Source organism: Shewanella gelidimarina (assembly GCF_023283945.1).
GTDB lineage: Bacteria > Pseudomonadota > Gammaproteobacteria > Enterobacterales > Shewanellaceae > Shewanella > Shewanella gelidimarina.
This window is the reverse complement of the sequence record NZ_JAKIKW010000030.1, coordinates 1-52,422: the sequence shown is the minus strand read 5'-3', so window position 1 is coordinate 52,422 and position 52,422 is coordinate 1. Positions and strand designations below refer to the sequence as shown.

The window sequence follows — 52,422 nt, the reverse complement described above, 5'->3', positions numbered from 1 at the left end:
AATTCGGGGGTAAAATTACGTTTTATACGTTTAGTCATACGATCACCTAAATAATAACGAGGCCATAATATCAACCTCTAACTAGATGGCCAAATTAACTATGCCACTTCACTAATCTCCCTATGCGCTGTGTGAATTCTACGGACCAGAGTTAAGCAAATTTTTTAAGGAGCCACACAGCGCGCACATATTTTTAGCGTTATCGGTGCTCAACGAGTAAATGATAGTTACTATTTGATTCATAAAAATCTAGTGACGTTGTGATAACTAATTTTTAAATTGTATTAATGGTCAACCCAGGAATTTATCGCCAAAAAAAATACACCTAAGTTCAACTTACTTAGCGTTCCATTGAAAAATGCCAACTATCTATCTACGAATGAATTCAACCACTTTAAGAATGATGCGGACTGAAAACCAGAAGTCATATCCAGAGCTATCTTCGGAAATTATACATCTTGTAACTACTGTATTTAATGGCTTAAAAACAGGTAAGAACTAAGCGGCTACAGGCTAGAATACCTGGCTGTAGCTCAATCGAGAGTACATACTCTTAATGATTTGGTTCACGATATAGCAAGGAGTTTCAATAACACTAGGTACGTGTTTATTAAACACTGCACGTAATATTGAAGAAGAATATTTATCTAATCGATGGGCGATTAAGACTCATTTTGGGCTTTTTAATGAGATGCCGATAATGTGACTTATCGGCATTAACTGATCACGGTTTTATGAATGCTCAAATGTAGACTTACAAGTATAAAGTTTTCAATAGCGCATTTAGATTCCGGTTCGATTAGTTATCAGACAGAAAAACGTAATATATTTATAATCTTACAATATCTTAAGTACTGAGACTGCACCTGTTCTTCTTTTACAGTGCCATTGTTACGTAAATGAATAGTCCATAGGATTACTTATCTTACGGGACAATCAAGCGACTCATACTCTGGCATCACCTATTGCTTGTTATAAACGCTATTGGCTTATCAATAGAAACCCAGTGTCGTTCAAGGTTGGCTGTATCCACGCTGCGTTAAATACTCTCTGAAGAACGAGTATTTTAACTTATCCATAAACACTAAAGATTACACAAGCACCCTATTCTCTTGTTTGAGAGTCGAGAGTCTCAAGTAAGTTAAACTTTCAGCGCCATTCTTTTTGTATATTTGGCATGCATCTTCGCCCATGCTGACATCCAATACCCCAATGTTCGCGTGGGCACAAACGCTAATGGCTGCGCAAGTACCCTATTCACTCGTTATAGCTGCTGATGAAGATTGATGATTTTATTGCTGACTTCACTACTGATATGAGTGATTTATCTGCAGCTTAACTATCTTGAAATATAACGGTTCTTTTTTGCTCTAGAGCAGAATTGCTTATCACTGTCCTATTTTTGGAACTAAGGCGATCAACAAACTGAAAATCCACCTTTGACACTGAATTGCTTAAATTCAACCCTTTTAAATCCGTAGGATGCCTTCTAAAAGGCCATGTTCCTGTTTCTGAAACAACTCTATCATTAGTCAAAAATGTACTCGTACTGCCCCAATTTAATTCATCCATTCAATCGATACCTTGCAGGTTATCGAGCGGTCGATTCTGGCCACTTTGATGACGCTCTATTTGAGTGGTGTGTAGGTATTGCGACGTAGTGTCAATACTCTCGTGTCCGGCATCAGCTTGCACATGTGACAATGGTCGGCCATGAATATTGATGTCATGAGTAATGCCGGTATGGCGAATATTGTGGATACTCAGCTGACGCATTTGCACGCCATCTTCGACAAAGCCATCATTTTCAGCACAGATCGCTGCAAGTACGATGATTTTATCTACCTCTTCTCTTATTTGGCGTATTCCCAAGTTGGCATTAATTAAACCGACTTCCCTGCCTCTCCCTGCTGCTTTTTGCCTAATAATGAGCGGGTGACCTTCATTGGTTTTTGGATAATCCGGTAGGTTTAGGTAATGACGATACTCGACTAAAGCGGCAAGTAAAGCATCGGACATCGATACAGTACGGCGTTTGCCGCCTTTACTTGAAGGAATATGAAAACTCCATATTCCCGTTTGAGGGTTACGCCTAAATTGATCCATAATAGGCGAGTAACCTGCCCTTGCTGATACTTCTGACACTCTTAGATAGCAGGCGTAAATCAGTTTAATGAGAAACAAACTACGTTGATGGATTTCGGGCTGCTCTGCTGCAAGCTTAGTGACAGTAGACATCACATATGACCACTGTAATTCAGTGAAGGCGAGTTGATTGTCACCGTCATTATTGATGCGATACTTTTTATTGGACGAGAACCTACTTTTATTGAGCCACATTTGTGCCGGATTTTTTTCGACAAAATCTTCACTCATAAGATAAGCATAGAAAGAAGACAGAATCGCCATTTTGGTTTTGAGTGCACTTTCACTCAGACGATACGGCTGAGCAACACCATCCACTTTCTTACCTCTAAAGGGTAGCCATTGTGGATTGGGGATTCTGAGGGCGCTGTCCTTTTGCTCTTTAAATTGAGCAACATTGTAAAAACCTATTAGCGTGAGTGGCGGTGCCTGGCAATATTCAACGTATTGGTTTATCTCTTTTCGCCCTGCGGCTGAGACTTCTATTTGAGCGACGTCGAAACACCAGTGTAAGAAAGTGGTTAACTCACTCCGATAGGCTTTATAGTTGTTTTCACTGAATTTCTGTTCACACAGCCAGTCTGTGGCATGCTCGAATACCAAACTCGCGTCTTCAATTCCACAGAGTGCTAGCTGAGTAATATGTTGATTTATGATGGGATTGCCACTTTGAATGAATTGGATAGAGTCAAACAGTGGCATAACATTGGGTAGCTGCATTTTATTACTACTAAGATCACTGACTATAACTGCATAATAATCAGTTACGCTGCATCAAAGTAGCCTTATATTGCTCAGAGGTTAGTAATTAAGCAGAATTAAGCTGTTGTTATACTTATTTTACTGGCGCATTGACTATTACAGTCGCTGGAACAGGCTTTTTCACAATGAATCCGCTTTTCGCAACACCAAAGGCAGAGCTGCCAAACAGTCTGCTTTGACTCGGCGTCTAAGCATTTAAAATCTGATGCACATAAGTGCCCTTGCTGTATGAGTTGGGCCATCTTTTGTTGCGATATACTGATATTGAGGTTTTGGCTTACAGATCCCATGACATTCTCTTATGCGTTATCTTATTTATACTCCTAATATAACTTAATGAGAATGATTATCAATAGCGATATTCAGATAATGAGATTTAAACCACACCTACAACAAGGAACAGCTGTTTACGCTGTGAGATTTCAAAGGATGTTTCAGCCTTAATCACACGACTTTGAAAATCAAGCGCTTGATCATATTGCTTTAGTCGCATTAGCGGGTCTTTTCACTGTCAGCAAGAAACTCAAAGATGGTGAACTTTTCGATACCGTCTTGCTGGTAACTTACAATCGCTTGCCACACCATGTATCCGCTACTACAAGATCCATAGATCAACGGTGCGCTATAAGTGGTTTCGCTGTCTTTAGACAAATTCACAGGGATAATGCCCATAAACATATCTCGCCCTTCAATACGCATTTTTACATTTTCGAGTGGCTCTGAGCTATTCAAACTTAGGGAAAGTGGCTTTTCACTTGGGGTATCCCATGGGGTAATGCGTAAACTAAGTTCAATGTCATCTACGGTCTTGGTACACGCCTTTTCTTGGAAGTTGCACAGTCCAGTATCTTGCTCAAATAACGTGTTATTTTTACTGTTATCAGGTTCACATCCACTGATGTTCATAGCGATAAAAAACGTATATAAAACTCGCAATACTACTGAATTATGAGTAATTTGCACAATAATTAACCTTTTGATTAAATCTATTAACATTCTATTGAGTAGCTTGATCTAGATCAACTTTTCAGCAAGCCTAATTCCTATCTTTTTTGACATAGCTCAAGTATCATTGCATTGCCTTGCTTTTACTTCATAAAACGCAAGGTTACACATTGACACAGACGGCTAATTTCCGATAGGTAACCCGCTTTTTTGTGTCATTTTACCGGGTAGAGTCTCGCTCTACTTAATAATAAGTATAAGTAATAAGCAGTGGAAGCAAAATGATGAACCATTCCCAGCCTCAAGGCGCTGATTACAACTACACTATTGTTCGTCAATTTTCCTTAACGACCGTGTTTTGGGGAATTGTTGGAATGTCAGTAGGTGTATTAATCGCAGCCCAGCTAATCTGGCCGCAGCTAAACTTCGATACTCCATGGTTAACGTATAGTCGTCTTAGACCTCTACATACGAATGCCGTGATTTTCGCGTTTGGTACTTCAGCCCTTTTCGCCACATCCTATTATATCGTTCAACGCACCTGTCAAACCCGACTATTTGCACCTAGGTTAGCTGCATTTACGTTCTGGGGTTGGCAAGCCATCATAATATCAGCAGCAATTAGCTTACCTATGGGTTTCACCCAGGGAAAAGAATATGCTGAGCTTGAATGGCCTATTGATATCGCAATTACCATCGTTTGGATTGCGTACGCAGTGGTGTTCTTCGGTACCATCGTTAAACGAACAACGTCCCACATTTATGTGGCGAACTGGTTCTTTGGTGCCTTTATTATCACCGTAGCAGTGTTGCACATAGTTAACTCTATGGCGGTGCCGTTATCACTAACCAAGTCGTACTCACTTTATAGTGGCGCTGTCGATGCAATGGTTCAGTGGTGGTATGGACACAACGCGGTTGGTTTCCTTCTGACAGCAGGCTTCTTAGGTATGATGTATTACTTCGTCCCTAAACAAGCTGGTCGTCCTGTTTATTCGTACCGTTTATCAATTGTTCACTTCTGGGCACTGATTGCTTTGTACATCTGGGCTGGTCCTCACCACCTACATTACACTGCACTACCAGATTGGACTCAATCACTTGGTATGGTGATGTCGCTTATCCTATTTGCTCCTTCTTGGGGTGGTATGATTAACGGTATCATGACGCTATCGGGTGCTTGGCACAAACTTCGTACGGACCCTATTCTTCGTTTCCTTGTTGTTTCATTGTCTTTCTATGGTATGTCTACCTTCGAAGGCCCAATGATGGCGATTAAAACAGTTAACGCATTATCTCATTACACTGACTGGACAATTGGACATGTTCATTCTGGTGCTTTGGGTTGGGTTGCAATGGTTTCTATCGGTTCTTTGTATCACTTGATACCAGTACTGTATAACCAAGGCCGTATGTACAGCACAAACCTTATTAACGTTCATTTCTGGTTGGCAACAATCGGTACTGTTCTTTATATCGTTTCAATGTGGATCTCTGGTGTAATGCAGGGTCTTATGTGGCGCGCAGTTAACTCTGACGGTACATTGACTTACAGCTTTGTAGAAAGCTTAGAAGCATCTTACCCATTCTACTTTGTTCGTTTTATAGGTGGTGTTTTCTTCCTGACAGGTATGTTCATCATGGCATACAACGTGATCCGTACTGTTAAGGCCCCTAAAGATTCTTTGCCAGCGATTGCTGATGCAAAAGCAGCTTAAGGAGTAGATTCGATGAAATTTAATCATGAGTTAGTTGAGAAAAACATCGGTCTATTAGGGATCTTGACGGTAATCGCAATCAGCTTCGGTAGCTTGGTTGAGATCACTCCCCTACTTTTCCAAAAAGACACGACTGAGCCGCTAGAAGGCCAAATCCCATATACTGCTTTGCAGATAGAGGGTCGTGACATCTACGTACGTGAGGGTTGTTATAACTGTCACAGTCAGATGATCCGTCCACTACGAGCAGAAACAGAACGTTATGGGCATTACTCGGTGGCTGGTGAGTCTGTATGGGATCACCCATTCCAGTGGGGTTCTAAGCGTACAGGTCCAGATCTAGCCCGTGTTGGCGGTCGTTACAGTGACCAGTGGCATGAAGTTCATTTGATTGATCCTCGCGCTGTTGTACCTCAGTCGAATATGCCTGGTTTCCCTTGGTTGGCAGAAAACAAGCTTAGCGGCGAGTTGACTGGCAAGAAAATGGATATCCTACGCAATCTTCATCCGACACATGAGCTGTATACAGATGAAGAAATTGCTGCTGCTAAAGACGCTGTGAAAGATAAGACGGAAATGGATGCATTGATCGCTTATCTACAATCACTTGGTCACGCGCTTAAATAAGGAGGCAAGATATGGATTACGGTACATTACGAGGAATTATAACCATCGTTGTGATGGTTACCTTTATCGGTATATTTGCTTGGGCATATAGCTCTCGTCGTAAAGATCAATTTGACGATGCTGCTAACCTAGTTTTCTCTGATGAAGAGAAGACCGAGGTTTCAAAGGACTCAGGAGAGAAAAAGTAATGACTGATTTCTGGAGTATATGGATCATTGTACTCTCGTCTGTGGTCATCATTGGTTGTATCGTTCTACTACACGCTTGTTCTAAGAACAACACTGGCGTAAAAGAAGGCGAATCAATGGGCCATAGCTTCGACGGTATCGAAGAACTCAATAACCCACTACCAAAATGGTGGAGTTATATGTTCTACATTACTATCGTGTTTAGTGTTATCTATCTTGCACTTTACCCTGGTCTTGGTAGCTTCAAAGGCTTTTTAGGCTGGACGAGCTCTAACCAAAGTGTACGTACTCTCGCAGAATCTAAGCAGGCGGTTATCGATGCTCAAGAGGAAGGACGTTGGGTACAGTATGACCAAGAAGTAAAGCATGCTGATGAAAAGTTTGGCCCTATCTTTAAGGCCTATGCTGACACTCCATTAGAAGAGTTAGTTAAGAATAAGGAAGCGCTGAAAGTTGGCGGCCGTTTATTCTTGCAAAACTGTTCAATGTGCCATGGTAGTGATGCTCGTGGTAGCAAAGGCTTCCCTAACCTCACCGATGGTGCTTGGTTATATGGCGGTGAGCTAGCAACGATTAAGACAACCATTATGAATGGTCGTCACGGTATGATGCCGCCTAAAGGTGGTTTACCAATCGAAGATAGTGAGTTACCTGGTCTTGCTGAATATGTTGTTAAGTTGTCTGGCCGTGAACATGACGCAGCACTTGCTGCTCAAGGTCAAGGTTCTTTCATGAAAGGCTGTTTTGCCTGCCATGGTATGGACGGCACAGGTAACAAATTCATGGGCGCACCTAACCTAACGGATAATGCATGGCTATACGGCGGAAGCCGTGGTGCTATTCAACAGTCAGTTAAGAATGGTCGTAGTGGCGTCATGCCAGCATGGAAAGATGTATTAGGTGAAGAAAAAGTTCACGTAATCTCAGCATACGTTTATAGCTTGTCAAACAAGTAGTTACACTTAAGTAACATTAAACGTAATATTAAGGCCTCGTCACAAACGAGGCCTTTTTTTTAAGTGCTAAATCACACTTTTAACGGTAAAATGGCGGTTCTTAAAAACGTCGTCTCTCAGCAAATAATAGGTGTAAAAAATGTCTACTCCTCAGCCTTGGTATAAACAGTTCTGGCCCTGGTTTCTTATTGTACTTCCGCTTTGTGCCGTCGTTGCAAGTTTCAACTTATTATATCTAGCCATTGATAATAAGGACTCCCTTGTTTCTGAGGATTATTATAAAGAAGGTAAAGCCATTAATATGGACCTTCGCAAAATCAAACATGCAAAACAGTTGGGTATGAATTACCTGCTCGAGTTTGATGATGAGTATGTCGAACTTTCTCAGCAAGGTGGAGAGCAATACCAAGCTGCACTTAGTGTAGGCTTTTTCCATCCTACAATGGCGGAACGTGACTTTAATCAGATAGTCACAGCAGACGCGAATGGCGTATATCGCATTGAGATCCATCAAGCGATGTCAGGACCTTGGGAAGTTCGCATTGAAGGATTTGATCAAACATGGCGGATCCAGCAACGCGTCACGCTCGTTGATGATAAGCAGTACTGGCTAAACTAATTTCGAACCTCTTTGATCGCAACATAAACGTATGAACCCAAATCTATGAGTCAAATCAGTTGTTACCATTGTAGTGAACCTGTATTAACCGGTAGCCAGTTCACTACACGTATACAAAATGAAGATAAAGCGATGTGCTGCCCTGGCTGCCAGGCTGTATCGCAAGCGATTATCGATGCGGGTTTAACGAATTATTATAAGTTTAGAACCGAGCCCGGTAACAAACAAACGGCGCTGGTGCCAGAAGAGCTTAACAGCGTCAGTGCCTATGATCTGCCTGAAGTACAACAAGATTTTATTCATCAACGCGATGATGTAAATGAAATATCTTTAACTATTGACGGTATCACTTGCGCAGCTTGTGCCTGGCTTATTGAGCAGCAGGTCAAAAAACTTGCGGGTATTGCGAACATTCAAGTTAACTCTACGACGCAACGAGCCATTATCAGTTGGCACGCAGAGCAGGTGAAACTCAGCGCAATTTTAAATAAAATCAGCGCGATAGGCTACCAAGCTGCACCGTTTCAGATTGACGAACAAGAAACGAGAAGTAAGAAAGATAGCCGCAAGTTTTTGTTGCGCTTAGGTCTTGCGGGCTTTGCGACCATGCAGGTGATGATGTTCGCCCTGGCCCTGTATTCTGGTTACTTTACCGAACTCGATATAGAGTTTAGAGATTACTTCCGCTGGGTCAGCATGCTCTTTGCTGCCCCTGTTGTTTTCTATTCTGCTCAACCTTTCTATTTTAGTGCCATTCGTTCCATTTTAATGGGCCGGTTAAATATGGACGTCTCTGTCAGTATCGCTATTTGTGGTGCCTACATAGCCAGTTGCATAGAGACTATCAACGGGACTGGAGAAGTCTATTTTGAGTCCGTCTCTATGTTTACCTTCTTTTTATTGCTTGGACGTTACTTTGAGCAAAATGCTCGCCAAAAGGCGTCCGTGAGCTCCAGTAATCTACATAAACTGGTGCCGCTGACTGCTTTTCTTAAATCAGACAATGCGATTGAAGAGGTCCCCGCTAAGCGTCTTGTTATCGGAAATTTGATTATAATTAAGCCTGGCGATGTTATTGCCGCTGACGGCATTATTATTGAAGGCAGTTCTTCGATTAATGAAGCGATGTTAACCGGTGAACAGATGCCATTGGCTAAATCTGTCGATGCTCAAGTCTTTGCCGGCACCATTAACATTGAGCAACCCATAACGGTAAGAGTGACGGCATTAGGACAAGATCAACTCGTTGCAGAAATCATCAGGTTGCAAGAGATTGCTTCAAACAGTAAACCTAAAATTGCGCTGTATGCCGATAGGTTTTCAAATTATTTTACTGCAGCCATTTTGTTGATTGCGACTGGGACATATGCCTTTTGGTCATTTTATTCACCAGAAGATGCATTTTGGGTGACGTTATCAGTGTTGGTTGCTACCTGCCCTTGTGCGTTAGCGCTGGCAACGCCTACAGCGGTCACATGTGGCACAGCAATCCTCACAAAGCTGGGAATTATTACCCGTAAAACGGGTGTATTTGAAAAGCTGCCTAAGCTTAACCATATCGTTTTTGATAAAACAGGCACGCTGACACTAGGCTCATTGTCTATTACTGATATAGAACTGGTGGAATGTAGCACTAGTGCTATGACAAAAGAGCATGTTCTTGAGTATGCGGCAGCACTTGAAGCAAGCTCACTTCATCCTATTGCCCATGCATTCCAAGGCCACTTTAACCCCGCGATCAGCGTAGCCAACAAGCAAAACTTTGTCGGCAATGGCCTTCAAGGTGATATTAATGGCCAAAAGGTAAAAATTGGTAGCCAATCATTCGTTAACGGCACTAGTCACCTTGAGTCAGACGTTATTGTTTGGCTGAGTCTCGAGGGCGTTGTGCGGGCTAAATTCACTTTAGCAGATGAAATCAGGCCTGATACAGCCAATGCGGTGCAGTCATTGAAGAAACTGGGGTGTAACATCAGTATTGCTAGTGGTGATAACTCTGGTGAAGTTGAAAACCTGGCCAAACGACTCGGTATTGAAGATGTTCACAAAGGTTTATCTCCTGAAGACAAATTATCGTTAGTCAGAAAACTACAACAGCACTCCCAAGTCGCTATGTTTGGCGATGGCATCAATGACGCCCCTGTGCTTGCAGGAGCCAACCTTTCGGTGGCGATGGGCAGCGGCGCCGCTATTAGTAAAAACAGTGCAGACATTATTTTGTTGGGCGATAACCTATCGCGTTTCTCTGACGCCGTAAAAGTCGCTAAATTTACCGGGCGGGTTATCAAACAGAATTTGTTCTGGGCGCTGGGTTACAACCTGTTTATAATCCCTTTAGCTGTTAGCGGCCATGTCGCGCCCTATATTGCAGCTATTGGCATGTCCGCCAGTTCACTTATAGTCGTTAGCAATAGCTTAAGACTACTCAAGGTACGTGTATGAGCATTATTTATGTCCTGATCCCCATCGCTATGTTATTTGTTCTTGTCGCTGTAGGTGTCTTTTTTTGGGCGGTTAAATCGGATCAATTCGATGATCTTGATAAACAAAGTATATCTATTTTGTTTGAAGACGACAGTCATGAACAAAAAGCTAAGACGGAGATAGACACCGCCACATCAACGGCTGAGCAGAACGCCACAGGGAAAAATAAAGACGGTGAATGATTACAGCGTATTCGGTGCCTTTCTCGTTGGCATAATGGGCGCTGGACACTGTATTGGGATGTGCGGTGGTTTGGTCGGTGCTTTATCCGCAAATTTACCTCAAAACGATGGCAGTAACCGATTAGTCAATCAACTGGGTTACCTGTTTAGCTATAACAGCGGACGGATCATCAGCTATACCACAGCTGGAGCGCTCGTAGGGGCCAGCACTAATGCGCTTGGGTTATTGTTTGACGTTGACCTATACTTATTAGTGCTGCGGATTTTAGCGGGCCTTATGATGGTCATCACAGGCCTTTACATTGCGCAAATATGGTCTGGTATTGTACAACTAGAGCGTGCAGGTAAATGGCTTTGGAAGTTGATATCGCCCATCGCAAATCGCTTTATCCCGATTAAAAATAAACGACAAGCTTTTATCGCTGGCGGGTTATGGGGTTGGTTACCTTGTGGTTTAGTCTATAGCATGCTGACTTGGGCTGTGGCGGCGGGGAATGCCGTTGACGGCGCTATGGTGATGGCCGCTTTTGGTTTAGGCACCCTTCCCGCTTTATTAAGCGCCGGTGTTGCAGCGAGTACTTTTAGTCGTTGGGTGCAAAAAGCGTCAGTCCGAAAAGTCAGTGGCTTAGTGTTAATCGCCTTCGGAATACAGACGCTATATATTGCAATTGGGCAGCTAAACTAGCCCCATTTATTAAATTAGTTTAACATAGTGTGTGAACACAAAACTGAGATAGATAATGAGCGTAGATAATAATAATAAACATCGTCGTCAAATGGCATCAGGCTGTGCGATTCATTGTCATGACTGCAGCATGGGTACTCTGTGTATTCCGTTTACTCTAAATACTACCGAATTAGATCAATTAGACGAAATCATCGAACGTAAAAAGCCTATCCAAAAAGGTGAAGCTATTTTTAAGTCTGGTGACCCTCTTAAGTCTCTTTTTGCCATTCGTTCTGGCACCATAAAAAGTTACACCATTACTGAACAAGGTGATGAACAGATCACTGGGTTTCATCTCGCGGGTGACGTTATAGGATTTGATGGAATTCATTCTCAATTCCATCAAAGCTTTGCACAAGCACTTGAAACCTCAATGGTGTGTGAGATCCCTTATACAACATTGGATGAGCTCATCGGCAAAATGCCTAAACTCAGACAGCAAGTTATGCGTCTAATGAGTAATGAGATCCAAACCGATCAAGAGATGATTCTGCTACTGAGTAAGAAAAATGCCGAAGAAAGATTAGCCGCATTTATCAGTAATCTTGCTAAACGTTTTGGTAGCCGTGGTTTTTCACCAAGAGAGTTTCGTTTAACGATGACTCGTGGAGATATCGGTAATTATTTGGGCTTGACCGTTGAAACAATTAGCCGCCTTTTGGGCCGTTTTCAGAAAGCTGATCTTATTGAAGTAAAAGGTAAATACATTACCATTCTCGATATCGATGCGTTAAGTGAGTTATCAGGCAACAGTAATATTGCCCGTTAAACGTTATCGACTATTCTGTTGATCTATAACAATACAAAGCCATCTTTATGGTGCAAGATGGTAATACGATATTAGATAAGGATAAAGTTATGATGGATTATCAAAAACTCCTTGTAGTGGTTGATCCAACCACCGATAAACAAGCCGCATTAGCCAGAGCCATTGAACTCGCATCGGCTAATAATGCCAGTATTACCGTCTTTTTATCTATCTTCGATTTCTCTTATGAGATGACATCTATATTGTCAGGCCAAGAACGAGAAGCGATGCGCGAAGGCGTAGTGGCACAACGTAAGGCGTGGTTAGATGATATTGTTAGCCAGTTTAAAACTGGAAACATCAATATAGAAACCGAAGTCGTCTGGCACAATCGTCCGTTCGAAAGCATCATTAACCACGTTATTAAGGGTAAATATGATGTCATCGTTAAAGGGACTCATGAGCACGACAAGCTAAAGTCAGTTATCTTTACCCCAACTGATTGGCATCTATTAAGAAAAGCACCAGTCCCTGTTTTATTAGTTAAAGATCATGATTGGCCTGTTGCCGGTAAAATCCTCTGTGCCATTAACGTGAGTTCTGAAGACGAAACCAATCAGTCATTAAATGTTAAAATAATCGAGCACGCACAAAAGCTCGCAAAGCAGTTTGATGCCCAGATCCACCTCGTTAACGGCTATCCAGGCACACCAGTTAATCTGGCGATTGAGTTACCAGACTTTGACTCTCACTCCTACAGTGAAACCATTCGCAGACAACATGAAGAACGTATAACCTATCTTGCCGAAGCTTATGATATCTCGCCTGATTTTTGTCATGTAAGAGAAGGTTTACCGGAAGATGTGATCCCAGATCTCGCGCAAAAGCTTGATGCTGAATTAGTCATTTTGGGTACCATAGGCAGAACCGGACTTTCAGCTGCACTCATTGGTAATACGGCAGAACATGTCATCGACAGTATTAACTGTGATTTACTTGCGGTGAAGCCTGACGGATATAAATCACCTCTTGAAGAAGCTTAACGCTTAACGGGCTTTACCCGAAGTGCTTTAGCTGGAATAATACGCGCCCTGAACATTTGTGTACTAGGCGCGTTTTTTTATGTCCGAAGAATTATCACCAGAGCAGATCTCTCGTCGCAGCAAACTCCAGAAACGCTTGCGCTCTGAAGTTGGCAAAGCCATTGGCGACTACAACATGATTGAAGAAGGCGATCGTGTTATGTGCTGTTTATCTGGGGGCAAAGATAGCTATGCCATGTTAGATATTTTGCTCAACCTTCAGCAACGAGCGCCGATCAAGTTTGAAATAGTGGCGGTCAACCTTGACCAAAAGCAGCCCGGTTTTCCTGAAGAGATCTTACCCACGTACTTAGACAGCCTTGGCGTGGCATATCATATCTTAGAAAAAGACACCTACTCTATCGTCATGGATAAAATTCCAGAAGGTAAAACCACTTGCTCATTATGCTCACGTTTACGTCGTGGCACGCTCTATGGTTTTGCGCAAAAGATTGGTGCGACTAAAATAGCACTGGGTCATCATCGAGATGACATTATTGAAACCATGTTCCTAAACATGTTTTTTGCAGGAAGAATGAAAGCGATGCCACCCAAGCTTTTATCTGATGACGGCGCCAATATGGTTATTCGTCCGCTGGCTTATAGCAAAGAGAAAGACATTGCTGAATATGCTGAGCTGAAAAAGTTTCCTATCATCCCCTGTAACCTTTGTGGCTCGCAAGAGAATCTGAAACGTGCAGCGGTCAAAGATATGCTGGTTCAATGGGACAGAGACTTCCCTGGCCGTATAGAAACCATATTCACCGCGATGCAAAATACAGCGCCTTCTCAAGGTGTCGACAGAGCTAAGTTTGATTTTCTAGCGCTAGAGCGTAATGCCGATGCGCCTTTGAAGGGCGACGTTGCTGAATCTGACTTGCCAGCCTTTGATTTTGTTGATATCAGCAATAATGGCCATATTGATTTAGATAAAGCGGCACGTATTGATGTCGTTAGTACTTATAGTCCGAATAGCTAATCGTTAATGGATATAAAAAAAGCCCTCTTATTAGAGGGCTTTTTTAGATCAGCTTAGAGGCTATTTCGCTGTCCATGGACTAATGACTTTAGGTGCCTGACTAAACTCTATTGAGTTAAGGCTTTCAATCACGTCTTTATGCAAACGGTAAGTTCCGCTAACAGGCATTTTCTTCCCATCGAGCGTCATCACAACATCCCCATCAAACTCTAAATTAAGTCCGGCTATTTCAGATGCAAAATAACGCATAGGAAACCCTTGCATCATACTTAACAGGGTATTCATTTCTGTTTGGATCTGCAGTAATTCAGCGCCGTCATACGCTTGTTTTGTATTCTTTGATCTCACCTGCATCGCAATGGCGCAAGACTTTGCATCGCCTTCGACATTAAGGTTAATCAGTGCTCTGTCTGATTTTAACTGTGCGTCATAAGGCAAAAATATTCTTTGGTCTTTAGTGAACGTTAATGGAAATGACTCCTTTTCAGTCGATATTGTGCCATCGATAAGCTTACAACCATTGGCTTTAGATACTGAAAAAGCCACTTCAACCAATTGATAATTGCCTTTATTGACTTGTTTAAGTCGCTGATAAAAACTTTGGTACTCTAATGATATTGGTTCAGCATTTACCGATGCACAACTAAACATAACTAAGCTAAACAGCAGGGATTTTTTCATTTTGTTCCACTAAATAGGGTTGATTTTGACGTAACATTTCAAGTAACTCATCGATATAAGCTTCTTGTCTTTCTGAATAATTCACTAGGCCATAAACAAGTTTATCGGCACTGGGCACTTGGTTCTCAGCTCTCATATCTGCTCTAATTGACCTAAACAAGGCATAAGCAGCATTGGAGTTAAGATTTCGCATATAGGAGGCTATAGAGTCCTCGACTGTTTTAAAAACAGCGACTTCATGTGATAGGCCATTAGTGCGAGATTGTGGTACTAACCCACAGCCCTTTCTAAAGCACCATTGGCCGAAAAAGTTAAGCCCTTCTCTCGCGAAACGAGAACTGCCCCAACCCGTCTCATTGGCGGCTTGTATTAACACCATCTGTACAGGGACAACATCGACTCTGACGAGTAGTTTATTGATGGTGTTAGTATTAATTCGTCTCGAAGTATACTGGTATTTTTCTGCAATCTGTTGCAAACGGAATTCATCGGCATCAGTGAGTTGTTTGTCATTTTCAAGCTGGGTATTAATACCAATCAAAAACTGACGCTCATCTTCAATAATGGCATTCTGATGCTTTACAGATGGGCGCAGAAAATCAAAAAATGCACGTTTCTTTGCTTTTACATCTTTTATATCGCTAAACCTAGGGACTTTGCTAACCAGTTCATTATTTCTTATGGCCTTACCTAACGGTTGCCCTTCATGAGTAAGCGAAGGGATTAGTGTCAGTCTAATAAGTAAAAAACCACCAATAACGACACCAAAAGCGATGGTAAACAAACCAACTTTACCTGTCTTCACTGCACATCCTTATAATATACAAAATATGTCTTTGCTTAACCTGTGATTTTTGTATTATATGCCAGCTAGATCAAGATTACATCGCGAAAGATTCTGATTAAATCGTTATACTCATTGCGACTAATAAAACATCTGGGTATTCAGGAAGGAGACCCCCCATGGAAAACAATGCACTTAATCAATATCAGCAAGTCGTCGCCATTGGTGGCGGACATGGCTTAGGACGCGTACTCTCAGCATTGTCATTTCTTGGCCCTAAACTGACAGGGATCGTAGCAACAACTGATAATGGTGGTTCTACTGGTCGCCTAAGAGCCGAAAAAGACTGTATCGCTTGGGGTGACCTCCGTAATTGCCTTACACAGCTATCTAAAAAACCTTCAATCGGTTCACTCATGTTTGAGTACCGCTTTAAGGGTGAAAGTGAACTCAATGGCCACAATTTAGGTAATTTAATGCTCACCGCATTGGATGAGCTATGCGTTAGGCCGTTGGAAGCGATTAATTTAGTGCGTCAATTTTTAAATATCACAACTCGCCTAATCCCGATGTCTGAAGAACCAACACACCTTGTCGCCATCGAAGCTAGCGGTAGAAGTGTTTTTGGTGAAATAAACGTCGATAAAATGACTGATACTCCCATAGCATTGTCACTTGACCCGTTAGTACAAGCAACGTGTGAAGCCTGCGATGCAATACGTGATGCGGATTTGATCATACTCGGTCCAGGCAGTTTCTTAACCAGTATTATGCCTCCGCTGCTATTGCCTAAAATAGCAAAAGCGCTAGCCGAGTCTTCGGCCGAAGTGATTTTAATTGATAATCTAACCGATGAGCCGTCACCGATAGCAAATTGTGGACTCATGCAGAAGCTAGATTGGTGTCATCAAGTGCTTGGCCTTAAAATCATTGATAAGGTACTTAGCCATGCTGAAACCCCGTATCAAGAAGGCAACACCAGCTACTATCCCTTAAGAAGTTCACATCATATTGGGCTACATGATAAGCGTGCGTTGGCAAATGCGCTCGCAGAAATGTTGCCAGATAAACTCAATGTTGTTTAAACATTAGCTACAAAAAAAGGACCTAAGAAGGTCCTTTTTAAATTTAATAGCCGTTTATAGAACGGCGGCAATCGCCTTACATATAATCGGCATGTTTGTTTTGGTCATACCAGCAACGCTGATACGTCCAGAGCCTACAATATAAACGCCAAACTCATCTTTCAGACGCTTTACCTGCGCTTTATTCAACCCTGAAAAACTAAACATGCCATTTTGGCTAGAGATAAATTCAAAGTCTTGAGTCACACCACTTTCTTTCAATGATGCAACAAATAAAGTCCGCATTTCGGCGATACGCTCTCGCATACCTTGTAGTTCGTCATGCCAAAGTTGCTTTAACGACTCATCTTCCAAAATAGTACTGACGATCAACGCGCCATGTGCCGGAGGATTTGAGTATGAGGCACGAATGGTGCTCTTTATTTGGCTAAAAGCATTTACCACTTCGGTATCGTTTGCGGCAACGACCGTTACAGCGCCAATACGTTCGTTATACAGACCAAAGTTCTTCGAGAAAGAGTTGGCAATAATAAGCTCGGGTACTGTGTCAGCGACAATACGCAGCCCTGCAGCATCCTCTTCAACGCCAGTGCCAAAACCTTGATAAGCGAAATCAAACAACGGTACTAATGACTTACTCACGCATAGCTGTGCTACCGCGAGCCACTGGGCGGCATTTAAATCGATTCCTGTCGGGTTATGACAACAACCATGGAGTAAAACAAGATCGCCCTCTTTTGCGCCATTCAAATCAGTTAACATGGCATCAAAATCTAGACTGTGCGTCTCGGCTTTATAATAGCCGTAAGATTGCGTCTTCAAGCCTGCAGATTGAAAAATATTTTGATGGTTTGCCCAGGTAGGATTACTCACCCAAATGGTATCAGCTTTCGTATGTCGAACTAAAAATTCCGCTGCGACTCGAAGTGAGCCAGTCCCGCCTGGAGCTTGTGCGGTTAACGCTCGACCGTTATTAACCACAGTATGATCATTGCCAAACAATAGCGTTTGTACTGCACCGTTATAGGCCTGTACGCCTTCCATACCTAGATAGCTTTTAGTCTTCTCTGTTGCCAGTAACTTTTCTTCTGCTAATTTAACGGCTTTAAGAATGGGAGTTTTTCCAGATTCATCTTTATAGATCCCAACGCCTAAATTGACTTTATCCTCGCGGGGATCGGCTTTGAATGCATCGGTAAGGCCTAGGATTGGATCGGCCGGGGCAAGTTCAACCTGGGAAAATATCATGACTGCTTTCCTAAATAGAGGTGTGTAGGGGTTCGGCTGTAGTTATACCATTGATGTCACTTTGTAGAAAGTGAGTTTTAACGACTAAAAAATAAAATTACCCATATTACTAATATTTATCATTTATAGTCACAGTTTGATCAATAAACTGCATTTAATGAGTCAATTAATTGAGATCATCGAAATGATTGATTAGCGACTAACAACACACACATAAAAAAGCCCCTACACAGTAGAGGCCTTTTTAATGAGTTTGGTTTAACCGATTTTTTCTAAACCACCCATGTAACCACGTAACACTTCAGGTATCGTAATTGAACCGTCTTCATTCTGGTAGTTTTCAAGAACAGCCACTAAGGTACGACCTACAGCAAGGCCAGATCCATTAAGCGTATGTAATAGGCTTGGTTTTTTAGCTGTTTTAGCTTTAAAACGGGCTTGCATACGACGAGACTGGAAATCCTGCATGTTACTGCAAGATGAGATCTCTCTAAATGTGTTTTGAGCCGGTAACCAGACTTCGATATCAAACGTCTTGCTTGAGCCAAAGCCCATATCTCCGGTACATAGCACCATAGTGCGATACGGAAGTTCAAGTTTCTGTAGGACTGTTTCTGCATGAATAGTCAGCTCTTCAAGCGCTTGCATTGAAGTTTCTGGCTTTACTAGCTGTACTAGCTCTACCTTATCAAACTGATGCTGACGGATTAATCCGCGAGTATCACGACCATATGAACCCGCTTCACTTCTGAAACAAGGTGTATGAGCCGTCAACATTACCGGCAACTCATCTTCATCGATAATAGTATCGCGAGCCATGTTGGTCAGTGGCACTTCAGCGGTGGGGATAAGGCTTAGGCCCTGCCCCTCTTCGGTTGCTGGTTTGGTATGAAACAGGTCTTCACCAAACTTAGGTAACTGTCCAGTGCCCAACAAGCTATCTTCATTGACGAGCAGCGGAACGTAAGCCTCTGTATAGCCGTGTTCAGTAGTATGAAGGTCAAGCATAAATTGTGCTAACGCACGATGCATGCGTGCAATTTGGCCTTTCATAATAATAAAGCGTGTACCGGTAATTTTAACCGCACTCTTAAAATCAAGCCCGCCAAGCGTTTCACCGAGTTCAACATGATCTTTGACGTCGAAGCTAAATTCTCTTGGCGTGCCCCAGCGACGTACTTCAACATTGCCAGACTCATCGCTGCCAATCGGTGCTGATTCGTCCGGTAAGTTAGGCACACTCATCGCAATAGCATTGAGCTCTTCAAGCAATGCAGATAATTCTAATTTCTTAGCGTCAAGTTCTGCACCAAGAGTGCCTACTTTAGCCATTATAGGGGCAACATCTTCACCCTTTGCTTTTGCTTGGCCAATCGATTTTGAGATCGCATTGCGAGAAGCTTGTAACTCTTCGGTAGCGACCTGTAGCGACTTACGCTTTTCTTCTAATTTACCTAAACGGTCGACATCTAAAATGAAACCACGAGTCGCTAAACGCTCAGCGGTTACTTCTAATTCATTTCGTAAAAATTTTGGATCTAACATGTCTTATTGTCTTAATAGTTAATAACGAGAAAACACCAATTGCTGTCCTAGAAAAACGACGAATATACACACGCCTACATTGACAACAACATTCAAAATCGCTTTAACCAAATAGCCTTCTTGCATCAGCAATAAAGACTCATTGGAAAAAGTAGAAAACGTAGTGAGGGCGCCTAACATTCCCACACCAATAAATGCTTTAATTTCTGGGCTCACTTCACTGACTTGACCAAAGGCGTATACAACACCCATTAAAAATGATCCCAGTATATTGACTACAAGTGTACCAAAAGGAAATCCACTACCAAACACCTGAAGCATTAAAATTGAGATAAGATAACGTAAAACTGCACCAACAGACCCACCTAACGCAACAAAAAGTATATTACTCATATCTTTTTACCTTACTTTGTTGATTAAGAATCGCTAAGTGCTCAAGCTTTTCTTTTATACGTTTCTCAAATCCGCGCTCTGTTGGATAATAAAAACGGCTATCGGCAATCGATTTAGGCAGATAAACCTCCCCTTCAGCATAAGCATTGGGTTCATCATGGGCGTATCGATACCCTTCACCATAACCGATGTCTTGCATCAGTTTAGTCGGTGCATTTCTTAAATGCTCCGGTACACTTTCATTACCCGTTTCTCTTGCAAGTTGTCTTGCGGCTTTAAAAGCGGTGTAGACAGCGTTACTTTTGGGCGCACTTGCTAGGTACAAAACAGCTTGTGCTATCGCTCTTTCCCCTTCAGAGGGGCCTACTCGATGAAAACACTCCCAAGCATTGACCGCAACAGACATCGCATTAGGATCAGCATTGCCGATATCTTCTGACGCGATGGCAAGTAGCCGTCTGCCAATATAGAGAGGATCGCAGCCACCTTCGAGCATTCGGCAATACCAATAAAGCGCAGCGTCAGGGTTTGAGCCACGAATGGATTTATGTACCGCTGAAATTAGGTCGTAGTATTGGTCGCCATTCTTATCAAACCCCGCGAGTTGCTGGCCTGCCACCTGAATGATCATCGCTTCGGTGAAAACCTCACCGTCTTTAAGCATATCGCTAATCAATTCGATAAGGTTTAACGCTTTACGTGCATCACCGTCGCATACTTGGGCTAACTTTAGCGCCACATCAGGCGGTAAAATCAACTTACGCTTACCGAGTCCACGCTCTTCATCAGCTAAAGCTTGCTGGGTGATCTGACAGATCTCCTCGGTAGTAAGCGGCTTAATCAGATACACTCGTGCACGCGATAAGAGTGCGTTGTTTATCTCAAAAGAAGGATTTTCAGTCGTTGCACCCACAAAAATCACCGTTCCATCTTCTATAAACGGTAAAAAGGCATCTTGTTGGCTTTTATTAAAACGATGAACTTCATCAACAAAAAGTAAAGTACGTTGCCCACGAGATTGAGCAACATTTTTTGCATGTTCAATTGCACTTCTAATCTCTTTAACACCCGAGGTGACGGCAGAAATACGTTCAACATGGGCATTAACATGACTGGCAACAAGCTCTGCCAGTGTGGTTTTACCTGTTCCTGGTGGCCCCCAAAACATCATGGAGTGGGCTCTTCCAGCTTCAAGTGCTTGCCTTAACGGTTGCCCTTCGCCCAATAAATGTTGTTGTCCAACGTATTGCGCTAATGTTTCCGGGCGCATTCTAGCCGCTAGAGGCCTAAAATCGGGTGCGAAATCTAAACTTAAACTACTCACGGAACACTCTTAATTGCTAGACTTCAAACGTTGATCATCAATATCAACATTTTCAGGCACGATAAATTCAAATAAATTACCTTCACTCTCGGTTACATGGGTTTGATCTGTAAGAGTAAAGTTACTGGTATTTCCTTGCTGATCTTTAAGCACCATTTTAGTCAATGTTAGTTCGTTAAAGCAGACCTCAACTTCTGACACGCCAGCCTCTTTATCTATAGGGCTTATTTCAAAACATTGGCCATCATTTTTAACCTGATATTGCGACCATGTTTGCGGATCAGAATGGACAAGTAAGGCGATAGGAGATGCACTTATTGCTTGGTTAACATCCATAACCGACACCTCTTCTGCAAAAGGATTGTAGATCCATACATCAGTACCGTCGGCGACAATCAATGATTCATCCGGCGCGGTTAAGTGCCAGTAAAACTGATTTGGCTGCGCCAGTGCAAAAATACCTTCACCCGTCTGAATCACTTTGTCATTGATATCGGTAACGGTCTGACTAAAATTGGCTTTAAGGTTATTTATTTCGGCAAGCTTTACTTTGAGCTCCTCAGAAGCATCAGCCTGAACTGAAAAATGCGCTAATAAAGGTAACCCTGCCATCGCTATAGCGATAAGTCTATTCATGTTGGTTCTCCCGGTTGCGCCCTAGGCACAACACTGATATTGAGTGTCTTCATTATTCATAACCACAAATTGCGCCCTAAACTCATTGAAATTAATCAAAGTCTTTAGGAGGAGGCGGTGCTAATACTTCACGGTTACCATTGTGGCCTTGGGCACTAACTACCCCCTGAAGTTCCATTTGTTCAATAATCCGCGCCGCACGGTTATAACCAATTTTGAATTTTCGTTGCACACTAGAGATAGATCCGCGACGCGTTTGGGTAACAAATGCTACCGCTTCATCGTATAACACATCAGTATCTTCGTTAGATTCACTGGCCTCACCAGGAAGCAACACCTGCTCTCCTTCTGTTGAGCCTTGTAAAATATCGGTAATGTATTGTGGTTTTCCGCGAGCATGCCAATCTGCAACGACCTTGTGTACTTCATGATCGTCAATAAAGGCGCCATGGACGCGACTAGGAACACTCGTGCCCGGTGGCAGATAAAGCATGTCACCCATACCTAATAAGGTTTCCGCGCCTTGTTGATCCAAAATCGTTCTTGAATCTATTCGTGAAGACACTTGGAAAGCCATACGAGTTGGAATGTTTGCTTTAATCAAACCCGTAATAACATCAACCGATGGTCGCTGCGTCGCTAATATTAAATGTATGCCTGCCGCACGTGCTTTTTGCGCGATACGGGCAATAAGCTCTTCAACCTTTTTACCCACAATCATCATCATGTCGGCAAACTCATCAACGACGACAACGATTGAAGGGAGCTTATCGAGCTCTGGCGCTTCAGGCTCCATGCTGTCAGATGATTTCCACAGAGGATCGACAATCGGTTCGCCAGCCTCTTTAGCATTTTTAATTTTAAGGTTATAACCTTTAAGGTTACGTACCCCAAGAGCTGACATGAGCTTATAGCGACGCTCCATTTCACCGACACACCAGCGAAGCGAGTTAGCCGCTTCTTTCATATCAGTAACAACCTCACACAGCAGATGTGGGATCCCTTCATAAACTGAAAGTTCTAACATCTTCGGGTCGATCATAATGAAGCGAACATCATCTGGCCCCGATTTATACAGTAAACTAGTGATCATCACGTTCACACCGACTGACTTACCCGAACCGGTGGTACCTGCCACTAACAGGTGCGGCATTTTGCCTAGGTCAACAATGACGGGCTTACCGCCGATATCAGCCCCTAGCACCATACTTAAATGAGACGGACTATCTCTAAATTCATCGCAATCTAATACGTCGCGCATAAAGACCGTTTCTCTAAACTTGTTAGGTAACTCGAGACCTACAAATGCTTTACCTGGTATAACTTCAACCACTCGGACACTCTCTGCCAGCAGCGAACGCGCTAAATCTTTTGATAAACTAGTGATCTTTGATGCTTTAACGCCAGGCGCTAGTTCGAGCTCAAAACGAGTAATAACAGGGCCTGGATATACGCCAACGACTTTTGCTGTAATATTGAAATCAGCAAGTTTAACTTCAACTAATCTACCGACTTGGTCTAACTCTTCTTGGCTTATGGGGTTACTTTTTCGATTGGGTACATCGAGTAATGAAATACTTGGTAGCGGCTCCATTGCGGCTTTGCTCACAGGACCTTCCTGTTGCCCTGGTAAAATAACGATGCCATCGACGATCTTGGCTTTATCATCATTTATGCGTTTACTTGCGTTAACCGCGCCGGTTGATTTTTTTGCGTCAAAATCAATCGTCTCAACTTCAGGTTGAACGTCTGCAATCCAAGGCGCTTGAATCGTTGGTTCTTTGGCTTGCGATGGTTGTGCTAATAGAGGTTCTATTTTAGGTTCTAACCGAGTGTTAGCACTCTTTGCTGTAGCTGGGTTAATTGAATCATGTTGCTCATCGAGATTAGCTTCACACGTTTCTTGTTCATCCCGTTCTTTACTGCGTTTTTCACGAAAACGCTCAACCACGGATAAGAAGCCTCGAGTATCTTCCGTTTCTTCTTTATTCGGGACAAGTTTTGCGGGTAATTGTCGTAATGACTTAAAGCACCATAACGTCGCGAAGCCAGTCAAATCAATAATGGTCAGCCAACTAATACCAGTAAGAAGCGTAAAACCAGCACCCACAAAACATAATAGCAGTAGTGTTGTCCCTAACTGATTAAAGTAGGGCAGCATTGCTTGGCCTATTACATCCCCCGTGACACCACCGGCTGAAAATTCGTAAAGTCCATTCGCGTTCATACTGCCTAATGCTGCAAGACTAAACACAATAAGAAGGAAGCCTATTAATCTTAAACCTACAGAAAAGTAGTCAATTTCTAGCAATCTATGGGTGCGTTTAAACAGCGACCAACCCGTTAAAGCGATAATGACCGGGATGATATAGGCGGTATAACCGAAAATATAAAGTAATACGTCGGCTAACCAAGCACCCACTGCGCCGGTGAGGTTTTGAATATCGCCATCAAAATGGGATTGGCTCCAGCCGGGATCGGATGCATTAAAACTGCTTAGCGCAATAAGGATATAAGTTGCAATCATGCAACAGATAATCAGACTACCTTCTAATAGTCGTTGTACGCCGGAAAGGGTTTTTACACTAGTTGCCTTGGACAATCGCAAGCCTACAATAAAAAAGACGATAATGTCAGTAAGATACCAGAAATGAGTTTATTTTGCAGCGTTTGAGTTGCACACAATTAAGTGAATAAATATTCACGTGAGATTTTTGCATCATTTTGTATCAATTGTATTTTGTATAAAAGAAGGGAGTCGAGTGACACCCTTCTTGTACAAGAAAACAACAAAATTACATTTCAGAAGTCGTATTGATAGCCACACGATTCGTCTGCTTAACCTCTTCCATCACGACATAAGTGCGTGTATCAGAGACTGAAGGTAGTTTAAGTAAGGTTTCCCCTAATAAACGACGATAAGCGGACATATCAGACACTCTAGTCTTCAATAAGTAATCGAAATCACCTGAAACTAAATGACATTCTTGAATATCATCAAGTAGTTGCACAGCATCGTTAAACTTATCAAATACTTCAGCCGTATCACGATTTAGCGTGATCTCAACAAACACCAGCAAAGATGCACCCAAAAAGTGCGGGTTGACTAATGCGGTGTACCCTTTGATATACCCTTGTTTTTCAAGTCTTTTAACTCGCTCTAGACAAGGGGTAGGACTCAGCCCGACACGCTTTGATAGCTCGACATTGGAAATGCGTCCATCAAGTTGTAACTCATTAAGTATATTTCTATCGATTCGATCTAAGTCTTTTATAGGACTCTTTTTATTATTAACCATATTTACAACCTTGAATTACATCTATAACAAAATAAAACACTGTGTTTAGATAAACTTCAGCAGCATAAACTACCGAAGGAATACTATACTAGATTTCCCTGCAACATTCACGTTCAGGCATAACAAAATAACAATTACACCCATAGAAAATGGGTTTTTATGCGAAATTGAGGCTCTAAGATGATTATAGGTGTTCCAAAAGAAATCAAAAACCACGAATATCGTGTAGGCATGGTACCTTCTAGCGTTCGTGAATTGACTCTACGTGGTCATGAGGTTTTTATTGAAACAAGTGCTGGCTCTGGCATTGGTTTTACCGATGAAGATTACGTTAATGTAGGCGCTAAAATCCTAGCAACTGCAGCAGAGGTTTTTGCCCAATCAGAAATGATTGTTAAGGTAAAAGAACCACAAGCAGTAGAACGTGCAATGTTAAGAGAAGACCAACTTCTATTTACCTACCTACATTTAGCGCCTGATTTACCACAAACAGAAGACCTTATTAAAAGTGGTTCTGTTTGTATAGCTTATGAAACAGTAACTGATGACCGTGGTGCACTGCCCTTACTTGCGCCAATGTCTGAAGTTGCTGGCCGTATGTCGATTCAAGCTGGCGCAATGGCACTTGAAAAGTCGATGGGCGGACGTGGTATGCTGCTTGGCGGTGTACCAGGTGTTGAACCTGCTAAAGTCGTTATTATCGGTGGCGGCATGGTGGGAACAAACGCTGCGCAAATGGCAGTCGGCCTTGGCGCTGATGTTGTTATTCTTGATCGTAGCATTGATGCATTACGTCGTCTAAATGCACAGTTTGATAATAAAGTTAAGGCAATCTATTCAACAGCTGATGCTATTGAAAAGCATGTTTTAGAAGCTGACCTTGTCATTGGTGGTGTACTTGTTCCAGGTGCTGCAGCGCCAAAGCTTGTCACTCGAGCGCACATTGCCGCAATGAAGCCAGGTTCTGCAATTGTAGATGTTGCAATCGACCAAGGTGGTTGTATTGAAACTTCACATGCAACAACACACCAAGACCCAACGTATATTGTTGATGATGTTGTTCACTATTGTGTCGCGAATATGCCAGGTGCTGTTGCTCGTACCTCGACTTTTGCACTTAACAATGCCACATTGCCATACATCATTAAGTTGGCTCAACTTGGTTACCGTGAAGCTTTGCTTCAAGACAAGCACCTATTAAATGGTCTCAATGTTATGCACGGTAAGATCACTTGTGCCGAAGTAGCTGAAGCGTTGAACCTTGAATATGTTAATCCAACTATCCTATTAAAATAATAGCTTAATTGATTACGATTAAAAAAAGGGAGCCTTAAGCTCCCTTTTTTATTGCGTTTAAATTGAGATTGAACCGTTAGCTACATTTCAGCAAAACTATAACCTTTGCCTCTAACCGTATTGATTAAGGATTTAGGCAGCTGTATCGCCGCTAATTTTCTTCGCGTGTTACTGATATGCATATCTAAGTTTCTATCAAACTGGCCTAGTTCTTTTTGCAGGACTCTTAGCTGTAGCTCTTGCTTTGCAATAACCCTGCCCTTGCGTTCAAATAGATATTTGAACAACTTAAATTCTGTTTGTGTAAAGGACACTTCTTTTGAAGAAATAGACACGCTATAGCTACTGTCATCAAACAACACATCAGGGGCTAAATCATCGTTTACTTCAGATTCATTTCTGACTAATTCTATTCGACGTTGAATGGCTCTGATCCGTACGATTAACTCACGTTGGCTGAAAGGTTTGCTCAGAAAATCGTCTGCGCCTAGCTCAAATACACTAATGCGTTCATGTTCTGTATCCAGAGACGAGATAACCATTACCGGGGTTTTATCATTGCGCAATTTTAACATCTCAATACCATTTAACTTTGGCATGTTAATATCAAGGATAATAAGATCAGGGGCAATATGCTGCAGTTTTTCAAGTGCCTCTTGGCCATCTGACGCAAGAGTAACAATAAAGTGTTCAGCCTCTAAATGGCTCTTTAATAGACTTTGTAGTACAAGATCATCATCAACGATTAGTATGTTTTTCATTTTACGCAATCTAAATACGAGCGATTACCATTGAGATTACATTAAGGGCGTTGAATAAGCTAGTAGAGAATGATGGGATAGATCACATTTCTGTTAAATCAAAGGTCTAAGTAAACAAAAAACCAGCAATTATGTTAACTGCTGGTTTAATCATATTTGAATACACTATTTATGCAGCATTAGCTCTCTAATGTATTTAACTGGAGCACTACCATAACTTAAGAACTCTTCGTGGAATGCCTTAAGGTCAAAGTCCTCACCTTTCAGTGCTTTATACTCTTCTCTAAAGTCATATATTTCACGATATCCTGAATAGTAGCTAGTCAGCTGCACCTGACTCAGCGTTGCTCTACGCCACTTCCCTTGCGCTTCGGCTTGTTGCTGGAAAGCTTCATTGATCATAAGATCAAGAGCCTCTGCTTCTGTCATTCCTTTAACCTGGATACCATAGTCGAGTATTGTGTTACAGATAACACGTAGGTTCCATTTGTAATACATTAACCACATTTCAGGCTCAAAATTACCATAGCCCTCTTCTAACATCATTCGCTCGGTATAAACCGCCCAACCTTCCACCATAGCGCCATTACCAAACAAACTCTTAATTAAGCTTGGCGATTCATTCGAGTAAACCAATTGTGTGTAGTGACCGGGGATAGCTTCATGGATATTTAACACCTGCAGGATCCAATGATTATATTCTCTTAGATAACTTTCTGCGGACTCATCACTCATGCCGTCCAATGGAGTGACGTTGTAATAGGTGTTACCCGACTTTTCATATGGCCCCGGAGCACTAATGGATGCACCGGCATAACCACGCATATAAGCTGGGGTTTCACGTACGATGAGTGGTTTATTGGGATCGAGAGTGACTAAGTCCTTTTCATTAACAAAAGCAATTAACTCAGGGATCTGCGCCCTAACTTCATCCACAAAATCGTCACGCTTAACATGTTTAACCGATAACTTATCAATAAGCTGTTTTATGGCCACTTTATTGTCTTTCGGCATTGGTGTATCGAAATTTGTAGGCCATAACTTTTCGGTGATTTTTGTCATCTCTGCTTGTACGCGATTCTTATCTTTTATCGCTTTTTCGTACAAGGCTTTACCGCTCATCCCTGCTTGAATGTCGTAGGCAAATTTCTGTTCATAAAGCGTTTCACCAATCCTAAAACTACGAGCCCCTTCTTTGTCCAACTTAACTTCAAGGGCTTTTAACCAGTCTATATGTTCGTTTATGGCTATGGTGGCTTTATTGAAACGCGTTACAAACAGTACTTTTTGCTCATTAGTTAGCTCAGACGCGAGAACCTGATCTAAAAGGTCATTGTTAAAGACAGAAAAAGCGCCTTCATTTTGCATAATCGCCAGCTGTGTATGCTCTAGCGTAGGATGACTGATATTTTCTCGAGCCGCAGCGTAATAAGCAGGGACATTTTCCATTCTCGACAGTACTGACGCTAAACGTTGATCTAAAGGCGCGAAATTTTCATTGATGATCTGCGCAAAGCCGCCTGAGACATTGTAGTTAGTCGGATCCCACTGCCAAGACTTAAAGGTTTCTATGTCCCAACGCATCTGACCAATCAAGTTTTCAATTAAGCGATAATCCGTTAACAAACCGGGAGTTAGACTGTCTTTGTCAAAACGAGTCAATAATGCTGATTGCTTCGATACAAAATCTAAGCTCGCTTGGCGTGCCTGCTCATTGGGAACCTTAAGTACACCGTCATACTGATGAAAGCCACTGTACAAAGCCCAAGTTGGAGATTCGACCCACAAATCATCGATAAAACTCTGACTAAACTGTTGAAATGCCAAATTTTGGTCTGTCATTTCAATCGTGTTTTGTTCTATAGACGTTTGAGTTTGACAGGCTGTGAGCCCAGTCAGTGATAATGCGATGGCAAGTGTTAGCGCGGCTTTTTTCATGTGAAATCCCTTAGTTATCATTATTCGCAATCTATGTCGCGATAAATTTGCAGTCAGTTAAACATGTTCTTTGTTTTTTTACATTAATAAAGTCGAGTTGGAAAATTTTTGTTACATAGTATGCATAAAGCAATGCGTATTATGCATACTACTAATGCAGGTATTACTACTTTAAAGCTGCTGTTCAACCCACACTAGCACCTCTTTAAAGCGGTAGCGCTCAAATTGTGCAAAGCCTTTCACTTGTCTCATTTTAAGTTTGGTAAACAAGGGCGTTGTTAAGCCGCATAAAAAGCGGGTTAACAACACCGCTGATGTATGCGACTTTAACTTTGAAACGGCTTCGGCGCAGGTCTGCTGAAAATCATATTCAATCAAAGGACGTAGGTACGCAGGTTCGGGTAATACCGCGATATTATTCCGGCATACAGAACAATGACCACAAGCCGTGATGGCGTTTGGATCTGAGAAATACTGCGCGAGCTGCAAACTTAAGCAGCGGTCACTGCCAAAAAATGACACTAGAAAATTAATTCGCTCAATTTCACTGCTCTCTTTAATGCTAAATTGCTGATAAAGCCGCTCTGCTAGACCATCAACGTTTAACTCTGCCGCATACACTTCATAAACCTGTGTTAACTGTTTACTCTGCAGTTCAATTAGCTGTTTTTGATCTAAGTAATCTAAGGCTTTTATCGCTCGACCACGACTATTAGGGTAAATAGTCTCGAGTTGATTAAGATCGGCACTGTGCCAAATTTTAGCTTTTGCAGAGGTATCGACAATCGCTTTAACAAAATGCTGACGCTCTGGATCAAAGCGACGCAACATCTCCTCTAAAGAGGTCTGCAACTTATATTTGTATTCGGCAAAATAGCTGTATTTAGGTTTAATAACGCCTTGCATCTCAAGATAAACTAACAAGGTTTTCAAACTCAGAGGTCGAATATTTGAGGAGGTAGAAAGCTGATTGAGCATCAACTCCCAAATATTACTCTGTTGAGCCACTGACTTAATCTCATCAATAACACGGGTAATAGCGTTAAGCTCAGGTGTATCGCCAAATACAAAGTTTTCTAATACATTAAGATTATCTTTATTTGCCAGCACCATGCATTCGGAATCTTTACCGTCTCGCCCAGCACGTCCAATTTCTTGGGCGTAGTTTTCTATAGATTTAGGCAGATCATAATGCACCACAAAACGTATATCGCTTTTATCTATACCCATTCCAAAAGCGATGGTAGCAACGATAATTGGAACCTCACCTGACATAAAGCGAGTCTGAATTAATTTGCGTTCATCACTGTCCATTCCGGCATGATAAGCCAATACGTTATAGCCGTTGGCTTGTAAATATTTTGCGACTATCTCTGCACTTTTTTGCAAGGTCACATAAACAATACCGCTTGTCTGTTGCCGTTCATTTAACCAGTTAACTAAAAATCGGGATTTATCGGCCTCTTTTATTCCTACAGCATTGAGATGTAAGTTAGCACGATAGAAACCGGTTAAAGTAATGTTTTCAGGCGCTATTGCAAATTTACTGCCCATATCGGCAATCACTTTAGACGTTGCTGTCGCGGTTAACAACAGCACTTGCGGAATATTCAACATCCGTTGATAACTAGGAAGTTTTAAGTAATCAGGGCGAAAGTTATGACCCCATTCCGAGATACAATGTGCTTCATCTATCACCAGTAAGGAGATGGCAATACCACTGATAAAACGTCTGAATCTTTCGTTATTCAAACGCTCAACTGAGATCATCAGCACTTTTATACTGCCATTGGTCACACCGTCTAATACAGCAGCAGCCTGCTCCGGTGTTTGAGTGGAATCAATAGATGCAGCAGAAATACCTCGAGCGTCTAAATAAGCTAACTGATCTTGCATCAGCGCCAATAACGGCGAAACAACCAATGTAAGGTTTGGCAATGCAACCGCTGGTAATTGATAGCATAGCGACTTACCTGACCCTGTTGGGAAAATGGCAGCTGCGCTTTGGCCATTTAATATCTTGCTAACCACTTCTAGCTGTCCGGTTCTAAAAGCACTAAAACCGAAATACTGTTTAAGTAACGCGTGCGCGTTATCCATACTTTGTCCTATCGATGACTCTTCACGAGTAGTTGACTTACTAAGGGATTTTTTTGAGTAATCTAAAATATGCTTTAAGCGGATTATGATCTGAGCTATCAGTAACAATCGATTCTGTCTTTACCAATTCTAGATCCCTATAAAATATATGATCAAGTGATTGGCCAAAAATGGTTGTTCGAGAGTCATCATTAGGCACGGCTTCCGTTAATCCAGCATTTTTCGCCATTGTTGCTATGTATTCTCCACGCTCGCCACTCCAGGTGTTGAGATCACCTGCAAAAATGACCGGGCCTTTGTGTTCGGTCATCGCCGCAGCAACGACATTGAGTTGAGCACGGTACTCTTCAAGTCCTAACGTAAAGTTGATACTGTGTATATTAGCGACCAACAACTGGCTGTTATCTGACAATTGATAATAGGATACCAATAACGATTTCGGATAGTGTATCAATGGTTCGGAGTATCTAAAGGCACAGATACTTAAGGGATAGTCTTTCGACAAATTCATCACCCCCACTGGCTCACCACCGAATATAAATGCCTTTGCCAACACCCAGCCCTGTTTTTGCTCGTTAATTAGCGCCTTTAGATCATCTGTTAGCGTTGCCTCTTGCAGCAGTAGCAAGTCAGTCCTGTCTGCCAGTTGTTTAAGGACATTTTGCCAGCCCTCATTCTGCTGCTTATAGATATTCCAGATTGCAATATCTAGATTGCCATGTCTATCAAGCGGTACATTCGGGCTGTGTGTGACACATTGCACAGCATTAACACCATCAGTGTCATTTGCTAACAATGTATCTTCAAGCGGAATTACTGTACTTTGGTAAATATAGAGGCCAATCAATGTCACTAGCAACAGTGAAAATAAAATGAGCTTACGAAGAATTCTAAACATGATGAGTTATTCTGCTTCTTACTTAGATTTACGGTAATGTTTTCATTATAATAGCTTTTACTCATGTGTGGCATAAACATTAGTTGCTTAAGTCACTGGCGGACCTTTAATGACCGTTCCAGTGTTTTTCTCAATCCCCTAAGGCTTATATTATCAAAGAAAACATGTACCACTTTTATCAACTACTCACCCTCGCTGGCGTATTTATTTACTGGTTAGTGATTGCTGGTATCAGCGTGCGAGTCGTTGTTAAAAGGCGGGCGATTGGCGTCTCATTGGCGTGGTTAATGATAATCTATATCGTGCCGTTAGGAGGCGCATTTGCCTACCTCTTGTTTGGCGAGCTCAACTTAGGGAAAAAACGCGCAGAACGCGCACAGCAGATGTACTCGCCCTATGAACAATGGTTTTCAAATCTCTATAACGTCCGCCAATATAAGCCTCATGTCTCCAGCCTTTATGGGCAATCAATTAGTGCCATATGCGAAAAACAGATTGGTATTCCGGCACTTGCCGATAATCAATTAACACTGCTGAACCAAACCCATGAGATCCTTGAAATGTTAATCAAGGATATAGGCCAAGCGACTGAATCAATCCACCTTGAGTTCTATATTTGGCAACCCGGTGGTAAAGCCGATGAAGTCGCGCAAGCGCTAGTGGAGTCGGCTAATCGCGGCGTTAGCGTAAAGTTGTTGCTCGATGCCGCTGGCAGCCGGAGCTTTTTTAAAAGTCATTGGCCTTCTACATTGAAAGAAGCAGGGATCAGCGTTGTCAATGCGCTCGAAGTCTCACCATTGAGGATGTTCTTTAGACGGCTTGATTTAAGATTGCATCGGAAAATAGTGGTCTTAGATAATCAGATTGCTTATACAGGCTCCATGAACCTTGTGGATCCAAAGTATTTCAATCAAGAGGCAGGCGTCGGAGAATGGATTGATGTGATGGTCAGGATCACGGGCACTACGGTGCCTGTACTCAACAGCATCCACGCGTGGGACTGGGAAGTTGAAACCAATGAGCGAGTGTTACCCGAACTGCCAAAATGTTTACCGCATGATGACAATGACATCACGGATTTAGTGCAGGTTATTCCGTCAGGGCCAGGAATGCGAGATGAGATTATTCATCAGGTATTACTGCAAAGCATCTACCAAGCGCAAAAAAGTATTGTCATTACTACTCCCTATTTTGTACCCAGTGAAAATTTGCAACTGGCACTCATTATTGCAGCTCAGCGCGATGTGCAAGTTGATATCATCGTACCTGATAAAAATGACTCGCTGATGGTTGAATGGGCTAGCCGAGCCTTTTTCTCGGAACTCCTCGATGCTGGTGTGCATATTCATCGTTTTAAAGGCGGATTATTACATACTAAGTCTGTTGTCATCGACGGAAATCATTGCCTAATAGGCACGGTGAATCTTGATATGCGCAGCTTATGGCTGAACTTTGAAGTTACCTTAGCGGTAGACAACCTTCCATTTACGCAGGAGCTTGAACGGGTCCAACAAAGTTATTTAGCTGACTCTGTAATGGTATCTCCTGAGCTATGGGCAAAACGCTCTTTAGCCAACCGTATCACTGAACGTATTTTTTACCTGTTTAGCCCTTTGCTGTAGATAATCTACCAGCAACCTCTAACACTTATTTCTTTATATTGGTTTTATAAGCACATGAACAAAATTTTTATTATTGGATTACCCAGAACAGGTACAACGAGTATCAGCGTTGCCTTACTAGACTATGGATTCAATGTCGCTCACACCGCCTACACAAAAAGAGCATTTGAATTAGCTGACGTAATTTCTGACTCTCCATGCTTTTGTGATTACCCACAACTTGATGAGCTTTTCCCAGGTTCTAAATTTGTGTATTTAGAAAGAGACTTATCGCTTTGGGTGCCTTCTATGCAGATGCTCATTAATAAAATGTTGGCTAACTTAGACCTTAAAAGCGGTATATTCAACCCGGTATTAAAACGTACTTTCAATGCTATTTTTGAATTTTCATCTACGCTAGTCCCGGACGATAAAGAGCACCTAGAAAAGTGTTACCTGCAACATAAACAGGGAGTACTCACGTATTTTGAAAACAGAGATGATCTTATCTGTATCGACGTTAGCAAACCAAGTAGCTTAAGTGAGTTACTGACATTTATAGGAATAAGTACAGAGGCAAACTTGGACTTCCCTCATCTAAATGTAGGCAGAAAAGTCGCTTGCTGGAAAGAGCATAAGCACCCCAATAAAGTTAATTCAAATGCCGCAGGCATAGAGCAGCGTAAGTTCTTCGATTATTAGTACCAGATATTTAGCGCTAACAAGTAAAAACCACACAGCAAAAAGCCCGTTATCTTTCGATAACGGGCTTTTCTATATATGGCGGTGAGCGAGAGATTCGAACTCTCGTTAGGGATAAACCTAAACACACTTTCCAGGCGTGCGCCTTCAGCCACTCAGCCAGCTCACCAATTGATTCTTTTTATGTGGTTAATCATCACAATAGTCAACAACATAGCTTACGCTGCTAACGGAGCGACACTTTACGCAAAAGGGGCAATTGCGTCAAGCGTATTTGTGGCTAGCTGCAGCGTTTGCATACTTGCTAGCCAAATTAGCACTATTAGCCGTAGTTTTAACGCACTATCAGTCAACTCAGTTTAAATTTACTGACTTCTCTAGCAACATTACTTGACCCTTTAACCAGCTCGTTGGTGAGAGATTGGAGTTCATTGGCGATAGTGTGAGTATGAATATAGATCTCACTAATTTTTAACGCATTTTGATTCACCTCTTCCGCCACTGCACTTTGCTCATGCGTCGATGCCGCTATCTGTTCATTCATGCTGTCTATTACCCCGACATGATTGACTATTTTTTTAAGCTCTACACTGACCTTCTCAGCCTCTTCAACACTTTGACTTGCTTGCTTTGTACCACGCTCCATTGAAAGCACTGCGATACTGGCCCCGGAGCTTAGTCGCTCTGTCATTGCTTTAATATCACCCGTTGCACTTTGTGCACGCTGTGCAAGACTACGCACTTCATCAGCAACCACGGCAAAGCCACGGCCCATTTCCCCTGCTCTTGCGGCTTCAATGGCGGCATTGAGTGCTAGCAAGTTAGTTTGCTCTGCAATACCGCTAATCACATCAGACACAGTAACGATAGCCCTGATATCAAGTTCGAGTGCTTGCAGCGCTGCTGCAGACTCATTAATGTCACTGGCAAGTAAAGTGATAGCAGCGCTTGAACGCCCGACCTCTTCGTTACCGTCTTGCGCCTCAATGTTCGCTTCCGCCGATGCTTCAGAGGCATTCTCCGCATTAATAGCTATTTCAGCGACGGTAGCACTCATTTCAGTCATGGCTGACGCAACCTGCTCCACTTCCCGGTGGCCTAGCTCGACATCGCTTTTTAGCTGTGTAGAATGTTGCTCCAATTTTTCTACTGCTTGAAATAAAACCGTTGAGTTAGTGGTAACGTGAGAAATGACATTTTCAAAATCAGTCATCATGCCGTTAAATGCCTTGGCTAATTGGCCAAATTCATCATCGCTGTTCTGAACAATTCTGACACTGAGATCGAAATCTTCTCGCGCCAGCGTCACTGAACGCTGCAGGTTAGAAACACTTTCATGGATAAAACGCATGACAGAGATAGAAACCAGCAACACCATACTTGCTGCCAATAGTAATACCGCTAATGTGACATAAAGGTATTTAGTCGCAATGGCTAACCTTGCTTCAGTGACGGTGATTAACTCACTTGATAACCTGTGCTCAAATTGACTTAACAACTCAATCCGGTTGGTTGCTGTTTGAAACCAGAGTTCCGGCAGCTGTTGTTTTAATTTTGCTGAATTTTGCACAAAACCAATAACTCGATACGCTTCAACCTCTTTAAAGGCTTGATTGTTCGATAACTGCTGAAAAGCGGAATATGTTTGCGGGTCAGTTAAGGCCAAGAATCTTTCTTGATACGCGCCCTGCTCCGATACAAGTGTCACGAAACGACGATAAACACCGGCTTTAAAAGTGTCATTGCCGAAGGTTGAACTCAGTACCGCGCGTTCAATGCCAGCCCGCTCTTTCATTTGCAAATATGCAGCAAATGCCGCGGCCTTAATAGCAATTTGTTGGTTAGCACCCTTCTTCGCTGTTAAGTCCACGATGCTCAGTAGCTCTTTATTTAAAGCAGTATAGAATGCCACTTCATCGGCAACACTAATTGATAGACCTTTTACCCGTTTTCGAATTTCTGGAATTTCACTGATTAAATTTTTAGTATTGCGGATCTCGGTTGTGAAGGCCGAAGGCAATGGATGATCACTCAGAAATGACTGGAAAGTGTGAATAAGCTTATCGGTATCTCTTTGCTGTAGCGGTAACTTACTTTGAAACGCTGAGCCGTTAGAGCCAATGAAGCCCGCGCTTATGCCGCGCTCTTTTTGTATTTCGTGGACCAAGCTACTATTAGCAACAGCAAGTTGACTCAAAATAAGTACTTGATCGAGTTCTTTGGTTAACTTGTACTGGTCATTCGCATACAGCCCGCCAAATAGGATCGAGGCGAGTAAAGAAGGCGCGATAACAATCACAAATTTTTGTTTTAATGTAAGGTTGCCGATCCAATTCCATTTCATTCGTAAGCCTTATAAATAATTAAATCAATTTGTGGCCTAGGATAAACGAAACTAGTTTAAGGTAAACAGTAGTTTACGAAAAACGTTATAAAAAAAGCCTGCGATTGCAGGCTTTTTCGGCATTACGGGTAAAAACGTGATCCAAATCAATTATTTGAGCACTTATGAGATGGCCATCAACGTTTTATTAAGCATTACCTTTAACATTCATATTCAAGGTTTTAGCAAAATCTAACATTCTATTGAGAGGTTTTAGTGCATCGAGTCTCAATGTTTCATCAACGAAAATCTCATGCTGCTGTCCTGCACTCTCAAGTGCACTTTCAATGGCTTTTAAACCATTCATTGCCATCCAAGGACAATGGGCACAACTTTTACACGTGCCTCCATTACCACCGGTAGGGGCTTCGACTAATATTTTATTCGGTGCAGCTTGCTGCATTTTATAAAAAATACCTCTGTCAGTGGCAACAATAAACATATCGTTATCCATTGTATGAGCTGCTTTAATCAGCTGGCTTGTTGAGCCTACTACATCAGCAAGTTCAACCACACTGGCTGGCGATTCAGGGTGAACCAATACTGCAGCATTTGGATGGAGTTTCTTTAATTCTATTAACGCTTTTGCTTTAAACTCATCGTGAACAATACACTCGCCTTGCCACATCAGCATATCGGCCCCAGTCTCTTTAGCAATGTAACTGCCTAGATGACGATCCGGTCCCCAAATGATTTTCTTATCTTGGCTGTCTAAATGCTCGACAATTTCTAATGCAATGCTTGAAGTGACAACCCAATCAGCACGTGCCTTGACTGCTGCAGATGTATTGGCATAAACAACGACGGTATGATCGGGGTGTGCATCGCAAAATTCAGTGAATGCTTCAACCGGACAACCGATATCAAGCGAGCAAGTGGCATCAAGTGTCGGCATGAGTACCGTTTTTTCAGGACTGAGGATTTTAGAGGTTTCCCCCATAAACTTTACCCCAGCAACAATCAGTGTTTTTGCCGGGTGATCACGACCAAATCGTGCCATCTCTAGTGAGTCTGAAACACATCCGCCGGTTTCTTCGGCCAATGCTTGAATTTCTGGGTCAGTATAATAGTGAGCAACAAGAACGGCGTTACGCTCTTTAAGTAGGTGTTTAATGCGCTCTTTAGATTGTTCCTTTTCTATGTCAGATAAAGGTAAAGGCTTCGCGGGGAATGGATACTCAATACTTTTGATACTGGGGGTGAACGCGCTCATACTACAACCAAAGGACAGTAACTGATTCGCGGAATTATACGGAATTTTTAACCAATTTAAAACTCTTTACCGTAAAGGGAATAAAAAAAGGTGCTTTATTAAGCACCTCTTTATCTATTGAGCTATCACCGAAATGTTTACTGCATTGCGAGTAACATCTCTTGTGGTTGCTCAAGATAGAGTTTCCACAGGTTACAAAAACGTGCAATCGTACCACCGTCGATGACTCTGTGATCACCAGACCAGCTCACCTGCATGATCTTACGCGCCTCGACTTCGCCCGCAGCATTGAATCTTGGTAATACTTGTAATTTACCCAGTGCCACAATCGCCACTTCAGGTTTATTGATGATAGGCGTTGCAACAGTCCCGCCCAATGCACCGATATTTGAGATAGTGATACTGCCACCTTTAAGATCGGCGGGAGACACTCGACCACTGCGTGAAGCCGTCGTTAAACGGGTGATTTCAGCAGCAATTTCCAAAATAGACTTATCTTGCACATCTTTAACATTTGGAACCAGCAAGCCCACTTTAGAATCAACAGCCATCCCGATGTTATGACTTGATAACAATGTTTGCTCGGTGCAATCGGCATTGACGCGGCTGTTCATATCAGGGAACTGCGCTAGTGCTAAAGACATCGACTTCATGAAGAAAGGCATCATGGTGAGCTTAAGCTCATCAGTTGAATATTTCTTCTTCATGCTTTCGCGCAGTGCAACTAATGCGGTGAGGTCAAACTCTTCACAATAGGTAAAGTGTGGAATGGTAGACACTGATTCAGTCATCATTCTCGCCATCACCGCACGAACACCTTTAATAGGTTCGATACGATCACCAGCAGCCACACTTTGACTTACATTAGGGCTGGCAGTCGACGTTGTCACCGTGTTTGCTTGGTTGTTTGACGACGCTATTGGAGATTGATGACGCTCAATATCTTCCTTAAACACACGGCCATTTTTACCCGTGCCCTTCACTTTGGAGATATCAATGTCTAACGTCCGAGCCATACGGCGTACCGCTGGGCTAGCTAATGCTTTACCCTGTGGAGCAGGTTCGACACTTTCGGCCACTACAGTGTTAGTTGCTTGCTCGACTGCGGTATTGACAGCGGTTGCTACCGTAGGCGTTTCAGAGGCAACTTCTATAGCAAATAACGGAGCATGTACCCGAGCCAGTTGCCCTTTTCGGTAATGTAACTTTGTTATTTTACCGTTTTTCATTGCCGGAATTTGAACCAGGGCTTTGTCTGTCATTACATCAGCAATGGGTTGATCTTCAACCACGATATCGCCTTCACTCACCAGCCATTCAACCAGTTCACACTCCACAATACCTTCGCCAATATCTGGGAGCAAAAACTCTTCGATAGTCACATTCGCTGTGCCTATGTCACTTTGACTCTCTGTATTGTTAACAGCTTCAACGTTGGTCGCTGCAAGTGGCGCAGATTGAGATCCGCCTTCCTCGGCGATATCAACAGCATATAAAGGCGCATGTACTTTGGCAATTTCGCCTTTGGCATAATACAATTTAGCAATAGTGCCAGCGTATGGCGCAGGAATTTGCACTAATGCTTTGTCCGTCATCACATCGGCTATTGGCTGATCTTCAGTGACAACATCGCCCTCTTGCACTAACCATTCAACTAGCTCGCATTCAACAACGCCTTCACCGATATCCGGCAGGATAAACTCTTTAATCATGGCGGGCTCCTAAAATTTGACTGACGCTTTAATGGCTTCAAATGTTTTCAATGCATCAGGCATATATTCTTTTTCATGGATTAATGGATAAGGTGTATCCAAACCACAAACACGCGTAATCGGTGATTCTAGGTATAAGAAGCACTCTTCTTGTATCGTTGCTGCTATTTCACCGGCAAAACCACCCGTTAATGGCGCTTCGTGGTTGATCAGTAATCTACCGGTTTTCTTTACCGATGCAGCAACAGTGTCGACATCCCAAGGAGACAACGTCCGCAGATCGATGATCTCACATGAAATGCCTTTCTTTGCCGCCATGTCAGCTGCATTTTCAAGAATTTCCATCTGAGCGCCCCAGCCTAACAATGTAATGTCAGTCCCTTGGCGGATAACTTCTGCTTTACCCAGCTCGATAACAAAGTCACCGTCTCTCACTTCGCCTACTGATGCACGGTAAAGACGCTTTGGTTCAAAGAAGATAACTGGGTTTTTGTCACGGATTGACGCAATCAACAAGCCTTTAGCTTGCTCTGGATTACGCGGGATAACCACTTTAAGACCCGGTGTTTGAGTAAAATAGGCTTCTGGTGACTGTGAGTGATAGTGACCCCCCGCAATACCGCCGCCATAAGGCGTTCTAAACGTTAGACCGCCTACGTCAAACTCATTACCACTGCGGTAACGGAATTTAGCGCTTTCGTTGACGATTTGATCTATCGCTGGAAAGATATAATCGGCGAATTGGATTTCAGCTACAGCCGTCATCCCATTAGAGGCGAGTCCATTGGCAAAGCCAGCGATACCCTGCTCTGTTAACGGTGTATTAAAACAGCGGTCACGGCCAAATTTTTCTTGCAGGCCCGAAGTCGCTCGAAAAACGCCGCCAAAATGACCAACGTCTTCACCAAATACCATCATTTTTTGATCAGCTTCCATTTCCGAGCTCAGGGCTTCGTTAATGGCTTGCAACATATTCATCTCTGCCACAGCTTATATTCTCCCTGCGCTTTTTGGATAGGCTTCTGGATACTTCTTGATATGTGTCTTTAACTCGGCCAATTGTTTTTCTAATATTGGCGTTGGCTTGTCATACACATCTTGGATAAGGTCATCCAAATGCGGTAACGGGATCTTCTCTGCTACTTTAAGTTCAGCTAGCACTTCTTCACGATATTTAACATAAAGATCGGCATCTTGTTTTTCGTTTAGCCAGCCTTTGTTAATCATCCATAATTTAAATCGTTTAACTGGATCATGTTGCTGCCATTTGGCTTCTTCATCTTTTGAGCGATAACCTGATGGGTCATCTGATGAAGAGTGAGCACCGAGACGATATGTCATCGCTTCAATTAACACTGGAGCATTATTGTCTAGTGCGTATGCGCGAGCTTGCTGCGTCGCGGCTAATACTGCCAACATGTCATTACCATCAACACGGATAGTATGCATGCCATAGCCAGGTCCTCGGCTGGCAATACCATTACCGGCAAACTGTTCTTCCGTCGGCGTCGAAATAGCATAACCATTATTACGGCAGAAGAAGATCACTGGCGAACTAAGCACTGCGGCCATGTTGAGGCCTGCATGAAAGTCACCTTCTGATGCAGCGCCTTCTCCGAAGTAACAAATAGCAATGTTACGCTTCTTTTGCATTTTCAAGCTATAAGCAACGCCTGTAGCTTGTGGGATTTGGGTCGCAAGCGGCGATGATATGGTCTGGTAGTTTAATGCTTGGCTGCCATAATGGATTGGCATCTGACGGCCTTTACCTAAATCTTTCTCGTTGCTGAACATTTGGTTCATAAATTGTTCAGTGGTAAATCCACGGTAACGCAAAGCAGCATGTTCACGGTACTGGGCTAAAATAACATCGCCATCATCGAGTGCCGCGGTACTGCCGATGATAGAAGCCTCTTCACCGGTGCAAGTCATGTAAAAACTGATGCGCCCTTGACGCTGTGCTCCCAGCATACGCTCGTCTAATACGCGGGTGAACACACATGTATCGTGGACTTTTTTAGCCAACGCTTCGTCTATAACGGGTAATACCGCGCCTTCATAGGCGGTGCCATCGGCTTGCAATACTTTAAGGATAGGGATCGCGATGGAGTTTTTATCTAAAAAACTTACACGATGGACAGTCTCAGCATTTGTTGTTGCGTTGCTCATAATGTGCTCTTGTTATTTATGATGCTTCCAAATGTCGAAAGAAGCATCTATCTATTCTAATACGCGGGAAGAACATTACGTTAACGTAAACTAACACTCAATACTTCCCATCACTCAAAAGACAACTAAGCGCCTCTGTGCATGTATATATTGGTTTACATGCACAGTTATTCAGTATGAATTTAGTCCAAATTACTATCATCCGCCGTCTTTAACATCAATACGGTTCGTTGGCCGACCGGCACTTTTGCATTCGGAAAAACAATCGATTCAAACTCATGTTCTATTTTAACCGCCTGACCACCTTCTTTTGCTAAGGTGTAACCTCTTGGAAATGCAGTAAAGTTTTCTACATCGTTAGTGAAGTTAAATTCAAAATCGTCAAAGTGCTTATTAACAGAACGACACACTTGGTAAAGGTTTAACCGCTTAAGATCAAATGCTGGCAGTTGTAAATCTCGTCCCGTCATCAATAGTGTCAACATCTCCTTCATGGCGATAAATCGAGTCATGTCATTTTGCCCCATCGGGAATACTTTGCCTAATTCAATGGTAAAGGCATCGGCTCGATAGTTCTCAGACGAAAAGTAACTGAAGGTTGTTGTCGGTTCATGATGGAATAAAATGGTATTAATACCGCAAGACTCGAGGAACATGATCTGCTCTCGACTGTACTTACGGCCAGGACGGTAAGGATAGATGGCAAACTTTTCATGTTTTGACCCACGAATGGCCGTATGTAGATCGTAATGAATACGTTGTCTTTGACCTGATTGAGAGGCGTAGAATCTATCAACATATTGTTCTAGTTTGTGCGCTCTGACCCGCTCTGGGTTACAAAGGCCATCGCCACGTGAATGCGCACCATTAAACAACCGGTTTAGATTCTCATCGATAAAGCGTGTGCCATTGTGGATTGCTGCAGGATTACCGATTAAAAACATCACCCGCTGTTTCAGCTTTAACTCTTCAGCCAGAATTTGCGTAATGAGTCCATTACAGAGCTCAATGGGCGCCGTTTCATTGCCGTGAACTGCACAGGACAACACAATATCCTTACTGTGTTTAGTTAGTATCGGTTCAAACACAATAACGCCAGTATCCCAAACTTGTACGTGAGTGTGCTCACCTAAGTCAAATTCAAAAGGCTCTGGAAGATATTGTGGATGCGCTAAGGTTAACGTGAGAAAATCCTTGGACTGCTTCAATTCGTGAAACACAAACAACTCCTTATTTAATACTTGTCAGTTCGCTCAGTGATAGCTCGTATGCCTTACCAAACCTATCCCCTTTGCTGATATCGCATGGAATATTAGCATGAATCAGAGACTAATAAGGCAACGATTTTACCGGCTTAGTGCAACAAGTAATCAGCTAGATTAAATTGTGCTTGCATTGGTTGAAAAGATAAAACACAATGGGGACATCTAGCCATCCAAACGGCTAATACATATTAAGGAGTCATCATGGCTTATGCTACATTCGGTGCAGGTTGTTTTTGGGGTGTTGAGTATTTTTTTAAGCAAGTTGACGGCGTAACCGACTGTACGTGTGGCTACATGGGTGGCAATGACCAGTACTCCTCTTATATTGACGTTAAAGCAGGTAATACAGGCCATGCTGAAGTCGTCCAGATTGAGTTTGACCCTAGCAAAGTGTGTTATGAAACATTGTTAGATATATTTTGGCAAAATCATAATCCGACCACGCTAAATCAACAGGGCGAAGACAAAGGCAACCAGTATAGAAGCTGCGTATTTTTCCATAATACCCAGCAAAGAAACCAAGCAGAAAAGGCAAAGCTTGCACTGATAAAAAGTAGCAAGTGGGGAGATAAAAAAATAGTGACTGAAATTGTCCCTACGCAGCAGTTCCATGAGGCTGAAATTTATCACCAAGATTACTTGGCTAAGAACAACCTACCCAGTTGTCACATTAGCTTCTAGATGCAAGTTATACTCATAACATTGGGTATCGGTCATTCATTAGGAATAAAAAGGGAAGTGGCAAGTTTAACGCTAATGGTTCTTCTATCACCTCAGTCGCAGAAACCAGGCTCTTGAAGCCAAAGTCTTGAAGCCGCAGATATAAAAAAGACGCCATAACAGCGCCCTCTTTATTATTACCCGTATACATTTAGCTCGCTAATGCTTGTTCAACAATAACGGCAGCATCTTTAAGCAATAATTGTAAATGCTCTTGGCTGACAAAACTCTCGCCGTAAAGCTTAAATAATGCTTCTGTACCCGATGGACGAGCCGCAAACCAGCCATTGTCGGTGACCACTTTAATGCCCCCTATCGAGGCCCCATTACCTGGAGCATGTGTCAGTTTTTGGGTAATAGTATCGTTAGCTAGCGTTGTCGCTAAGATTGAAGCGACAGTAATTTTGGCGAACTTAGCTTTATTATCCAAGCTAATAGGACTGTCAATTCTCTGATAAAAGCTCTGACCAAACTCGCGTTCCAATTCAAGATAACGTTGCTGCGGTGTTTTGCCCGTAACGGCTAATATCTCCGCCGCCAATAAACACAAGATAAAGCCATCTTTGTCGGTACACCAAGTGCTGCCATCCAGTCGTAAAAATGCAGCTCCAGCGCTTTCTTCCCCACCAAAGGCAAACGAACTGTTGGCAAGACCCTCAACAAACCATTTAAAGCCGACGGGAACTTCAGACATCTGTTTATCATGCATGGCACAGACTTTATCAATCATAGCGCTTGAGACTAATGTTTTACCTATCACCATCTTGTCAGTCCAATTAGGACGATGAGTCACTAGGTAATCAATTGCCACAGCAAGAAAATGATTCGGGTTCATTAAACCGCTGCCTGGACATACAATGCCGTGTCGATCAAAGTCGGGATCATTGCCAAAACAAAGATCATATTGATCTTTATGTTGAAGTAAACCTGCCATCGCAAATGGAGATGAACAGTCCATTCTGATCTTGCCATCTTTATCCAAAGGCATGAAACTAAAGCTTGGATCGACCTTGTTGTTTACAATCGTAATGTCTAAGCCATATTTGTCTGCTATTGGCTGCCAGTAATGGATCCCTGAACCACCAAGAGGATCTATGCCTAAATGCAGTTTAGCATCCGCTATCGCCGACATATTGATGACATTGGCAAGATCGTTTACATACGGCGTAATGAAGTCTTCAGCACTGACATACTCCGTTAGCAACGCTTGGGCATAATCAATCCGCTTAACGCCAACTAAGTCATTCGCTAAATACTGATTCGATCTATTTTGAATCCAATTCGTGATCTCACCTTCTGCTGGGCCACCATGAGGTGGGTTGTATTTTATACCACCGTCTTGAGGTGGATTATGTGAAGGTGTGACGATAAGACCATCGACCAGATGAGCTGTACTATTACCTTGCTGTCTATTGGCACAGACAATAGCGTGCGATACCACCGGCGTAGGCGTGAAACCGTCATTTTCGTGAATAGCGACAGTCACTTTATTTGCGACTAAAACTTCAATAACAGAAATGGCAGCAGGTTGTGATAACGCATGTGTATCAATGCCCAATATAAGCTTGCCCGTGATCCCCGCCTCGATACGGTAATCAACCACAGCCTGAGAAATCGCTAATAGATGGGCTTCATTAAAACTACGCTTAATGGCACTGCCACGATGGCCTGAAGTGCCAAAAGTAACCTGTTGCGCCACCTCTTTGGCACTAGGGCTTAACCGATAATACAAACTTACCAGTTTAGATATATTGACCAAATCCTTTTGTTCAGCAATCTGTCCCGCTCTTTCATGTATGGCCAAAAACTAGCTCCTTTAGTTAACGTAGATGTCTATTATACTTTATCGATGATAGCGACAACTTGTGCATCATCTGTTCCAAACTGTGTCAGCACTTCAGATAAAATAGTGCGTTTCTTAGCGGTGTTATTATTGGTTGTAACCCAAAAGCCACTGTTACCAATCTCTTTCGGATTAGCTGACTTGCTGGCTTTTAATAACGCGTCCTTTGACGTTGCAAAGTACAATCTGTCACGCCCTTGGATCAGCAGAACTTGTTCAAACTGGCTTTTTGATGTCTGATACACAGTGTCCAAAATAAACAGGAATCGTCCAACAGCGCCTTTTTGCGCCGCTAATAGCTCTGCATCGATTAAACCAATAAAGTCACCAATAAGATTACTTTCAACTACGATGGGTTTACTGGTGACTTCTACAACCTTGTCGTCACGTTCTAAACTTGGGTGGCTAATCGTTTCAGGTTGAGGTTGAGCTGGAATCACGGCATCAACACGCAGCCCTAATATTCGTCGTAAAATATCAGAAGCACTTTCACCAATATGTTCAGTTTTACTGGCAATGTGGCGGTAAAGCTCTTCATCAACCTCGATATATTTCATAACGGTTATCTTCCTTACGTAGAAAACTGGGATCGGTGTTATTTGTACTGGTCATGAGCGCATTACGGCCCCAAATTATCCCCTCAGTGTAACGAGGTTTAGAGCCTTGATAAAGCACCAATAATTGAAAACTGCGATCCAAATAAGAAAGAGCGGCTTGTTAGCCTACTAAGCGGTTAATAATGCGCCAAAGAGGTGACAATTTTATGACCTGACTTGGATTCTAAATGGGATACAGGCACAATCTCGCACAATTCGATCTTTTAGGCGGGCATAAAATGCACTATACGACCAATGGCAGCGGACCTGCTGTTATTCTTATTCATGGGCTATTTGGCGATCTTGATAATCTAAAAGCACTCGGAAAAACGTTAGAAGATAGCTTTACCGTCGTTCGAGTCGATGTCGCCAACCATGGCAATAGTGAACATGTCTCTTCAATGACCTATCAAACGTTAGCTGACGACGTAAAACAGCTATTAAGCGTGCTCAACATAAGCGATGCCATACTCGTAGGACACTCCATGGGCGGTAAAATAGCGATGGCAACCGCCCTTCTCTATCCGCAATGCGTTAGTAAACTCGTTATTGCTGATATTGCCCCGGTGGCTTATACCAGCCGTCATGACAAGGTATTTAACGCACTTGAAACCATGCCATTAACTGAGATTAATAATAGACGTGATGCGCTAACCCATATGCGTAGCCTTGATATCGATGAAGGCACTGCACAGTTCTTACTTAAGTCACTTAAACGCAGTGAGCATGGCTTTGAATGGAAGATGAATTTAGCAGGGTTAAAACAAAGCTATAACGACATCATTGGCTGGCCAACATTCACAACACAGTTTACGGGTCCATGTCTATTAATACGTGGCGGCGACTCTGACTACGTCACATCCGCTCATAGAAGCGCTATAATTGAGCAATTCCCGACTGTAAAAGCAAAAACAATTGAGGGTACGGGGCATTGGTTACATGCTCAAAAAACTAGCATTTTTAACCGTATAGTAAAAGATTTCCTCATGAGTAATTGATAAAAATTTACTGCCAATAAGATGTAAATCGTCTAGCTGCTTTACCACTTATATGGTATATTCCCGCCACTTTTTTTTGGCCAGAAGGAATGGTAGATGTTAATGCAACATATGGAGCAGATTGAGGCGTTAGGCCTAAACTTGTTCTTTGCAGCCATTTTCTTCTTTATTGGTATGGCCATTCACGATGTACTTAAACAGGGCAAAGTGCCTCTGTTTGGTCGACGTATCGTTTGGTTAGTTTTATTTCTCGGCTGTGCCGGGTTTATCGCAAAAGGGATTATACAGATGACCTGGGAAGGTTCAGGCATCGGTTAAATTGGACTCAATGGCAAAAGAAACATCAGACAGAACCACCATTGATCTGTTCGCAACAGAACAACGACGTGGTCGTCCTCGTAGCAATCCATTGCCGCGGGACCAGCAGCTAAAAATTAATAAAAGAAACCAGATCCAACGTGACCGAGCTAACGGTTTAAAGCGAATAGAGCTAAAGGTGTCACAAGATCTGTATGACGCCTTGAATGAACAGGCAATGGCCAGTAATATTAGCCGCAGTCAGTTAATTGAATTAATACTGCAAAAGCAAGTCAGTAATTGAGCGCTTTTACAGCACGCATACTTTAAAGTGAACTAGACATAAAGGAACAACAATGGCTACAGTAGGTCTTTTTTTCGGGTCTGATACAGGCAACACCGAAGCCGTCGCCAAAATGATCCAGAAAAAACTGGGTAAAAAAATGGTTGAGGTGAAAGATATCGCCAAAAGTACCAAAGAACAGATAGCAGAGTATGATCTGCTTCTTTTCGGGATCCCAACTTGGTATTACGGTGAAGCACAATGTGACTGGGACGATTTTTTCCCAGAACTTGAGCAAGTAAACTTTGAAGATAAGTTAGTCGCTATTTTCGGTTGCGGTGACCAAGAGGATTACGCTGAGTATTTTCTCGATGCCATGGGCATGGTTAACGAAATCGTCGAAGGACGTGGTGGTATCGTCATTGGTCATTGGCCAACTGAAAGCTACGACTTTGAAGCCTCGAAAGGCTTAGCGGATGCTAAGCACTTTGTTGGTTTAGGCATTGATGAAGACCGTCAACCTGAACTTACCGAAGAGCGAGTAGATGCTTGGGTTAAACAGATCTATGAAGAGATGTGTTTAGCTGAACTAGCAGATTAATAAACGCTTAAGTTTATTCATCTCTAGCAACAAAAAAACGGCATTTATGCCGTTTTTTCGTATTTAAAGAAAAATGTCAGCCGTTTAACTCACCAAGGTAGCGAAACATTGACTCATTGCGCATTAAAGGCCGTAAAAACGACAACTCAGTGGGATATATTTTGCTGTGTTGTCGACAACTATGGTGACATAGGGGTCACTTGGCGACTCGCTAAGCAACTGACAAATGAATATCAAATCAATATCACCTTATGGGTCGATGACTTAAACAGTTTTTCACACATTTTGCCACCGTTAGATCCCAGCCTTAACAGCCAAAAACATGATGGTGTACGCATCAACCTCTGGTCTGAGCCTCTCCCGGTAAACTATAACGCTGCAGATGTTGTCATCGAAGCATTCGCCTGTAATCTGCCTAACGCAGTGGTACAAGCGATGCATGCCCAGCATGCAGCCCATAAGGAAGATACCAGCGCCTCTAAAGCGCCTGTATGGTTAAACTTAGAGTACTTAAGTGCTGAAGCTTGGGTCGAAGGTTGTCATGGCCTACCGTCTATGCAAAATAACGGCCTCAAAAAGCACTTTTACTTTCCTGGATTTACGCGTAACACCGGTGGTTTGATTTGTGAAAAGGACACTTTAGATCAGCGGAATGTATGGCAGTCGAATTCGGACTGTCGACGCCAGTTGTTCAGCAAGCTTGGCCTCAAGAATATTGACGATAACGACACGGTGATCAGTGTATTCAGCTATGAAACCTCTGCCCTACTTCGTTTATGCCAGTTATGGATGCAGTCAGATAACCGAATACATGCGTTGATCCCCAAAGGACGAAGTTTAAACAGTCTACAATCACTGCTACCTTGTGCTATCAATGACCTTAACGTAGGCCAACAAGTGGTGCACGGCAATCTTACTATTCATATTTTGCCCATGACAGATCAGCAAGGTTACGATCAACTGTTGTGGAGCTGTGACGTGAATATTGTTCGCGGTGAAGACTCCTTTTTACGAGCACAATGGGCAGGAAAACCATTTATTTGGCACATTTATCCTCAAGAGGATGATTACCATCTGGTAAAATTAGCCGCCTTTATGGATAGCTATTGTGATAATCTCAGCCCACAAGCGAGCAAGATCTACCGTTCACTCAATATCGCTTTTAATAAAGAGCAAGCTGACACTGCCGTTCAAGAGTGGCAAAACCTAGATTTAATCCAGCCAGAGATGTCACTTCACGCACAACAATGGCCAATTTACATATTAAATGACGCAGATCTTGCTTCTCGACTAGTTCAATTCGTCAAAAATAGCTAAGATACTGCGTTGAAATAGAAAAAACCAAAAATAGGAAATAGTGTAATGAAAACTGCTCATGAAATCCGTCCTGGTAACGTGATCATGTTAGATGGCAGCCCATGGGTTGTACTTAAGACTGAAACAACTCGATCTGGCCGTAACGCTGCTATCGTAAAATTAAAGCTTAAGAGCGTTTTGCTTGATTCGACGACTGAAACAACGTTCAAAGGTGAAGATAAGTTAGATGACATCATTCTTGAACGTCTTGACTGTACTTATTCATACTTTGCCGATCCTATGTATGTGTTTATGGATGCTGAATATAACCAGTATGACGTAGAAGCAGAAAACTTAGGTGATGCAGCAGCTTATATCGTTGACGGTATGGAAGATATTTGTCAGGTTACTTTCTATGAAGAGAAAGCTATCTCTGTAGAGCTGCCTATTACTGTTAGTCGTGAAGTTACCTATACAGAGCCTTCAGCTCGTGGTGACACTTCAGGTAAAGTAATGAAGCCTGCAACTATCGCAGGTGGAAGCACTCTGAGTGTTGCTGATTTCGTTAAAACTGGCGATATGATCGAAATCGATACTCGCACTAACGAATTTAAGAAACGCGTTTAATCTCAATTCGTGTCTCTGAGAAAGCCAGCCTTCAGGTTGGCTTTTTTATTACTTTTGATCTCACAAAATCAACATCAGAAAACCAATTAATACACTTCTTAGATATGTTCTCCACGCCTCACTGACCCGCGAACGAATCAATTGATCTTTTATTGATGTTGATCAACTAGCGAATAACCCAGTCAACCACGCACAAAGAAGAGACTTACACCATAATTGCAATTCATGGCAGTGCATGATGCTTAATAGTATTCTAAAGCACGGCACTCACGGTAGATCACACTATTTAAGCTAGGATTTAAGGCTATCTTTGTCTAATCATTTTAGCTATTGTTCACTCAACTTACGTCTTTACTACAATAGACTCATTTTTAAAGCATTTTCGAGGTTTAGATGCGCCCAATTATCAAATCCACCAAATTGGACTCTGTTTGCTACGACATTCGTGGTCCAGTCCATAAAGAAGCGAGAAGATTAGAGGACGAAGGTCATAGGATCTTAAAACTCAATATCGGCAATCCAGCGCCTTTTGGATTTGAAGCACCCGAAGAAATCGTCCGCGATGTGATTTTAAACTTGCCTAGTGCGCAAGGCTACTGCGAGTCTAAAGGGCTATTTTCGGCACGAAAAGCGATTGTTCAACATTATCAATCTCAAGGGATCCTTGGCGTCGACATTGAAGATATCTATATCGGTAATGGAGTGTCAGAACTTATCGTAATGGCAATGCAGGGGCTGCTCAATAGTGATGACGAGGTACTTGTTCCCTCACCCGATTATCCGCTTTGGACCGCCGCCGTGCATCTGTCAGGTGGTAAAGCGCAGCATTATCGTTGTGATGAAGAGTCCGGCTGGTTTCCTGATATTGACGATATAAAAAGCAAAATCACCCCACGTACGCGTGGCATTGTGCTTATCAACCCCAATAACCCTACTGGCGCGGTTTATTCAAAAGAACTTATTCTTGAAGTCATCGAGTTGTGTCGACTACATGATATGATTTTATTTAGCGATGAGATCTATGACAAAATTTTGTATGACGAGGCCGTGCATATACCCGCTGCGAGTTTATCGGATGACATCCTGACGGTGACCTTTAATGGCCTTTCTAAAGTTTATCGCGCCGCAGGTTTTCGAGTCGGTTGGATGATGCTTACCGGCAACTTGAAATCGGCTAAAAGCTATATTGAGGGCTTAGATATGCTCGCCTCAATGCGCCTTTGCGCCAACGTACCTAATCAACATGCTATCCAGACGGCTTTAGGCGGATATCAGAGTATTCAAGAGTTAGTGCAGCCAGGTGGACGTTTGTGTGTCCAGCGAGATGCGTGTGTAGAAATGCTCAATCAAATCCCTGGCGTCAGCGTGGTTAAGCCAAAAGGTGCGTTATATGCCTTTGCCAAGTTGGATCAGAAGAAGTTCAATTTACGGGATGACGAACGCCTAGTACTCGACCTTTTAAAAGAGAAGAAAATACTCTTAGTGCAAGGCACAGCGTTCAACTGGCCAGAGCCTGACCATCTGAGGGTCGTCTTTTTACCCTACAAAGATGAGCTTACAAAGGCCCTAGGTGAAGTTGGTGAGTTCCTTGAAGGATACAAGCAATAACCTTCAAAAAATAGGCTTAACAATTAAACGACCTCCGGGTCGTTTTTTAGTATTAAGCCTATATAACCTCAATAAGTCCCCCGTGCTCTCTGGCATATCAATTTAGCCCCTAATAAAAGATGGTAGTGAGGATATTATCAATATCTGAAATAATGAGGCTATAATTTCAATCTCTAGCGGGTGGACAAATGAACGAACACCCATTTCATCACATTTACATTTATAAGCACTGCGCTACTCATTTCTGTCCGTGCGACCTGAGGTCGTATGAAGCGCTGTTCACCCCGATAAGAGTGAACCATCTGTATCACCAGATGACCCTAAGACTCTGAATAAAGCAGCGAGTCTGACAATGTAA

48 protein-coding genes and 1 tRNA gene are annotated in these 52,422 nt (G+C 42.6%); 23 read left to right on the top strand and 26 right to left on the bottom strand.

The window, feature by feature from the left end; translation table 11 throughout:
- Positions 1–1,335: 1,335 nt before the first annotated feature.
- From L2729_RS19590 to L2729_RS19575, 4 genes are all read right to left on the bottom strand, one after another.
- Positions 1,336–1,572 carry a hypothetical protein gene (locus L2729_RS19590; protein ID WP_248989769.1) on the bottom strand — a complete coding sequence of 79 codons (237 nt, stop codon included), beginning with the start codon at positions 1,570–1,572 and terminating at the stop codon, positions 1,336–1,338.
- On the bottom strand, positions 1,573–2,865 hold the full coding sequence (locus L2729_RS19585) for a tyrosine-type recombinase/integrase (protein ID WP_248989768.1): 1,293 nt from the start codon (positions 2,863–2,865) through the stop codon (positions 1,573–1,575).
- A 98-nt stretch (positions 2,866–2,963) separates the two neighbouring features.
- Complete coding sequence (locus tag L2729_RS19580) at positions 2,964–3,197, bottom strand: hypothetical protein (RefSeq protein ID WP_248989767.1); 234 nt, start codon at positions 3,195–3,197, stop codon at positions 2,964–2,966.
- 202 nt (positions 3,198–3,399) lie between these two features.
- On the bottom strand, positions 3,400–3,870 hold the full coding sequence (locus tag L2729_RS19575) for a hypothetical protein (protein ID WP_248989766.1): 471 nt from the start codon (positions 3,868–3,870) through the stop codon (positions 3,400–3,402).
- Positions 3,871–4,133: 263 nt separating this feature from the next.
- On the opposite strand from L2729_RS19575, the gene ccoN reads away from it, so the two are divergent.
- From ccoN to ttcA, 11 genes are all read left to right on the top strand, one after another.
- The gene (gene ccoN / locus L2729_RS19570) at positions 4,134–5,570 is read left to right on the top strand and encodes a cytochrome-c oxidase, cbb3-type subunit I (RefSeq protein ID WP_101091677.1); all 1,437 of its coding nucleotides are present in this window, start codon (positions 4,134–4,136) and stop codon (positions 5,568–5,570) included.
- A gap of 12 nt (positions 5,571–5,582) precedes the next feature.
- Entirely contained in the window at positions 5,583–6,197 is a 615-nt protein-coding gene (gene ccoO, locus L2729_RS19565; RefSeq protein WP_101091676.1) for a cytochrome-c oxidase, cbb3-type subunit II, read from the top strand.
- Positions 6,198–6,208: 11 nt separating this feature from the next.
- The gene (locus L2729_RS19560; protein ID WP_102039439.1) at positions 6,209–6,385 is read left to right on the top strand and encodes a cbb3-type cytochrome oxidase subunit 3; all 177 of its coding nucleotides are present in this window, start codon (positions 6,209–6,211) and stop codon (positions 6,383–6,385) included.
- The gene (gene ccoP, locus L2729_RS19555; protein ID WP_248989765.1) at positions 6,385–7,341 is read left to right on the top strand and encodes a cytochrome-c oxidase, cbb3-type subunit III; all 957 of its coding nucleotides are present in this window, start codon (positions 6,385–6,387) and stop codon (positions 7,339–7,341) included. The genes L2729_RS19560 and ccoP overlap by 1 nt, the downstream gene beginning before the upstream one ends.
- Positions 7,342–7,480: 139 nt before the next feature.
- Positions 7,481–7,960 (top strand): FixH family protein, encoded by a 480-nt coding sequence (locus L2729_RS19550; protein WP_248989764.1) that lies wholly within the window; start codon positions 7,481–7,483, stop codon positions 7,958–7,960.
- Between the two features lie 45 nt (positions 7,961–8,005).
- On the top strand, positions 8,006–10,402 hold the full coding sequence (locus L2729_RS19545; RefSeq protein ID WP_248989763.1) for a heavy metal translocating P-type ATPase: 2,397 nt from the start codon (positions 8,006–8,008) through the stop codon (positions 10,400–10,402).
- Positions 10,399–10,626, top strand: coding sequence for a cbb3-type cytochrome oxidase assembly protein CcoS (ccoS, locus tag L2729_RS19540; RefSeq protein ID WP_248989762.1), 228 nt, complete (start codon positions 10,399–10,401; stop codon positions 10,624–10,626). Before L2729_RS19545 ends, ccoS begins: the two co-directional genes overlap by 4 nt.
- The gene (locus L2729_RS19535; protein WP_248989761.1) at positions 10,619–11,311 is read left to right on the top strand and encodes a sulfite exporter TauE/SafE family protein; all 693 of its coding nucleotides are present in this window, start codon (positions 10,619–10,621) and stop codon (positions 11,309–11,311) included. The genes ccoS and L2729_RS19535 overlap by 8 nt, the downstream gene beginning before the upstream one ends.
- Before the next feature lie 55 nt (positions 11,312–11,366).
- Positions 11,367–12,122 carry an electron transport transcriptional regulator EtrA gene (gene etrA, locus L2729_RS19530; RefSeq protein WP_101091669.1) on the top strand — a complete coding sequence of 252 codons (756 nt, stop codon included), beginning with the start codon at positions 11,367–11,369 and terminating at the stop codon, positions 12,120–12,122.
- 89 nt (positions 12,123–12,211) lie between these two features.
- On the top strand, positions 12,212–13,144 hold the full coding sequence (uspE, locus tag L2729_RS19525; RefSeq protein WP_248989760.1) for a universal stress protein UspE: 933 nt from the start codon (positions 12,212–12,214) through the stop codon (positions 13,142–13,144).
- A 79-nt stretch (positions 13,145–13,223) separates the two neighbouring features.
- Positions 13,224–14,162: a tRNA 2-thiocytidine(32) synthetase TtcA gene (ttcA, locus tag L2729_RS19520; protein ID WP_248989759.1), complete on the top strand. Its 939-nt coding sequence runs from the start codon at positions 13,224–13,226 to the stop codon at positions 14,160–14,162.
- Between the two features lie 60 nt (positions 14,163–14,222).
- Here ttcA and L2729_RS19515 read toward each other — a convergent pair whose 3' ends face one another.
- A complete protein-coding gene (locus tag L2729_RS19515) occupies positions 14,223–14,843 on the bottom strand; it encodes a DUF2987 domain-containing protein (RefSeq protein ID WP_248989758.1) in 621 nt (206 codons plus the stop codon).
- Entirely contained in the window at positions 14,821–15,648 is an 828-nt protein-coding gene (locus tag L2729_RS19510; RefSeq protein WP_248989757.1) for a glucosaminidase domain-containing protein, read from the bottom strand. Before L2729_RS19510 ends, L2729_RS19515 begins: the two co-directional genes overlap by 23 nt.
- 158 nt (positions 15,649–15,806) lie before the next feature.
- Between L2729_RS19510 and yvcK the strand changes: the two genes are divergently transcribed.
- Entirely contained in the window at positions 15,807–16,712 is a 906-nt protein-coding gene (gene yvcK, locus L2729_RS19505; RefSeq protein ID WP_248989756.1) for a uridine diphosphate-N-acetylglucosamine-binding protein YvcK, read from the top strand.
- A gap of 54 nt (positions 16,713–16,766) precedes the next feature.
- Here yvcK and L2729_RS19500 read toward each other — a convergent pair whose 3' ends face one another.
- The 7 genes from L2729_RS19500 to lrp all read right to left on the bottom strand — a co-directional run bounded on the left by L2729_RS19500 (position 16,767) and on the right by lrp (position 25,157).
- The gene (locus L2729_RS19500) at positions 16,767–17,960 is read right to left on the bottom strand and encodes an amino acid aminotransferase (protein ID WP_248989755.1); all 1,194 of its coding nucleotides are present in this window, start codon (positions 17,958–17,960) and stop codon (positions 16,767–16,769) included.
- A 258-nt stretch (positions 17,961–18,218) separates the two neighbouring features.
- On the bottom strand, positions 18,219–19,505 hold the full coding sequence (gene serS / locus L2729_RS19495; RefSeq protein WP_101091663.1) for a serine--tRNA ligase: 1,287 nt from the start codon (positions 19,503–19,505) through the stop codon (positions 18,219–18,221).
- 18 nt (positions 19,506–19,523) lie between these two features.
- Positions 19,524–19,898 (bottom strand): fluoride efflux transporter CrcB, encoded by a 375-nt coding sequence (gene crcB / locus L2729_RS19490; protein WP_101091662.1) that lies wholly within the window; start codon positions 19,896–19,898, stop codon positions 19,524–19,526.
- Entirely contained in the window at positions 19,891–21,222 is a 1,332-nt protein-coding gene (locus tag L2729_RS19485) for a replication-associated recombination protein A (protein WP_248989754.1), read from the bottom strand. Before L2729_RS19485 ends, crcB begins: the two co-directional genes overlap by 8 nt.
- Before the next feature lie 9 nt (positions 21,223–21,231).
- A complete protein-coding gene (lolA, locus tag L2729_RS19480) occupies positions 21,232–21,858 on the bottom strand; it encodes an outer membrane lipoprotein periplasmic chaperone LolA (protein ID WP_248989753.1) in 627 nt (208 codons plus the stop codon).
- Between the two features lie 91 nt (positions 21,859–21,949).
- Complete coding sequence (locus L2729_RS19475; RefSeq protein WP_248989752.1) at positions 21,950–24,460, bottom strand: DNA translocase FtsK; 2,511 nt, start codon at positions 24,458–24,460, stop codon at positions 21,950–21,952.
- A 193-nt stretch (positions 24,461–24,653) separates the two neighbouring features.
- Positions 24,654–25,157 (bottom strand): leucine-responsive transcriptional regulator Lrp, encoded by a 504-nt coding sequence (lrp, locus tag L2729_RS19470; RefSeq protein ID WP_101091658.1) that lies wholly within the window; start codon positions 25,155–25,157, stop codon positions 24,654–24,656.
- Between the two features lie 180 nt (positions 25,158–25,337).
- On the opposite strand from lrp, the gene ald reads away from it, so the two are divergent.
- The gene (ald, locus tag L2729_RS19465; RefSeq protein WP_101091657.1) at positions 25,338–26,453 is read left to right on the top strand and encodes an alanine dehydrogenase; all 1,116 of its coding nucleotides are present in this window, start codon (positions 25,338–25,340) and stop codon (positions 26,451–26,453) included.
- Positions 26,454–26,533: 80 nt separating this feature from the next.
- Here the strand turns inward: ald and L2729_RS19460 are convergent, their stop codons facing one another.
- The 4 genes from L2729_RS19460 to L2729_RS19445 form a co-directional block, all read right to left on the bottom strand.
- A complete protein-coding gene (locus L2729_RS19460) occupies positions 26,534–27,214 on the bottom strand; it encodes a response regulator transcription factor (protein WP_248989751.1) in 681 nt (226 codons plus the stop codon).
- A 165-nt stretch (positions 27,215–27,379) separates the two neighbouring features.
- Positions 27,380–29,152, bottom strand: a complete 1,773-nt coding sequence (locus L2729_RS19455) for a DUF885 domain-containing protein (RefSeq protein ID WP_248989750.1) — start codon at positions 29,150–29,152, stop codon at positions 27,380–27,382.
- A gap of 171 nt (positions 29,153–29,323) precedes the next feature.
- On the bottom strand, positions 29,324–31,252 hold the full coding sequence (locus L2729_RS19450) for a RecQ family ATP-dependent DNA helicase (RefSeq protein ID WP_248989749.1): 1,929 nt from the start codon (positions 31,250–31,252) through the stop codon (positions 29,324–29,326).
- 40 nt (positions 31,253–31,292) lie between these two features.
- Complete coding sequence (locus tag L2729_RS19445; RefSeq protein WP_248989748.1) at positions 31,293–32,150, bottom strand: endonuclease/exonuclease/phosphatase family protein; 858 nt, start codon at positions 32,148–32,150, stop codon at positions 31,293–31,295.
- Between the two features lie 164 nt (positions 32,151–32,314).
- Here L2729_RS19445 and cls point away from each other — a divergent pair, with 164 nt between their 5' ends.
- Together cls and L2729_RS19435 are read left to right on the top strand one after the other, a co-directional pair.
- Positions 32,315–33,772 (top strand): cardiolipin synthase, encoded by a 1,458-nt coding sequence (cls, locus tag L2729_RS19440; RefSeq protein WP_248989747.1) that lies wholly within the window; start codon positions 32,315–32,317, stop codon positions 33,770–33,772.
- 54 nt (positions 33,773–33,826) lie between these two features.
- Positions 33,827–34,453, top strand: a complete 627-nt coding sequence (locus L2729_RS19435; RefSeq protein ID WP_248989746.1) for a sulfotransferase — start codon at positions 33,827–33,829, stop codon at positions 34,451–34,453.
- Between the two features lie 79 nt (positions 34,454–34,532).
- Here the strand turns inward: L2729_RS19435 and L2729_RS19430 are convergent.
- The 7 genes from L2729_RS19430 to astE form a co-directional block, all read right to left on the bottom strand.
- Positions 34,533–34,622 (bottom strand) — tRNA-Ser (locus L2729_RS19430).
- 180 nt (positions 34,623–34,802) lie between these two features.
- A complete protein-coding gene (locus tag L2729_RS19425) occupies positions 34,803–36,797 on the bottom strand; it encodes a methyl-accepting chemotaxis protein (protein ID WP_248989745.1) in 1,995 nt (664 codons plus the stop codon).
- Between the two features lie 187 nt (positions 36,798–36,984).
- Entirely contained in the window at positions 36,985–38,049 is a 1,065-nt protein-coding gene (gene nadA, locus L2729_RS19420; RefSeq protein ID WP_248989744.1) for a quinolinate synthase NadA, read from the bottom strand.
- A 137-nt stretch (positions 38,050–38,186) separates the two neighbouring features.
- Entirely contained in the window at positions 38,187–39,761 is a 1,575-nt protein-coding gene (locus L2729_RS19415) for a dihydrolipoyllysine-residue acetyltransferase (RefSeq protein WP_248989743.1), read from the bottom strand.
- A gap of 9 nt (positions 39,762–39,770) precedes the next feature.
- Positions 39,771–40,748 carry an alpha-ketoacid dehydrogenase subunit beta gene (locus L2729_RS19410; protein WP_248989742.1) on the bottom strand — a complete coding sequence of 326 codons (978 nt, stop codon included), beginning with the start codon at positions 40,746–40,748 and terminating at the stop codon, positions 39,771–39,773.
- A gap of 3 nt (positions 40,749–40,751) precedes the next feature.
- Positions 40,752–41,930: a thiamine pyrophosphate-dependent dehydrogenase E1 component subunit alpha gene (locus tag L2729_RS19405; RefSeq protein WP_101091645.1), complete on the bottom strand. Its 1,179-nt coding sequence runs from the start codon at positions 41,928–41,930 to the stop codon at positions 40,752–40,754.
- 182 nt (positions 41,931–42,112) lie between these two features.
- The gene (astE, locus tag L2729_RS19400; protein ID WP_248989741.1) at positions 42,113–43,150 is read right to left on the bottom strand and encodes a succinylglutamate desuccinylase; all 1,038 of its coding nucleotides are present in this window, start codon (positions 43,148–43,150) and stop codon (positions 42,113–42,115) included.
- A gap of 246 nt (positions 43,151–43,396) precedes the next feature.
- Here astE and msrA point away from each other — a divergent pair, with 246 nt between their 5' ends.
- Positions 43,397–43,876, top strand: a complete 480-nt coding sequence (msrA, locus tag L2729_RS19395; protein WP_248989740.1) for a peptide-methionine (S)-S-oxide reductase MsrA — start codon at positions 43,397–43,399, stop codon at positions 43,874–43,876.
- A gap of 190 nt (positions 43,877–44,066) precedes the next feature.
- On the opposite strand, the gene pgm is transcribed toward msrA, so the two are convergent.
- Positions 44,067–45,719 (bottom strand): phosphoglucomutase (alpha-D-glucose-1,6-bisphosphate-dependent), encoded by a 1,653-nt coding sequence (pgm, locus tag L2729_RS19390; RefSeq protein ID WP_248989739.1) that lies wholly within the window; start codon positions 45,717–45,719, stop codon positions 44,067–44,069.
- 32 nt (positions 45,720–45,751) lie between these two features.
- Positions 45,752–46,315 carry a replication initiation negative regulator SeqA gene (gene seqA, locus L2729_RS19385; RefSeq protein ID WP_248989738.1) on the bottom strand — a complete coding sequence of 188 codons (564 nt, stop codon included), beginning with the start codon at positions 46,313–46,315 and terminating at the stop codon, positions 45,752–45,754.
- Positions 46,316–46,593: 278 nt separating this feature from the next.
- Here seqA and L2729_RS19380 point away from each other — a divergent pair, with 278 nt between their 5' ends.
- The 7 genes from L2729_RS19380 to L2729_RS19350 all read left to right on the top strand — a co-directional run bounded on the left by L2729_RS19380 (position 46,594) and on the right by L2729_RS19350 (position 52,064).
- Positions 46,594–47,352 (top strand): alpha/beta fold hydrolase, encoded by a 759-nt coding sequence (locus tag L2729_RS19380; protein ID WP_248989770.1) that lies wholly within the window; start codon positions 46,594–46,596, stop codon positions 47,350–47,352.
- Between the two features lie 96 nt (positions 47,353–47,448).
- Positions 47,449–47,670 (top strand): DUF2788 domain-containing protein, encoded by a 222-nt coding sequence (locus L2729_RS19375; protein ID WP_101091639.1) that lies wholly within the window; start codon positions 47,449–47,451, stop codon positions 47,668–47,670.
- A gap of 10 nt (positions 47,671–47,680) precedes the next feature.
- On the top strand, positions 47,681–47,953 hold the full coding sequence (ybfE, locus tag L2729_RS19370) for a LexA regulated protein (protein ID WP_101091638.1): 273 nt from the start codon (positions 47,681–47,683) through the stop codon (positions 47,951–47,953).
- Positions 47,954–48,005: 52 nt separating this feature from the next.
- The gene (gene fldA, locus L2729_RS19365) at positions 48,006–48,533 is read left to right on the top strand and encodes a flavodoxin FldA (RefSeq protein WP_248989737.1); all 528 of its coding nucleotides are present in this window, start codon (positions 48,006–48,008) and stop codon (positions 48,531–48,533) included.
- 108 nt (positions 48,534–48,641) lie between these two features.
- Entirely contained in the window at positions 48,642–49,850 is a 1,209-nt protein-coding gene (earP, locus tag L2729_RS19360; protein WP_248989736.1) for an elongation factor P maturation arginine rhamnosyltransferase EarP, read from the top strand.
- 45 nt (positions 49,851–49,895) lie between these two features.
- A complete protein-coding gene (gene efp, locus L2729_RS19355; RefSeq protein WP_101091635.1) occupies positions 49,896–50,456 on the top strand; it encodes an elongation factor P in 561 nt (186 codons plus the stop codon).
- 393 nt (positions 50,457–50,849) lie between these two features.
- On the top strand, positions 50,850–52,064 hold the full coding sequence (locus tag L2729_RS19350; RefSeq protein WP_101091634.1) for a pyridoxal phosphate-dependent aminotransferase: 1,215 nt from the start codon (positions 50,850–50,852) through the stop codon (positions 52,062–52,064).
- Positions 52,065–52,422: the final 358 nt, after the last annotated feature.

Bases quoted from the DNA above. Each gene is read 5' to 3' on its own strand.
- uspE (WP_248989760.1), top strand. From the start codon at position 12,212: ATGATGGATTATCAAAAACTCCTTGTAGTGGTTGATCCAACCACCGAT.
- L2729_RS19415 (WP_248989743.1), bottom strand. From the start codon at position 39,761: ATGATTAAAGAGTTTATCCTGCCGGATATCGGTGAAGGCGTTGTTGAA.
- lrp (WP_101091658.1), bottom strand. From the start codon at position 25,157: ATGGTTAATAATAAAAAGAGTCCTATAAAAGACTTAGATCGAATCGAT.
- L2729_RS19560 (WP_102039439.1), top strand. From the start codon at position 6,209: ATGGATTACGGTACATTACGAGGAATTATAACCATCGTTGTGATGGTT.
- seqA (WP_248989738.1), bottom strand. From the start codon at position 46,315: ATGAAATATATCGAGGTTGATGAAGAGCTTTACCGCCACATTGCCAGT.
- L2729_RS19580 (WP_248989767.1), bottom strand. From the start codon at position 3,197: ATGGGATCTGTAAGCCAAAACCTCAATATCAGTATATCGCAACAAAAG.
- efp (WP_101091635.1), top strand. From the start codon at position 49,896: ATGAAAACTGCTCATGAAATCCGTCCTGGTAACGTGATCATGTTAGAT.
- ald (WP_101091657.1), top strand. From the start codon at position 25,338: ATGATTATAGGTGTTCCAAAAGAAATCAAAAACCACGAATATCGTGTA.
- cls (WP_248989747.1), top strand. From the start codon at position 32,315: ATGTACCACTTTTATCAACTACTCACCCTCGCTGGCGTATTTATTTAC.
- L2729_RS19545 (WP_248989763.1), top strand. From the start codon at position 8,006: ATGAGTCAAATCAGTTGTTACCATTGTAGTGAACCTGTATTAACCGGT.
- L2729_RS19405 (WP_101091645.1), bottom strand. From the start codon at position 41,930: ATGAGCAACGCAACAACAAATGCTGAGACTGTCCATCGTGTAAGTTTT.
- L2729_RS19375 (WP_101091639.1), top strand. From the start codon at position 47,449: ATGTTAATGCAACATATGGAGCAGATTGAGGCGTTAGGCCTAAACTTG.
- ccoO (WP_101091676.1), top strand. From the start codon at position 5,583: ATGAAATTTAATCATGAGTTAGTTGAGAAAAACATCGGTCTATTAGGG.
- L2729_RS19350 (WP_101091634.1), top strand. From the start codon at position 50,850: ATGCGCCCAATTATCAAATCCACCAAATTGGACTCTGTTTGCTACGAC.
- ccoN (WP_101091677.1), top strand. From the start codon at position 4,134: ATGATGAACCATTCCCAGCCTCAAGGCGCTGATTACAACTACACTATT.
- serS (WP_101091663.1), bottom strand. From the start codon at position 19,505: ATGTTAGATCCAAAATTTTTACGAAATGAATTAGAAGTAACCGCTGAG.
- L2729_RS19460 (WP_248989751.1), bottom strand. From the start codon at position 27,214: ATGAAAAACATACTAATCGTTGATGATGATCTTGTACTACAAAGTCTA.
- msrA (WP_248989740.1), top strand. From the start codon at position 43,397: ATGGCTTATGCTACATTCGGTGCAGGTTGTTTTTGGGGTGTTGAGTAT.
- ttcA (WP_248989759.1), top strand. From the start codon at position 13,224: ATGTCCGAAGAATTATCACCAGAGCAGATCTCTCGTCGCAGCAAACTC.
- L2729_RS19435 (WP_248989746.1), top strand. From the start codon at position 33,827: ATGAACAAAATTTTTATTATTGGATTACCCAGAACAGGTACAACGAGT.
- L2729_RS19380 (WP_248989770.1), top strand. From the start codon at position 46,594: ATGCACTATACGACCAATGGCAGCGGACCTGCTGTTATTCTTATTCAT.
- L2729_RS19585 (WP_248989768.1), bottom strand. From the start codon at position 2,865: ATGCAGCTACCCAATGTTATGCCACTGTTTGACTCTATCCAATTCATT.
- L2729_RS19445 (WP_248989748.1), bottom strand. From the start codon at position 32,150: ATGTTTAGAATTCTTCGTAAGCTCATTTTATTTTCACTGTTGCTAGTG.
- L2729_RS19515 (WP_248989758.1), bottom strand. From the start codon at position 14,843: ATGAAAAAATCCCTGCTGTTTAGCTTAGTTATGTTTAGTTGTGCATCG.
- L2729_RS19500 (WP_248989755.1), bottom strand. From the start codon at position 17,960: ATGATATTTTCCCAGGTTGAACTTGCCCCGGCCGATCCAATCCTAGGC.
- etrA (WP_101091669.1), top strand. From the start codon at position 11,367: ATGAGCGTAGATAATAATAATAAACATCGTCGTCAAATGGCATCAGGC.
- crcB (WP_101091662.1), bottom strand. From the start codon at position 19,898: ATGAGTAATATACTTTTTGTTGCGTTAGGTGGGTCTGTTGGTGCAGTT.
- nadA (WP_248989744.1), bottom strand. From the start codon at position 38,049: ATGAGCGCGTTCACCCCCAGTATCAAAAGTATTGAGTATCCATTCCCC.
- ccoP (WP_248989765.1), top strand. From the start codon at position 6,385: ATGACTGATTTCTGGAGTATATGGATCATTGTACTCTCGTCTGTGGTC.
- L2729_RS19550 (WP_248989764.1), top strand. From the start codon at position 7,481: ATGTCTACTCCTCAGCCTTGGTATAAACAGTTCTGGCCCTGGTTTCTT.
- L2729_RS19590 (WP_248989769.1), bottom strand. From the start codon at position 1,572: ATGGATGAATTAAATTGGGGCAGTACGAGTACATTTTTGACTAATGAT.
- L2729_RS19455 (WP_248989750.1), bottom strand. From the start codon at position 29,152: ATGAAAAAAGCCGCGCTAACACTTGCCATCGCATTATCACTGACTGGG.
- yvcK (WP_248989756.1), top strand. From the start codon at position 15,807: ATGGAAAACAATGCACTTAATCAATATCAGCAAGTCGTCGCCATTGGT.
- fldA (WP_248989737.1), top strand. From the start codon at position 48,006: ATGGCTACAGTAGGTCTTTTTTTCGGGTCTGATACAGGCAACACCGAA.
- lolA (WP_248989753.1), bottom strand. From the start codon at position 21,858: ATGAATAGACTTATCGCTATAGCGATGGCAGGGTTACCTTTATTAGCG.
- L2729_RS19425 (WP_248989745.1), bottom strand. From the start codon at position 36,797: ATGAAATGGAATTGGATCGGCAACCTTACATTAAAACAAAAATTTGTG.
- ccoS (WP_248989762.1), top strand. From the start codon at position 10,399: ATGAGCATTATTTATGTCCTGATCCCCATCGCTATGTTATTTGTTCTT.
- ybfE (WP_101091638.1), top strand. From the start codon at position 47,681: ATGGCAAAAGAAACATCAGACAGAACCACCATTGATCTGTTCGCAACA.
- L2729_RS19450 (WP_248989749.1), bottom strand. From the start codon at position 31,252: ATGGATAACGCGCACGCGTTACTTAAACAGTATTTCGGTTTTAGTGCT.